This is a genomic window from Methylobacterium sp. Leaf104 (genome assembly GCF_001422885.1).
In the GTDB taxonomy this organism is placed as follows: domain Bacteria; phylum Pseudomonadota; class Alphaproteobacteria; order Rhizobiales; family Beijerinckiaceae; genus Methylobacterium.
In genome coordinates this window covers 445475-500752 of sequence record NZ_LMMZ01000012.1, presented here as the reverse complement: position 1 = coordinate 500752, position 55278 = coordinate 445475, and the positions used below count along the sequence as shown (strand labels likewise).

Sequence of the window (55278 nt, the reverse complement as noted above, 5' to 3'; positions counted from 1 at the left end):
GCGATCGAGGTGATCATCGTCACCACGTCGCCGATGCGCGCCACCGCCGTGTTGAGGGTCTGCACGAAGGTCGCGGTCTGGGCGGCCTCGGCCACGGCGGTCTGGGCCATGGCGGCCGAGTTGCTGACCTGGCGGCCGATCTCCTGCACCGAGGAGCCGAGCTCCTCGGCCGCGGCCGCCACCGTGTTGACGTTCGAGGCCGCCTCGTCGGCGGCCGCGGCCACGCTGGTGGACTGGTTGGCCGTCTGGGTCGCGGTGCCGGCCATGCTCTGGGCCGTGGCCTGCAGCTCGGTGGCCGAGCTCGTCACCATGCTGATGATGCCGCCCACCGCCCCCTCGAAGCTCTCGGCCATCGCCCGCATCGCCGCCTTGCGCTGCGCCTCCGCTCCGGCCCGCGCCTGGACCGTCTCCGCCTCCGCCGCCGCGTCAGGCGTTCCGGTAGGCCGGGTTCCAGGCCAGGAACCGCCCTGGTGCCCCTGAGCGACGCGTTCGGCGCCTCGCTGGCGGACGTGCAGCGCTCCATCGCCGAGGAGGCGCATCTGCGCCGGATCAGGTCCTGCTCGAAAAGGGCGAGGTGGTCGAGGAAGGACGAACCGTTGATCGGTGATGCCGCCCACCGCCCCCTCGAAGCTCTCGGCCATCGCCCGCATCGCCGCCTTGCGCTGCGCCTCCGCTCCGGCCCGCGCCTGGACCGTCTCCGCCTCCAGAGCCCGCATCCGGATCAGGCCGTCCTTGAACACCTGAACGGCGTCCGCGATGGTGCCGATCTCGGTCCGGGCGCCCTGATGCGGGATGGTCGCGGAGAGATCGCCGCCCGCCAGTGCCTGCATGGGTCGGACGACGGCGCCGATGCCGCGCGTGACGCCGCGGATGATGAGGAAGGCGGACGCGGCCGACAGGGCCAGCGCCAGCAGCATCGCGACGAGACCCAAGGTCTGGGTCTGCTCGAAGATGGCCTTGCTGCGGGCCTGGGCCTGGGTGGCGCCGTCGTTGTTGAGGGCCGTGAGCTTCTCGAGGGCGCTCGACGCGGCGCGGCGCACCGGCAGGCCCTTGCTCTCGTAGAGCTCGAAGGCCTGGGTCTTCTGCCCGGCGCGCGAGAGGTCCATGATGGCCTGGCGCACCGGCAGGAAGTTGGCCGCCTCGCGCAGATAGGTGTCGTAGAGGGCGCGCTCCGTCGGTGTGGCGATCATCGGCTCGTAGACCGCCCGGCGCTCGCCCAGCATTTTGTCGAAGCGCACGAGGTCCGCCTCGATCGATGCCGCGAGCTTCGGATCGGTGGCCTGGGTGTGCCGCAGGACGACGGCGCTGATGCGAGCCGTGACGGTGTCGATCTCGCCCAGGACCCGGATGCTCGGCAGCCAGTTCGTCTCGATCTCGACGCTCTGCTCGCGCATGCGCTGCGTGCCGAGGAGCCCGAGGAGGCCCAGTCCCACCGCGAAGAGCGTCAGCAACGAGAAGGCCGCGATCAGCCGGGCGCGAATGGACAAATTCTTGAAGGACACGACGGACCTCGTTCGGGAAGCCGCCCTGGCTCGACTCAGATGCGGGGCAAGACGCGAGGTTTCGCCGAGAATCCTTAAAATATTGCATGCCAATACGGCCCATTCACCTCTGGTTGCAAGTATCCGGTCCGCACAGGCGCCGCTTCCGTCGGACGGCACCGCGATGTCGTGAATTCATCCTGCGATCCTCAATCCAATATCGGCCCCTCTTCTGGGGGCGTTCCCCTCTGAAAGTGCCTTCGGCTCCCTCGGGATATGCCGATCGGCACGACATCGACCCCACCGGGCCGTCCTCGGCGTCGCGATACTGCTACAAATTGAATCGTCTGCTTCACGGGTTCGTGATCGTCTCCCGGCAGGATGGCCCCGATGACCATCGATCCCTTCGCTCCGCGCACCCTCGCCGCCGCCTTCGCCCTGGGCGGGCTCGGCGCGATGATGTTCGCGCCGGAACCGAGCTGGCACTCCGTCGGCATCGGCCTCGCCTGCCTCGCGGCCTTCGGGGTCCTGTCGCTCCTTCCCTCGCCCCGGCCCGCTGGGGATGAGACCGAGACGGCGGCCGCGCACCGGGGCGGCCGGCGGAAGGGGGCGGAGCGTGGCGCGCGCGAGGCTCCGTCGAGGCCGAACCCCGGCAGCCCGGAGCCACCGGCCCCGCGTGGCCTCAACGACCCCCACCCCGCCCTGTTCAAGGGCCTGCGCACCCGCCACAGCGGAACCTCGCGCTGAGTCTCCGGCCGGCAGCGCTCATGCGTCCGGCCGGCTCGGCGCTCCGAGAAACCGCCGGATCAGCAGGCGTGCCAGGTCGCGGGGCGATTCCGGGGTGAGCACCGCGAGCTTGCGCGAGGTCGAGAGGGAGGCCAGCCCGTGAAGGGCGGCCCAGAGGGTGGCCACCGCCTGGCGGCGCTCGTCCGGGTCGGGGATCATCGGCGCGAGCACGCGGGCGACGAGGTCGGTCGTCTGGCCCAGGGCCTCGGCGTACCAGTCCGGGAAGGCGCTGTCCGGGGCGATCTGGTGCTCGTAGACGAGGCTCCAGACCTGCGGGTCCGCGGCGACGAAGGCGAGGTAGGCATCGGCGAGCGCCAGGGCCTTGTCCTGCGGCGCGGCATCGGAGGCCACCGCCGCCTCAAGGGTCGCCTGCAGGCGCGCCAGGGTGCGAGCATTGACCCGCATCGTGACCGCGTCGAGGTCGCCGACCGCGTTGTAGATCGAATTCGGTGCGTAGCCGATGGTGCTGGCGAGTCGCCGCATTCCCAGGCCCCGCAGACCCTCGCGGCGGACCAGGCCCTCCGCCGCCTTCGTGACGAGGGCCAGGAACTCGTCGCGATTATGCTCGCCACGCGGACCCGTCCCGCGCTTCTCCACCCGCGCCATCGCCAATCCCGCTCCGCTGCCTCAGGGTCCGACCGATCGTGCCGGTGCGCCGCCGCACGGGGCCGCCGCCAGGATTGCACGCCGTGCAATCTCGCCATTGAACCCGATCTGCGGCGACGATATGTTTTGAACAACGTTCAAAGAGCGCGCGGTTCACCATTTGACGCTACCGCCGCGTGCGGGCAGTCATGCGTCGTCCGAGGAGACTTCCATGTTTCGTACCTTGATGACGACGCGCCGGTTCGCACCCCTGTTCTGGTGCCAGTTCTTCTCGGCCTTCAACGACAACTTCCTCAAGAACGCCCTGGTGTTCCTGATCCTGTTCAAGGTGAGCGGCGAGGGCGGCGGCTCGCCGATGCTGGTGACCCTGGCGGGCGCGGTCTTCATCGGCCCGTTCTTCATCCTCTCGGGCCTCGGCGGCCAGCTGGCGGACCGCTACGACAAGGCCCTGATCGCCAAGCGGCTGAAATTCGCCGAGATCTTCGCCGCCGCCGCCGCCGCGCTGGGTTTCTGGATGCAGTCCGTTCCGGTGCTGTTCGTGGCGCTGGGCCTGTTCGGGACGATCGCGGCCCTGTTCGGGCCGATCAAGTACGGCATCCTGCCGGACCACCTGCGCCGGGACGAGCTCACCGCCGGCAACGCGCTGGTCGAGGCCGCGACCTTCCTCGCCATCCTCCTCGGCACCATCGTGGCGGGCCTCGCCACCGCCATGGGCGGCGGCGCGCTGGCCTTCAGCTCGATGATCATGGTGTTCGCCGTCCTGTGCTGGCTCTCGGCCCGGGCGATCCCGTCCACCGGCGAGGCCGCCCCGACCCTGCGGGTCGATCCCAACGTCGCCCGCTCCACCGGCGCCCTCCTGCGCGACCTGTGGGGCGACACCCGGCTGTGGCGCGGCTCGCTCATCGTGAGCTGGTTCTGGCTGGTCGGCGCCGTCATCCTGTCGCTGCTGCCCGTGCTGGTGCGCCAGAGCCTCAACGGCTCCGAGACCGTGGTGACGACCCTGCTCGCGGTGTTCTCCATCGGCATCGCGGTGGGCTCGGGCCTGGCCTCCTGGCTCGCCAGCGGCCGGATCGTGCTGCTGCCCACCCCCGTCGGCGCCCTGCTGATGGGGGCCTTCGGCCTCGATCTCGCCTGGACGGTGGCGCATCTGCCCCCCGTCTCGGGCGATCCCGCGGGGGCCCTGGACTTCCTCACCACCGGCACGGGCCTGCGCGTCACGATCGACCTGTTCGGCCTCGCGGTGGCGGGCGGCCTCTACATCGTGCCCTCCTTCGCGGCCGTGCAGGCCTGGACCGACAAGGACAAGCGCGCCCGCGTCATCGGCGCCGTCAACGTGCTCACCGCCGCCTTCATGGTGACGGGGGCGCTGGGCCTCGCCGCCCTGCAGGGTGCCGGCTGGTCGATGGCCGGGCTCCTGGCCCTGCTCGGCGTGCTCAACCTCGTGGCGGGCGTAATCATCCTCGCCGCCCTGCCGACGAGCCCGTTCCGCGACTTCCTCTCGATCCTGTTCCGGGCGTTCTACCGCCTGGAGGTGCGTGGGCTGGAGAACGTCGAGAAGGCCGGCCCGAACGCCATCATCGCGCTCAATCACGTCTCCTTCCTCGACGCGCCGCTGGCCCTCTCGCTCCTCGACCAGGAGCCCGTCTTCGCCGTGGACCACGGCATCGCGCAGCGCTGGTGGGTGAAGCCGTTCCTGGCGGTGACGAAGGCGATGCCGCTGGACCCGACCCGGCCGCTGGCCACCCGCACCCTGATCAACGCGGTCAAGAACGGCGAGACGCTGATCATCTTCCCCGAGGGGCGGCTCACCGTCACCGGCAGCCTGATGAAGGTGTATGACGGGGCCGGCCTCATCGCCGACAAGTCGGGCGCCATGGTGGTGCCGGTGAAGATCGAAGGCCTGGAGAAGACGGTCTTCTCGCGCCTGTCGAAGAATCAGGTGAAGCGCCGCTGGTGGCCGAAGGTCACCGTCACGATCCTTTCGCCGGTGGCCCTTACCGTGGACCCCGCCCTCCGGGGCAAGGCCCGTCGGCAGGCGGCGGGCGCCGCGCTCTACGGAATCATGTCCGATCTCGTCTTCCGCACCACGGATATCGACCGCGGTCTGATGCAGGCCCTGATCGAGGCGGGCGACCGCCACGGCTGGCGCCGCACGGCCGTCGAGGATCCCACCGGTTCCTTGAGCTTCTCCCGTCTGGTGATGGGCGCCAACATCCTGGGTCGCAAGCTGCAGGGGCTCGGCGCCCCGGGCAAGCCGCTCGGCGTGATGCTGCCGAACGCCAACGGCGCGGCCGTCACCCTGTTCGCCCTGGCCTCGGCCGGACGGGTGCCGGCGATGATCAACTTCTCGGCGGGAGCCGCCAACATCCTATCGGCCTGCAGAACGGCCGAGGTCGACACCGTCCTGACCTCCCGCGCCTTCATCGAGAAGGGCCGGCTCGGCGCCCTCGTCGAGGCCATCAAGGGCGCCGTCACCCTGGTCTATCTCGAGGACATCCGCGCCGGGATCACCACGGGCGACAAGCTCCGGGGCTTCCTCGCCAAGCGCGCCCCCCTGGTGGCCCGGCGCGGGGACGACCCGGCCGCGATCCTGTTCACCTCCGGCTCGGAGGGGGCGCCCAAGGGCGTGGTTCTGGCCAACCGCAACATGCTCGCCAACACAGCGCAAGTGGCCGCCCGGATCGATTTCGGGCCGACCGACAAGGTGTTCAACGTGCTGCCGGTGTTCCACGCCTTCGGCCTGACGGCGGGCCTGGTGCTGCCCCTGGTCTCCGGGGTTCCGGTCTACCTCTATCCCTCGCCGCTCCATTACCGGATCGTGCCGGAGCTCATCTACGGCTCCAACGCCACCGTCCTGTTCGGCACCGACACCTTCCTGTCGGGCTATGCCAAGACCGCCCATTCCTACGACCTGCGTTCCCTGCGCTACGTCGTGGCCGGCGCCGAAGCGGTGAAGGATTCCACCCGCAAGACCTGGGGCGAGAAGTTCGGCCTGCGCATCCTCGAGGGCTACGGCGTCACGGAATGCGGACCGGTGGTCGCCCTCAACACGCCGATGTTCAACCGCTTCGGCACGGTCGGCCGACTCCTGCCGGGCCAGGAATGGCGCCTGGAGCCGGTGCCGGGCATCGAGGAGGGCGGGCGCCTGGTCCTGCGCGGACCCAACATCATGCTGGGCTACCTGCGGCCCGAGCGCCCCGGCAGCATCGAGGCGCCCCCCGAGGGCTGGCACGATACGGGCGACATCGTCGCCGTCGACGCCCAGGGCTTCGTCACCATCAAGGGCCGGGCCAAGCGCTTCGCCAAGATCGCCGGCGAGATGGTGTCGCTCGCGAGCGTCGAGGCGATCGCGGCCGAGCTGTGGCCGGACACGCCCAGCGCCGTCGCCGCCGTGCCGGATGCCCGCAAGGGCGAGCGGCTGGTCCTGTTTACGGAGGCCAAGGACGCGACCCGGGCCGCCTACCACAGCTTCGCCAAGGGCAAGGGCGCGCCGGAGATCGCGATTCCCGCCGAGGTGGTGGTGCTGGAGCGCGTGCCCATGCTCGGGACCGGCAAGGTCGATCAGGTCAGCGTGGTCAAGCTCGCCCGGGAGCGCGCCGCCGGCGAAGCGCCCGCGGCGGCCTGAGCCGGGATTCCGGCACAGGTCCGGGCGCTGGGTCCGGCTGTCCGGATCTGCGTCCGGCCCGAGGTCTCTCGCGACCGGCGGCGGGCCGTCGAGCCCAGGACGTCGCCGTTCGGATCTCGGTTTGGGACGCCGAGACAACAGATATGGACTCCCAGACCAAGCAACCGTCTCAACCCGGCGGCGGGATTGATTATGGTGTTGCATACGCTGCAGGACCCGAACGCCGGGCCGCGCGGCGGGACGGGATCACGGGCGCGCGCGGCGCGCCGCGCTGGATCTCGCGCAGGTGGCAACAGGCGAGATGACCGCTGACATTCGCAAGATCCGATCCCCCCGCGTCCCGCCCGGCGACGCTGCGTCCGACCGTCCGGACGTCCAGGCGGACGGCCGCCCCGTCGTGCTCTCGCGCATCGTCCTGCCCGCCAACGGCAACACCCAGGCGTCCCGGGGGAGACTCACGGTTGTGACGGAAAAGACCCATCCCGAAGCCTTCGGTCACGACGAGTCCGCCGACGAGGCCCGCCTCGAGGGCGAGGCAGCGGAGCCCGGCGAGAGCGGGTCCACGGGGCCGGTCGTACGCCGCCGCGGCCCGCTGGTCACGCGCTGGATCGGGTTCTCGGCCCAGCGCCGGCGGGCGCGGGAGCGCTCGAACCAGCTCCGGGACAGGCATCACGGGGCCGGCGAAGCCCGCTCCAACTCCTGAGCTCGCATCCGGCTCAGGGCGCGGGCGCCCTGCGGGCCGATGCCGAGCGCGCGCAGGGCATCGGCGAGGCCGTCGACCTGAGCCGCCTCGTGCGCCGCCGAGAACGCCACCCGCAGCCGGGCCGTGCCGGGCGGCACCGTCGGCGGGCGGATGGCCACGACGAGGTAGCCGTGCGCCTCCAGGGCGGCCGAGAGCGCCAGGGCCGCCTCCGCCGCCCCGACCAGGACGGGCACGATGGGGCTCTCCGCCTCGGGCAGGCCGAGCCGCGCGGTGAAGCGGCGGGCCAGGGCCAGGGGCCGGGCCGCCCGCTCGGGCTCCGCCTCGACGATCTCGAGGGCGCGCAGGGCCGCGGCCGCCGAGGCGGGCGGGAGGCCCGTGGTGTAGACGAAGCTGCGGGCCCGGCTCGTCATCAGGTCGACGACGTCGCGCGAGGCGCAGAGATAGCCGCCGTAAGAGCCCAGCGACTTCGACAGGGTGCCCATTTCGAGGGGCGCCCGGGCTCCCGCCTCCACCACGCCGAGACCGTGGGCATCGTCCACCAGGGTCCAGGCATCGTGGGCGGCGGCGACCTCCAGGATGGCCGCGAGGGGGGCGCGGTCCCCGTCCATGCTGAAGACCCGCTCGGTCAGGATCAACGCCCGCCCGTGCCGGCCCCGGCGCGCGGCGAGGATCTCCTGCAGGTGGCCGACGTCGTTGTGGCGGAAGCGCAGCATCGTCGCCCCCGAGACCTGCGCGCCCGCGAACAGGCAGGAATGGCCGAGCGCATCGACGAGGACCAGATCCTTGGTGCCGGCCAGGGCCGGCACGATGCCGAGATTGGCCATGTACCCGCTGCCGAAGACGAGGGCCGCTTCCTTGCCCTTGTGGGCCGCGAGCCGGGCCTCCAGGGCGGTCAGGACGGGATGGTTGCCGGTGACGAGGCGGGAGGCTCCGGCTCCGGCCCCGTAGCGCGCCAGCGCCTCCTGGCCGGCGGCGATCACCCGGGGGTCGTCGGAGAGGCCGAGATAGTCGTTGCAGGAGAACGAGACCAGGCTCCGGCCGGCGCGGTGCGCGACCGGCCCGGGACCGCGGGCGGTGTCGACGAGACGGCGGCGCAGGGCGCGCGCGTCGAGGTCGGCCAGGGTCTCCCGGGCGAAGGCGTCGAGGCTGGACGACGCGGAATCGGCGGTGTCGGGCAGGCGCGGAGCGAGGGACATGCCGTCCGCATGGGTGCGAGGGCGACGGGCTTGTCAAGGCGGACGCGGTGCATCTCGGCCACGCCGGGTCACGCGCAGGCCCGGACCGCCGGGCAGTTAACCGCTTCGCAATGCGATGCTGCGTAGTTTCATCGCCAAGGGGCGCCCAAACCTTGGCGCTCCGGCCCATTCCCGGAGGGCCGTGCCCCGGCACGGGCCCTCCCCCGACGGAGCACACCGACCCATGGCCCTCGATCTCGGCATGCCGATCCTCGTCGTCGACGATTATCAGACGATGGTCCGTATCATCCGCAACCTGCTCAAGCAGCTCGGCTTCGAGGAGGTCGACGACGCCTCCGACGGCACCGCTGCCCTCGCCCGGCTCAAGAACCGCAAGTACGGCCTCGTGATCTCCGACTGGAACATGGAGCCGATGACGGGTTACGAGCTGCTGCGCCACGTCCGCGCCGACGAGGCCCTGCGCACCACCCCGTTTATCATGGTCACCGCCGAATCGAAGACCGAGAACGTCATCGCCGCCAAGAAGGCGGGCGTGAACAACTACATCGTCAAGCCGTTCAACGCCGCGACGCTCAAGAGCAAGATCGAAGCCGTCTGCGGCGCCTGATCGCTCGGGACCGCAGACCAGGAACACCGCATTCGGGGAGCCGGGAGCCCATGGCACTCGCCAAGCAGGCGCGGACAGTGAGACCCGCGCCGGATAAGCCGTCCTTGATCCGCGAGCTTGTCGAGATCGCGGACTACATCGCCCACCTGCGCAACGAGATCGCCGCGCTGCGGGCCAACGAGCTCACCCGGGACCGCCTGCCGATGGCGCACGAGGAGCTCGGCAGCGTGGTGGCCGCCACGGCGGGTGCCACGAACGCCATCATGAACACGGCCGAGGAGATCCTCGGCCTGCCCGACGACCGGAACTACCGCGCCACCGTCGAGGCGCGGATGAACGACATCTTCGAGGCCTGCACCTTCCAGGACATCACCGGGCAGCGCATCGCCAAGGTGGTGGAGGCCCTGCGCCACCTCGAGAGCCGGCTCTCGCGCTTCGCCAGCGCCGTCAAGGCCAAGGACGAGGGCGGCATCGATCCGGAAGAGGTCGAGCGCCGGGTCCGCAACGAACTCCTCATCCTCAACGGCCCGCAGCTCCACGGCCCGGCCGTCGCCCAGGACGAGATCGACGCCCTGTTCGCCTGATCACCAGATCAGGCGCTCGATCACCGCGTCCGGCCGGACCGCCTGGCGGTCGAGCCAGCCGGCGATGTCGCCGAGGGTCGCGTGCGCCGCGGAGACGCCGAGTTCCTCGGCGTGGATGCCGCGCGCCACCAGCAGGCTGGGAATTCCGAACGCGGACGCGCCCGCGATGTCGGTGCGCAGGGCATCGCCGATGGCGAGGGTCCGGGCCGGCTCCGGCGGCGCCCGGTCGTCCAGGCCGCCCGCCAGCGCCAGCGCCGCCTCGTAGACGGGGCGATGGGGCTTGCCCGCATAGGTCACCGCACCGCCCATCGCCGCGTAGGCTTCCGCGATCAGTCCCGCACAGGGGATGAGCTCGCCCCGGCGCTCCACCACGAGGTCGGGATTGGCGCAGATCATCGGCACGTCCCGGGCCCGCATCTCCTCCAGCGTCCCACGGTAATCCTCGGCGGTCTCGCAGGTATCGTCGAACAGGCCGGTGCAGACGACGCGCTCGGCCTGCGCCACCGCGACCAGGGTCACGTCGAGGCCGTCGAAGATCGTGGCGTCGCGTTCCGGCCCCAGGTGGTGGACGCGCTCCCCGGGGTGAGCCGCGATCAGGCTGCGCGTCAGGTCGCCCGAGGTCAGGATCGCGTCGTAGGCGCCGCGGGGCACGCCGAACCCGTCGAGGATCGCCTGCACGCCGGCCCAGGGACGCGGCGCGTTCGAGACGAGGACCACCCGGCGCGGCCGCCCGGCCTCCGGCAGGGCGCGGAAGCGGATCAGCGCGTCGCTGGCGCCCCGATGCGCGTGGGTGCCGTCGTGCAGCACGCCCCAGACGTCGCACAGAATCAGGTCGTGATCCGTCGCGATCGCGGCGAAGCCGGCGAGGGTCGGGACGGGCCGGGGCGCAGCGGGGCGTGCGGGCGTATCGGGCATGCGGCGGGCCTCAACCTGGACGGCGGACGTGGCGGGGAGCGCGGTCCGGTTAGGCGGGACGTCCGGGAAAATCAACGCCGCACGGATTTCAGCCGGCCCGGCGCAGGAAGTCGCGGAAGGGTCTGCGCTGGGGCGGCGGCTCCGGATCCTCGTTCGGCGGACCCGGCTCGGGCGCCGGCGGGGCCGCGTTGAGCACCTCGGCGCGCACTACCCGGGCCGGCGCGAACACGCTGCCCTGGGCCAGGGGCACGTCGAGCTCGATGAGGTCGGGCACGTCGGTCTCGCGTTCCACCCGTTCGGCGACGAGGCGGATGCCGGCGCGCCCCAGGGCGGCCACGAGGTCCTCGAGGGCGATGTCGGGCATCGCCTGGCGCGAGTCCGGGCGCAGGAGCAGGTCCGCCGGGACCTTCACCTGCGCGACCCCGCGGTCGGCCAGGGCCAGGGGATCGAGGCGCAGGTCGAGGGGCCGGTCCAGGATGAAGCCGATGCGGCCGCGCAGGTCGGCCAGCGCGCCGGCCTGCTCGGCGTCGAGGCTGCGCCAGCTCACCTGGGGCAGGGCCAGCATGACCCGGCCCGACAGGTCCGGCACGCCCTCGACGAGGCGTCCCAGGGAGCGCAGGAAGCCCGGCTCGAACAGGGAACGCGGCGACAGGCCGTAGGCCACCGCCGCCTGGCTGCCCCGTCCGGCGAGGTGCTGCGCGATGGTGGCGACGCGCTGGATCATGCGGCGGTCGAGGTCGGTGGTCCGCCCGTGGCGCTCCAGTACCGGCACGAACGCCTCCGGCATCAGGGTCTCGCCGGCCAGCCGCAGGCGCGCCATCGCCTCGTAGGACACCACCTTGCGCTGGGGCAGCGACACGATGGGCTGGAGGTGGACCTCGAGGCCGGCCGCGTCGAAGGCGGCGATCAGGGCGGCATCGCGCTCGGGGTCGCGGGCCGGGGCGTCGGCCCGGGACAGGGCCCGCGGCGTCCAGGGGGCGGCCGGGGCTGAGTCCGCGCGACGGGGCGGCGGCGCCTCGAAGCGCGGTTCCGCGCGCAGGTCGGGATCGGGGGCGACGACCCGCGGCGCCGGGCGGGGCGGGGGGGCTGAGGGCGGGGCAACCGGAGCCGGGGCGGGTGCGGCCTTGAGGCCGGCGATCTCGCCGTCCTGTGCCGCGACCACGGCCGCGAGCTCGCGCACGATGCCGCTGAGGAGGCCGATCTCGGCCGTGACCTCCTCGATGCCGGCGCTGAGGTCGCGGCTGTCCGGACCGGGCGCGGGTGCGGGTGCGCCAGCGGGGGTTCCGGCATCGACGGCGCGGACCTGCTGCTCGGCCAGGGCGCGGGTGACCGTCTCCAACCGGACCAGGCGCTGCGAGAGCACGTCGACCTCGCCCGACAGCTTCTCGCAGCGGGCATTGAGCCTGCCGGCCCGGCGATGGGCGACGAGGGCCGCCGCCAGCCCGATCCCGGCCAGCCCGAGGCTCGCCCCGAGCGGGGAGAAGACCGCCAGCGGTCCAAGAAGGCAGAGCCCGAGCAGAACGAGGGCCCACAGGCTCGTACGCCGGCCGACGATCCGGGCCATCGGAGTCTTCGATCCTCGAAACCAGGGGAGAATACGGGTGCCGTTCCGGCCTGGGCCGGTCCGCAGCCCCTTTTGTTGCCGAGACGCCGCTGTCCGACAAGCCATGGGCCGGCCCTGGAAACGGATTTTCCCGAACTGTGATTTTCCCGAACCGTGACTTGCGGTTCCGGTCATCGGCGTTGCGGCGCAGCTTGCATCGACGGGTCCGTGCGCCACAATGCGCGTCGCGGAACGAGAAGCCCGGAGCGAACCTCATGGACGCGACGCCATCGGACCTCCTGATGCAGGTGGAGGGCATGACCTGCGACGGCTGCGCGGCGGCGGTGCGCCGGGCCATCCAGCGCCTCGATCCCGAGGCCCGGGTCGCGGTCGACCTCGACCACGGCCGCGTCGCGGTGACGACGACCGCCCAGGCCCTGAGCATCGCCGAGGCTCTGACCGAGGCCGGATACACGGCCAGTGCCATGACGGGCTGACGGAGATCTGATCCCAAACAAATTTTTGCCTGCAAATTCAAAATTTCCGACGCGCTTTTGCTTGTCCGTTCACGCAAACTGATGCGATCGATGATGCGTGGCCGTTCGGCCGATCCGCACGGCCCAACGTCGGCGGATCCGGTCCTGGCGGCAGACGACGAACGCCAGCGGACGGGATGCGGCCACGTGCCGGTCCCGGGCGCACGAGAACAATCCGGGAGAAACGCAACCATGCCCTCAGATATCGAGATCGCGCGCGCGGCCACGCTTCAGCCGATCACCGACGTGGCCGCCAGGATCGGCATCCCGGACGACGCGCTGCACCACTACGGCCGGCACATCGCCAAGATCGACCACGCCTTCATCAAGTCCCTGGAGGCCAAGCCCGAGGGCAAGCTCGTCCTCGTGACGGCGATCAGCCCGACGCCGGCCGGCGAGGGCAAGACCACCACCACGGTCGGCCTCGCGGACGCGCTCAACCGCGTCGGCCAGAAGACGGTGGCGTGCCTGCGCGAGCCCTCGCTCGGCCCCTGCTTCGGCATGAAGGGCGGCGCGGCCGGCGGCGGCAAGGCCCAGGTCGTGCCGATGGAGCAGATCAACCTGCACTTCACCGGCGACTTCCACGCCATCACCTCCGCACACAGCCTGGCGGCCGCCCTCATCGACAACCACGTCTACTGGGCCAACGAGCTCAACATCGACGTGCGCCGCATCCACTGGCGCCGGGTGGTCGACATGAACGACCGGGCCCTGCGCGCCATCACCCAGTCGCTGGGCGGCGTCGCCAACGGCTTTCCCCGCGAGGACGGCTTCGACATCACCGTGGCCTCGGAGGTCATGGCGGTGTTCTGCCTCGCGCGCGACCTCGACGACCTCGAGGCCCGCCTCGGCCGCATCGTCATCGCCGAGACCCGCGACCGCAAGCCCGTGACGCTCAAGGACGTCAAGGCCACGGGCGCCATGACGGTGCTCCTGAAGGACGCCCTCCAGCCCAACCTCGTGCAGACCCTGGAGGGCAATCCCGCCCTGATCCACGGCGGCCCCTTCGCCAACATCGCCCATGGCTGCAACTCGGTGATCGCCACCCGCGCGGGCCTCAAGCTCGGCGACTACGTGGTCACGGAGGCCGGCTTCGGCGCCGATCTCGGCGCGGAGAAGTTCATCGACATCAAGTGCCGCCAGGCGGGCCTGAAGCCCTCCGCGGTGGTGATCGTCGCCACCGTGCGCGCCCTCAAGATGCATGGCGGCGTCTCGAAGAAGGAACTCGGCTCCGAGAACCTCGACGCCCTGGAGAAGGGGTTCGCGAACCTGGCGCGCCACGTCACCAACGTGCGCAGCTTCGGACTGCCCGTCGTCGTCGGCGTCAACCACTTCTACGCCGACACCGATGCCGAGCACGCCAAGCTGAAGGAGCTGTGCCGCGACAGGCTCCAGGTCGAGGCCATCACCTGCAGGCACTGGGCGGAGGGCGGCGCCGGCGCCGAGGAACTCGCCCATGCGGTGGTCAAGCTGGCGGAGGGCGAGCAGAAGCCCCTGAACTTCGTCTACGAGACCGAGACCAAGCTCACCGACAAGATCCTCGCCATCGCCACCAAGCTCTACGGCGCCGGCGACATCCAGGTGGAATCGAAGGCCGCCACCAAGCTCGCCCAGTTCGAGAAGGACGGCTACGGGCACCTGCCCGTCTGCATGGCCAAGACGCAGTACTCGTTCTCCACCGATCCGAGCCTGATGGGCGCCCCCTCGGGCCACCTCATCGCGGTGCGCGACGTGCGTCTCTCGGCGGGAGCCGGCTTCGTCGTGGTGATCTGCGGTGAGATCATGACCATGCCGGGCCTGCCCAAGGTCCCGGCCTCGGAGGGAATCCACCTCGACGCCGACGGGCAGATCGAAGGGCTGTTCTAACCCGCACGGCCCCTTCCCCCCGCGACGCGCGGGGGGAAGGCGTCGGCGTCGCGGTGTCGCGTGATCCGGTCGTCGCGTGCTAGCGGGATGGCATGATCCGTCCCCCCGGCCAGCCCGCATCATGATCCCCTGGGTCGTCCTCGACACCGCGCCCGTCCCGGGCGGATCGGCCGCCCTGCGCCTGCTGCAGCGGGGCACCGAATTCTCGATCCAGCTCGGCCACAACGAGCTGATGAACAGCCGGCTCAGCGGCTCCGAGGAGGCGTTGGCGACCCTGGCCGCCGAGCGACTCGGGGCACGGGCGAAGGCCTGCTGGCTGATCGGCGGCTACGGCATGGGCTTCACCCTCCGGGCCGCCCTCGACGCGCTGCCCGGGGAGGCCCGGATCGTGCTGGCCGAGCTCGTGCCGGCGGTGCTGGACTGGGGTCGGGGACCCCTGGCGCACCTGTCCTCCGGGGCGCTGTCGGATCCCCGCGCCGAGGCACGGGTGGGGGATGTCGCCGAGGTGATCCGCTCCGGGCGCGGCGCTTACGACGCGATCCTGCTCGACGTCGACAACGGTCCCGACGGCCTGACGCGCCGCGCCAACGACCGGCTCTACGACGCCGCGGGCCTCGCCGCCGCGCGAGCGGCGCTGCGCCCGGGCGGCGTCCTGGCGGTGTGGTCGGCCCATCCCGATCCCGCCTTCACCCAGCGCCTGGCGCGGGGCGGCTTCCGAGTCGAGGCGGTCGGCGTCCGGGCCGGGCGGTCGCGCGGCGCGCGCCACACCATCTGGCTCGCCGAGCGGCCGGCCCGGTGAGAGGACCTCAGGCGGAGGCGCTCCGGCGCTCGCGCTGCCGGCTGAGGCGGGTCGCGCCGTAGATCTCGGCGAGGTGGCGCCGGGCGGCCTTCACCGGGGCTTCGTTCCGCTCGTCGCAGGCGGCCCTGATGATGCGCAGGGCATCGGCCACGGAGCGCTCGAGGCGCGCCTCGGCCGGCCGGCTCGCGGGGCGGGTGGTGTGGGAGGTCTCGCTCAGGTCCATGACTACGCCCCGCGTCGGCGAGCCCGTCCTCTGGCGGAACGGGTCTCGGCCGAGAGCATCGGCAGAGGGCGGGGCGGCAACATGGCAGCTTGGCCGTGAGACCCCGTGCGGGGCGGCGACGGGGCCGGGCGCGCCGGTCTCAGTCGCGGCCCTGACCCTCGTTGAACTTGTCGCGGCAGGTGTAGCCGACGAAGCACTTCGGGTCGTCCCGGGTGATCTCCCAGGACGGTTGTGTGGTTTCCGGCAGCGGGCAGAACCCGCCGTCGCGCACGAAGCGCGCGTAGGTCACCGGCCCCGTACTCAGCACGATGGCGCCGGCCCGGGCCACCAGGGCGGAGGCCTCGGCGCAGGTCATCGCCCGGGTATCGGGGCGGGTCTGGGCCCGCGCGACGCCCGGCAGGAGGGCGATGCAGGCGAGGAGGGCGGACAGGCTCCGCCGCGATACGTCGATCATGATGTGCCCTTGGCCGATGCGGACGCGCGGAGCGCGTCCGGGCGGCGTGTCGTGGGCGACGATAGCCCCGGGACGGGGGCCGGCAAAGCCGGGCTCACGCCGCCGTGAGGGCGAGGGTAAAATCCACCGCCTCGGTGACGCCCTCCTGCCACAGGGAGACCGGGGTCGGGCGCGCGAGGTGCAGGGCGCCGTCCGCCTCGCCGCCGGTGATGCGCAGGTCCGCGCCCACCTTGGTGGCCAGGCCCCGCATCGGCCGGTTCCAGGGCAGGCAGCGCACGTGCAGGTCGCGCACGCCGCGGTTGCGCGCGGCGGCGGCGATGCGGCCGAACAGGGCCTGACCGAGGCCGTTGCGGCGAAACGCCCGCTCCACGGCGAAGGCGGCCTCCGCCTCGGTGCCGAGGGCGAAGCCGGGCGGCGGCGCGGAGGCCGGCCGCAATTCGCCCAGACCCCGCAGGGTGCCATCGACGAAGCTGCCATACATCAGGCCCTCGGCGCCCATGGCTTTACGGGCATAGGCGACGGCGGCCGCGTCGCTCAGGGCGCCCATGAAGCGGCTGGCGCGGGTCTCCGGATCGAGCCGCAGGAAATAGGCTTCCACCGCCGGGCCATCGTTGGGCCAGAGGCGGCGGATGAGCGGGTGTAGGGTCGGATGCGTATCGGGCATCGGGTGCCGGTCTCCGGTTTCAGGGCGCGCGCGGCGCGCCGGTTCCGGGCGTAGCCTCCCTCAAGGCGCACCAGATTTGGCATCGCTGCCATGTTTGTGCAATGCAGCAAAGCGACCGGCAGCAGCGCGTCCGACGCCGGAACGGTCTTCGGGACTTGATCCGGGCTGGTGACCGCGTCAGACCGGCGTGCCCGCCGGCCCCTCGGTCCCGAACCCGATCCCTTCGCGAACAGGTCGCCCACGCCGTGAACGCCCCCTCCCCTCCGGGTTTCGAGCCGTCGAGCCAGGCCAAGGCCGGCGCCGCGTCCCCCGGTCCGGTCGCCGACCGCTACGAGGCCCTGGTCCGCGCGGCGGCCATCGAGCGCGACCCGGCGCAGATCCATCTCGTGCGTGCCCTCGACCGCCTGGTGCAGGAGCTCGGCCGGCGCAAGCGCGCCCGCAAGGGCAGCGCCCTCGGCTGGCTGTTCGGCCGCCGGGACGACGCCGCGACACCGCCGAAGGGACTCTACATCTGGGGCTCGGTCGGGCGCGGCAAGACCATGCTGATGGACCTCTTCCACGAGGCCGCCCCCGAGCCGAAGCGCCGGGTGCACTTCCACGGTTTCCTCGCCGACGCGCACGAGCGCATCCACGCCCACCGCCAGGCGCTGAAGGCCGGCACCGCCAAGGGCGACGACCCGATCCCCGTGGTCGCCGACGCCCTGGCCGACGAGGCGACGCTGCTCTGCTTCGACGAGTTCACCGTCACCGACATCGCCGACGCGATGATCCTCGGCCGCCTGTTCGGCGCCCTGTTCAAGCGCGGCGTCACCGTGGTGGCGACCTCCAACGTCGAGCCCGACCGGCTCTACGAGGGCGGCCTGAACCGCGCCCTGTTCCTGCCCTTCATCGCCGAGTTACAGGAGCGGGTCGACGTGCTGCGCCTCGATTCCCGCACGGATTTCCGGCTGGAGAAGCTCGGGGGCGCCTCCGTTTACCACGTCCCCGCGGATGCCGCGGCCGAGGCCGCCCTGGCGGCCGCCTTCAAGGGGCTCACCGGCAAGGCGAAGGGCCGGCCCGCGACCCTGCGGGTGAAGGGGCACGACGTCCCGGTGCCCGAGGAGACCGGCGGCGTCGCCCGCTTCGGCTTCGCCGACCTCTGCGCCCGGCCCCTCGGCGCCTCCGACTACATGGCGGTAGCCCGCGCCTTCCACACGGTGATCGTCTCCGACATCCCCGTGATGGGACCGGAGAACCGGAACGAGGCCAAGCGCTTCATCACCCTGGTCGACACCCTCTACGACGCGCACGTGAAGCTCGTCGCCTCGGCCGCCGCCGAGCCGCAGGACCTCTACACGGGCACCGAGGGCCGCGAGGCCTTCGAATTCGACCGCACGGTCTCAAGGCTGATCGAGATGCACTCGTCGGAATACCTCGCCCTGCCGCATGGCGCGGGTGATTCCGAGGCGTCGGGCGCCAGCACCGGCCTCGTCGAAACCTGAGGGAATACGGACCGGAACGGACGGTTCTTCTCGGATTCGGCCGAGAGGTGGGCGAATGAACGCGCGAACCCGCGCCTGGGATCGGATCTTCTTCCTCGGCCCGTGCGCAACAGCACATGAAAGCCGGATCGACGAATCCGTGACGGATGAGGGCGGGGCTGTCCGGTTGCGCCGCAACGGACCGAGCGTTTAATTGTATTCATTCCGAGGTACGGGGCGTGGGGGCTTCGTGCGCTGCGACGGCTCTCCCGAGAGAGCCGGATCCGCCGCCGTGCCTTCAGGACCCTTCCGGGGGGCGGCCAACGCCCCCGACGCCCGACATGTGACCCCGACGGCTTCCCGCCGGTTGACGGATTGGCGTGACGCCGATCCCGACCGGCCCGTGGCCTGATCCATGACAGGATACACCGATGATCAAACTGACCGTGAACGGAGCTGAGCGCAGCTTCGACGGCGACCCCGACATGCCGCTGCTCTGGTACCTGCGCGACGAGGTCGGGCTTACCGGAACCAAGTTCGGCTGCGGGCAGGCCCTCTGCGGCGCCTGCACCATCCATGTCGGCGGCACGGCCGTGCGCGGCTGCGTCACCCCCGTCTCGGCCGCCGAGGGGCAGACCGTCGTCACCATCGAGGGCCTGTCCCCCGACGGCAACCATCCGGTCCAGGTCGCCTGGCGCGACCTCAACGTGGCGCAGTGCGGCTACTGCCAGTGCGGGCAGATGATGCAGGCGGCCTCCCTCCTCACCGACACCCCGAAGCCCACCGACGCGCAGATCGACGAGGCGATGAGCGGGAACCTGTGCCGCTGCGGCACCTACCCGCGCATCCGCGCCGCGATCCACCAGGCCGCCGGTCAAGCACCGGCCGCGAACAAGGGAGAGCGCCTGTGATCCACGAAGCTCAGACCATGGCGGACCGCGCCGCCGCGCCGGCCGGACCCGAAATCGACCAGACCGCGCCGAGCGCGCTCGCCAATGTCAGCCGCCGCGCCCTGCTCGGCGGCATGGGCGCCCTCGTGCTCGCCCTGTCCTGGCGCGATTCCGCCCGGGCCGAGGACAAGACGGACGAGCCCAAGAAGTACGGCGCCGACGCCATGCCGCATGGCTGGCAGGACGACCCGAAGGTGTTCGTGGCGATCGCCGCCGACGGCACCGTGACGGTGACCTGCCACCGCTCCGAGATGGGCCAGGGCGTACGCACCTCGGTCGCGCTGGTGGTGGCCGACGAGCTCGACGCCGACTGGTCGAAGGTGAAGGTCGCCCAGGCCTGGGGTGACGAGGCCCGCTTCGGCAACCAGGACACCGACGGCTCGCGGTCGCTCCGCCACTTCTTCCCGCACCTGCGCCACGCCGGCGCCGCGGCCCGCGCCATGCTGGTCCAGGCCGCCGCCAAGCAGTGGGGCGTGCCCGCCGCCGAGGTGAAGGCCGAGAACCACGTCGTCACCCATGCCAAGTCGAAGCGCAGCCTCGGCTACGGCGAGGTGGCGGCCGCCGCCGCCGAGTTGCCGGTGCCGGCCCGCGAGAGCGTGACGCTGAAGAAGCAGGACGCCTTCCGCTACATCGGCAAGGGCAAGATCGGCCTCATCGACAACCACGACTTCACCACCGGCAAGGCGCAGTACGGCATCGACACCCGCCTCGACGGGATGCTCTACGCCCTCGTCGCCCGCCCGCCCGTCTACGGCGGCAAGGTGGTGAGCTTCGACGACAGCGAGGCCCGGAAGGTCGCCGGCGTGGTCAAGATCTTCAAGATCGACGCGCCCGAGATCCCGTCCGAATTCCAGCCCGTCGGCGGCGTCGCCGTGGTGGCCGAGAACACCTGGGCGGCGATGAAGGCCCGCGAGGCCCTCAAGATCACCTGGGACGACGGTCCGAACGCCGGCTACGATTCCGTGGCCTTCCGGGGCGAGTTGGAGAAGGCGGCGCGCGCGCCCGGCAAGGTCGTGCGCGACCAGGGCGACGTCGCGGGCGCGATGGCCAAGGCCAAGACGAAGCTCGAGGCCGAGTACTTCGTGCCCCACCTCGTCCAGGCCCCGATGGAGCCGCCGGCCGCCACCGTGCGGATCAAGGACGGGTTCTGCGAGGCCTGGGCCTGCACCCAGGCGCCCCAGGCGACCCATGACCGCCTCGCCAAGAAGCTGAACCTGCCCGCCGACAAGGTGCGGGTGAACGTGACGCTGCTGGGCGGCGGCTTCGGCCGCAAGTCCAAGCCCGACTACGTGCTGGAGGCCGCGCTCTGCAGCCAGGCCGTGGACGGCGCACCCGTCAAGCTGATCTGGACCCGCGACGACGACCTCCATCACGGCTACTACCACACCATCTCGGTGGAGCGCCTGGAAGCCGGGCTCGACGACAAGGGCATGCCGGTCGCCTGGCTGCACCGCTCGGCGGCGCCCACCATCGGGTCGATCTTCGCGCCCGATCCGAAGCACGAGCTGCCCTTCGAGCTCGGCATGGGGCTGACCAACACGCCGTTCGCCGTGCCCAACATCCGCCTCGAGAATCCGGCGGCGGATGCCCACGTGCGCATCGGCTGGTTCCGCTCGGTCTCGAACATCCCGCACGCCTTCGCGATCCAGTCCTTCGTGTCCGAGCTCGCCCACGCGGCGGGCAAGGACCCGAAGGCGTACCTGCTCGCGCTGATCGGCCCGGACCGGGTCATCGACCCGACGAGCATCAGCGACGTCTGGAACTACGGCGAGGATCCGGCCCGCTACCCGATCGACACGGGGCGCCTGCGCCGCGTGATCGAGGCGGCCGCCAAGGGCATCGGCTGGGGCCGGAAGATGGAGAAGGGCACCGGCCTCGGGATCGCCGGCCACTACAGCTTCGTCACCCACACGGCGGTGGCGGCGGAGGTGGCGGTCGGCCCCAAGGGCGAGGTGCAGGTCAAGCGCGTCGACATCGCCGTCGATTGCGGGCCGCAGGTCAATCCGGAGCGGATCCGTTCGCAGATGGAGGGCGCGGTCGTCATGGGCATGGGCCTCGCGCTCTCGGCCGAGATCACCTTCAAGGACGGACGCGCGCAGCAGAACAACTTCGACGGCTACGAGATCACCCGCATCGACGCGGCCCCGAAGGAGATCCACGTCCACCTGCTGCCGAATCCGGACTTCGGCGCTCCGTTGGGCGGCGTCGGCGAGCCCGGCGTGCCCCCCGTGGCCCCGGCGATCGCCAACGCGATCTTCGCCGCCACCGGCCGGCGCATCCGGCAGCTGCCGATTCGCGATCAGCTGAGCGCCTGATCGGGGATCGCCGGCCCCTGCCGGGCGCGCCGTCCGGCGAAGTGGTGGCCGGTTCGTCGGAGGAAAGCGCGTCGAAACGAAAGTCTCGAGACGTGCCCCGACCCCAGGCGGTCGGGCACGATTCTCGGGGAAGGTCCCGGGGCGCAGGGCGGCCGCACGCCGTCCTGCGCCCCGCGTCGTCTCCGGCCGACATCCGCTCCGGGGACCGCCTCGCAGGGGGCGTCGGGCGCCCGGTGAGACGACCTCCATCGCCGTGTCGTGCCGATGGGGCCGCGTCGGCGGGTGTCCTCCCGGCTTCGCTTCTCTGGCCTTGGCTTCCTCTGCCCTCGCATTTCCCGCCCCGCGAAGGGAGCCCGGCCTCCCTCCCGTGGGTTGACCCCGCGACGAAGGCGGCCCGGTCGGGCCGGCCCCACCGTCCGAATCAAGGACAGCAATCGATGACGCGTTTCGTGTGGCCCGCTGCCGGGTGTCTCGCCGCCGGTCTCCTCGCCGCGGGTGCGGCGCCCGCCCTCGCCTCGCCCTGCGGCGACCGGATCGCGAAGCTGGAGGGGCCGGTGAAGGATCTGGCCAAGGAGGCGATTTCCGCCAACACCAGCGGCAAGGCCGCGGCCAGCGCCCGGGGCGGCCAGGGTGTCACGGGAAGCGGCGGCAGCGCCTCGGCCGAGGCCGCGCCCCCGGAGAAGTCGGCGGAGGCCGGGAAGGGCGGCGACAAGGCGATGCAGGCGAAGGTGGCCCTCGACGAGGCGCGGACCGCCGACACGAAGGGCGATGCCAAGGCCTGTGGCGAGGCGGTGGATCGGGCGCAGAAGCAGGTGGACAGCGCGCCCTGAGGCGCCGGTGAAGCGCTGGCCCCGTCATCAGGGGCCGGCGCGGGTGTCGGGCGGCGTTCGCCCCGCGCCCAGGCGACGACGTCAGGCGCTGGTGACGGCCGCGAGGGCGTGATCGTTGCCGTGCAAGCCGGCGCAAAGATCATCAATCTCCGCGAGATCGAGGGCATTGCCTGAATCGCTCGCAATTGCGTCGATCAGGTGATCCTGATGCGGACTGAACGGATGTCCCTGGAGCCGATAGAATTGATAATAGCGAAGCGCGGCTAATACAGCATCACGTTCTCGATCTGTAATGGTAATATTCTGCATGCCGGTTATAATTCCCGTTGTTGGTTGCGGGAGTTCGAAAACAACCACTCTGCGGCGCCGTGAGCTTGGATGTTGTAAGCGAATCTGACCGGATTCGTCCACAACCGGAAACCGTCCGTTAGCCATCCCGACCCTCGGGCGTCCCGGTCCCGAACGGCCAAGTCTTTGTCCGGTCGCTGTTTCCCCATGCGGTCGGCGGCGGAGGTTTTTTTTGCGCTGCCGTTCGATCCGATGCGCTTGACAACCTTTGATAGGGTGTCGCCCCCGCTGGGGCGGCGACCGATGCGGGTCCGCGTAGCGTCAGCCAATCCTTAACCGATCGGTGCGATTGTCACGCTTCGACCGCATCTGCCTCGGGCAGGCCGCGGGTGGCCGAGGCCGGGGTCCGATTGATGCCCAAGACCCGAAGCGAATACGAGCCAGATCCGGATGCGGCGCGTCCCGTCATGCCGACGCTGAGCCCCGGCATCCGTCGTCACCTCGGGCACGCCCTGCGCAGCGTCTACGCCGACATCCTGGCCGATCCGCCGGGCGCCCGGCTCGAGGCGCTGCTCGCGCGCCTCGGCAAGAGCAAGCGCTGAGCGCAGGAGGTGTGGCGCGTTTACCGCGTTTCCGGATGTTTCCCCCTCCTGTGCGGGAATTCACTGACGGTTCACGCCGGGACGGCTAGTTGAGCGTTGATCCGATGCGCGCCTGCACTCCGCGGCGCGCTCACATGAAGCCGCTCCATGATCACGCTCGCCCTCGTCGTCGTCGGCAACATCCTGCTGGCGTCCCTGTTCTCGCTGATCGCCGTCGCGGCGGACTGAGCGGCCGGACGCCTCGCGCCGAAGCGCGAGGCCGGCGCGCACGAACCTTCTAACGCACCGATCCCTTCTTCCGCCCGCGCCGTTCGGTCGCTGGGCCGCGTCATGCGTCGGCCCGGTTTCGGGACGACCGCGGCGCCGGCATCGGCACGCCGCGACGCGTCGCGCTCCGAGAGTCCGGCCCTCGACCGATCGGCGCGCGGCAAAGCCCGGCCGACAGCCGCCCTGGCACGCCCGCGCCGCACCGGCCAGCGTCCCGTGACACGATAAAATCCGACGCAACGTTCTTTCTATAGAACCTTCGGTCGACGAACGGATTTTTCTCTTTGGCCATTCAGGGAGAGGATGCCGTTCTCCATTGCGAAAAATTATCCTCTGCCTGCGCGAGTGCGGGGAACGGAACTGCTCCGACCGCCTTGTTCCGCTGAGCCGCGGCGCTTGACAACGTTCGTTAAAACGAACGAAACCAGCCTCGCCGGAGCCGCGAGGCGATTGCTTCCGCTCCGGCCGCTTAAGCCAGATTCGGAGCCCACCCGTGAGCGAGACTTCTTCCCGGACCACCGGACGCCCCCGCCGCCATGCGCTCTTGCTCGGCGCCGGCCTCGCCGCGGCCTTGCTCGCGCCCACCCTGGCCTGCGCCCAGACCGAGCTCCTGAACGTCTCCTACGATCCGACCCGCGAACTCTACCGCGAGATCAACGCGGCCTTCTCCGAGGAGTGGAAGGCCAAGACCGGCGAGACGCTCACGGTGCGTGCCGCCCATGGCGGCTCGGGCTCGCAGGCCCGGACCGTGATCGACGGCATCCCGGCCGACGTGGTGACCCTCGGCATCCCGTCCGACATCGACGCGATCAGCCGGATCTCGAAGAAGATCGTCCCCGACTGGCGCACCAAGCTGCCCAACCAGGGCCTGCCCTACACCTCCACGGTGGTGTTCCTCGTGCGCAAGGGCAATCCGAAGGGCGTGAAGGACTGGGGCGACCTCGTGAAGCCCGACATCAAGGTCATCACGCCGAACCCCAAGACCTCGGCGGGCGGGCGCTGGAACTTCCTCGCGGCCTGGGGCTACGCCTACGAGAAGGAGGGCAGGAACGCCGACAAGGCCAATGCCTTCGTGGGCGACGTCTACAAGAACGTTCCCGTCCTCGACACCGGCGCCCGCGGCTCGACCGTGACCTTCGCGCAGCGGGGCCTGGGCGACGTGCTGCCCACCTGGGAGAACGAGGCCTATCTCGTCTTCGAGGAATTCGGCCGCGACAAGTTCGATGTCGTGGTGCCGCCGACCTCGATCTACGCCGAGCCGCCGGTCGCCCTGGTCGACGCCAATGTCGACAAGAAGGGAACCCGCAAGCAGGCGGAGGCTTATCTCCAGTTCCTCTATTCGGACCGGGCGCAGGCCATCTTCGCCAAGCACCATTACCGTCCGCTCAACCGGGCGGCGGCCAAGCCCGAGGATCTGGCGCAGCTGCCCGAGCTGAAGCTGTTCAAGATCGAGGATCTGCAGGGCGACTGGGACGAGATCCAGAAGAAGAATTTCGACAACGGGGGTCTGTTCGACCAGCTGAGCAAGGCGGGACGCTGACGCCGCGCCCCGTCGCCCCCTCCCTGTGCCGGGCCCGATGCCCGCGCCCGGAGGGGGGTCGACATCGCAACAGGATACCCCCATGGCTCCGCCCAAGCGCGCCAAGCGGCGCTTTCTCCGCCCGAGCGTGATCCCCGGTTTCGGGCTCGCCTTCGGCTACACCCTCACCTGCCTCGGCCTGATCGTGCTGCTGCCCCTGGCGGCCCTGGTCACCCGGGCCTCCGGCCTCGGCCTGTCGGGGATCTGGGAGGTCGCCACCGATCCGCGGGTCGCCAGCGCCCTGCGGGTCAGCTTCGGCGTCTCGCTGCTGGCGGCGCTGACCGCCTCGGTGTTCGGCTTCCTGATCGCCTGGGTGCTGACCCGCTACCGCTTTCCCGGCCGCAAGATCGTCGATGCGGTGGTCGACCTGCCCTTCGCGCTGCCCACCGCTGTCGCCGGCATCGCGCTGGCCGCCCTCTACGCCCCCAACGGCCTCGTCGGCGCGCAGCTGGCGCGGCTCGGGATCGAGGCGGCCTACACCCCGGTGGGCATCTACATCGCCATGGTGTTCATCGGCCTGCCCTTCGCCGTGCGCACCGTGCAGCCGCTGATCGCCGAGATCGACAAGGAGATCGAGGAGGCCTCGGCCACCCTCGGGGCGGGCCGCGTCCACACCCTGGTGCGGGTGGTGCTGCCGCCGCTGATCCCGGCGGCGCTCACGGGCTTCGCCCTCGCCTTCGCGCGCGGGGTCGGCGAGTACGGCTCGATCATCTTCATCGCCGGAAACCTGCCCTACGTCTCCGAGATCGCGCCGCTCCTCATCGTCATCAAGCTGTCCGAGTACGATTACGGCGGCGCCTGCGCCATCGCGACGATCATGCTCGGCATCTCGTTCCTCACCCTCCTCGCCATCAACCTGATCCAGGCCTGGAGCCGACGGAGATTCGGCTATGTCTGAGACCTTCGCCCCCGCCACCCTGGCCGAGGCCCGGCCGGCCAGCGTGGTCACCGAGGGGCTCTGGGTCCGGGGCCTGCTGATCGCGGTCGCGATCCTGTTCCTGGCCCTGTTCCTGGTGCTGCCCCTGGTCACCGTGTTCGCCCAGGCGCTGGCCAAGGGCTTCGGCGCCTACCTGGCCGCCTTCACGGAGGCCGACGCCCACGCGGCGATCCGCCTGACCCTGCTGACGGCGGCCATCGCCGTCCCCTTCAACCTCGTCTTCGGCATCATGGCCTCCTGGGCCATCGCCAAGTTCGAGTTCTGGGGCAAGAACCTGCTGGTCACGCTGATCGACCTGCCGTTCTCGGTCTCGCCGGTGGTCTCGGGCTTGATCTACGTGCTGGTCTTCGGGGCGCAGGGGCTCCTCGGCCCCTGGCTGCTGGCCCACGACCTCCAGGTCATCTTCGCGGTGCCGGGCATCGTGCTGGCGACCATCTTCGTCACCTTCCCGTTCGTCGCCCGCCAGCTCATCCCGCTGATGCAGGAGCAGGGCACGGCGGAGGAGGAGGCGGCCCTGACGCTCGGCGCCTCCGGCTGGCACGCCTTCCGGACGGTGACGCTCCCCAACATCCGCTGGGGCCTCCTCTACAGCGTGCTCCTCTGCAATGCCCGCGCGATGGGCGAATTCGGCGCGGTCTCGGTGGTCTCCGGCCACATCCGGGGCCTCACCAACACCCTGCCGCTCCACGTGGAGATCCTCTACAATGAGTACAACTTCGTTGCCGCTTTCGCCGTCGCCTCCCTCCTGGCCGGCCTCGCCCTCGTCACCCTCCTCGTCAAATCCCTCCTCGAATGGCGCTACGCCGACGAGATCAAGGCCGGTGCCCGGGGCCACTGAGGGAAGGGCCTCCGAGCGGACGGGCGGCTCCACCGCCATCCGCGTCGAGAACCTCTCGAAGACCTTCGACACGGCCGCCGTGCTGCACGACTTCTCGCTGGACGTGCGGGCCGGCGAACTCCTGGCCCTGCTCGGCCCCTCGGGCTCGGGCAAGACCACGCTGCTGCGCATCATCGCGGGCCTCGATTTCCCCGACGACGGCCGCATCGTGTTCGGAGCCGAGGACGCGACCCGGCTCCCCGTGCAGCAGCGCGCGGTGGGCTTCGTGTTCCAGCACTACGCCCTGTTCAAGCACATGAGCGTGGCCGAGAACATCGCCTATGGGCTCAACGCACGGAAGCGGTCCGAGCGTCCGGCCAAGGCCGAGATCAAGCGCCGGGTCGGCGACCTCCTCGACCTCATCAAGCTCTCCGGCTTCGCCGACCGCTATCCGAGCCAGCTCTCCGGCGGCCAGCGCCAGCGCATCGCGCTCGCCCGGGCGCTGGCGGTGGAACCCCGCGTCCTGCTGCTCGACGAGCCCTTCGGCGCCCTCGACGCCCAGGTGCGCAAGGATCTGCGCCGCTGGCTGCGCGAGATCCACGACCGCACCGGCCAGACCACCATCTTCGTCACCCACGACCAGGACGAGGCCCTGGAGCTCTCCGACCGGGTCGCCGTGCTCGACAAGGGTCGCCTGGAACAGGTCGGCACGCCGGACGAGGTCCAGGAGGCGCCGGTCTCGGCCACCGTGCTGAAGTTCCTCGGCGACACCATCGAGGTCGAGGCGATCGCCCAGGGGGGCGAGGTCCGCGTCGATGGCCGCCTGACTCCGGTGCGGGCCCCCGGCGGCCTCGTCGGCCCGGTCAAGCTCTATGCCCGCCCCTGGCAGCTCCAGTTCGCCGAGGGCGACGGGGCGCATCTCCAGGGCCTCGTGCGCTCGTCCTACCGCACCCAGGGGCGCCAGCGCATCGAGGTCGACCGGCCCGAGGGCAAGACCGTGGTGGTGGAGGCCGCCGACACCCACCGCTTCGCCGCCGGCAGCCCGGTGGGCCTGCGGATCACCGGCGGCCACGTGTTTCCGAACTAGCGCCGGTCTTCCGGACTGACGGGAAAGCGTCTTGCGCTCGCCGGCGCGATCGGGTGTGACTGCCGCCGTCCAAATCAGGAGGAGGCAGCATGTCGGGTGGTCACGGAGCGGGCGGCAGTTCGAACAAGCGCGTGGCGCTGCTGATCTCGGTGCTGGCACTGTTCCTGGCGCTGGCCGAGACCCTGGCGAAGGGTGCGCAGACCGATGCCCTCGGGGCCAATGTCGAGGCCTCCAACCAATGGGCCTATTTCCAGGCCCGCACCATCCGGGGCACCGTCCTCAAGACCGCCGACGAGACCCTGGCGCTGCTGCCGCCGGAGGTGGCGAATTCCGAGGCGGTGAAGGCCAAGCGCGCCGAGTGGGCCAAGACCATGGCCCGCTGGGACAGCGAGCCCGCCACCGGCGAGGGGCGCAAGGAACTGGCCGAGAAGGCGCGGCACTCGCAGGAGGTGCGCGACCTCGCCCTGCACCGCTACCACCATTACGAGTTCGCCTCGGCCGCCTTCCAGATCGGCATCGTGCTGGCCTCGGCGGAGGTCATCACCGGCATCTTCGCCCTGGTGGTCGGCGGCGGGCTCCTGGGCATCGCCGGGCTGGCCCTCCTCGGCTTCGGCCTCTACGCGCCGCACGCGCTGCCGTTCTTCCACTGAGCCTCGACCCGCCCTGAGGCCGTTCCGACCCCGAACCCGTCTCCGGCGGCGACCGCCGGGCGGACGGGCGGCGCTCAGCGCTTCGGCATTCCCTTGGCGAGGGCCGCACGCCGCAGGGCCTCGGCCAGGGCGCCGCCGGCCTCGGGAGCCGGTGCCGCCCGCGGGGCGGGTCGCGCCGGTGGAGCGGCCGGCGCCTCGCGGCGGGGGGCGGGACGCGGCGCGCCGGCCTCGTCCGAGCGCATCGTGAGGGCGATGCGCTTGCGGTTGGGGTCCACTTCGACCACCCGCACCCGCACCACGTCGCCGGGCTTCACCACCTCGCGCGGGTCCTTCACGAAGCGGTCGGCCAGCATCGAGATGTGCACCAGCCCGTCCTGGTGGACCCCGACATCCACGAAGGCGCCGAAGGCCGCCACGTTGGTGACGACGCCCTCGAGGCGCATGCCCGGCTTCAGGTCGGAGATCTTCTCGACGCCCTCCTGGAAGGTCGCGGTCCGGAAAGCCGGGCGCGGGTCGCGGCCCGGCTTCTCCAGCTCCGACAGGATGTCGGTGACGGTGGGCAGGCCGAAGCTCGCGTCGGTGAATTTTTTCGGGTCCAGGCTCCGCAGCGCGCCGGTATTGCCGATCAGCGCCTGGATCGGCTGGCCGGTGGCGGCCAGGATCCGGCGCACCACCGGGTAGGCCTCCGGGTGCACGCCCGAGGCGTCGAGGGGATCGGTCCCGTCGCGAATGCGCAGGAAGCCGGCGGCGAGCTCGTAGGCCTTGGGGCCGAGCCCCGCCACCTTCTTCAGGCTGGCGCGGCTGCGGAACGGGCCGTGGGCGTCCCGATGCACGATGATGTTGGAGGCGACCCGCGCGGTCAGGCCCGAGACCCGCGCCAGCAGCGGCGCCGACGCGGTGTTCACGTCGACCCCGACGCCGTTCACGCAATCCTCCACCACGGCGTCGAGGGAGCGCGCGAGCTTCCCCTCGGCCAGATCGTGCTGGTACTGGCCGACGCCGATGGCCTTCGGCTCGATCTTGACGAGCTCGGCCAGGGGATCCTGCAGGCGCCGGGCGATGGAGACCGCGCCGCGGATCGAGACGTCGAGCTCGGGCAGCTCCGCGCTGGCATAGGCGGAGGCCGAGTAGACCGAGGCGCCGGCCTCCGAGACCATCACCTTGGTGAGTTTCAGCTCGGGCTGCTTGGCGATGAGCTCGGCGGCGAGCCTGTCGGTCTCCCGCGAGGCGGTGCCGTTGCCGATGGCGACGAGCTCCACCGCGTGCGCCCGGCAGAGCTTGGCCAGGGCGATCAGGGCGCCGTTCCAGTCGCGGCGCGGCTCGTGCGGGTAGATCGTGTCGGTGGCCACCACCTTGCCGGTGGCATCGACCACCGCGACCTTCACCCCGGTGCGGAAGCCCGGGTCGAGCCCGAGGGTCGGCCGCGCGCCCGCCGGGGCCGCGAGCAGGAGGTCGCGCAGGTTTCCGGCGAAGACCGTGACCGCACCGGCCTCGGCCACCGCCCAGAGGCGGGCGCGCAGGTCCGTGTCGAGGGCGGGCTTCAGGCGGGTCCGCCAGGCGCGCCGGACCGTCTCCATCAGGAAGGCGTCGCCCGGCCGGCCCTGGTCGCGGATGCCGAAGGTCTTGGCGATGCGCAGTTCCTGCGATCCGGGCTGGCCCTTGGCCGGCGCGTCGCCCAGCGCATCGGCGATGGCGAGGTCGAGCACCTCCTCCTTCTCGCCGCGGAACAGGGCGAGGATGCGGTGCGAGGGCAGCTTCGCGAGGGCTTCCGAGAAGTCGAAGTAATCCGCGAACTTCTCGCCGGCGGCGGCCTTGCCGGCCTTCACGGTGGCGACCATCCGGCCGCGCTGCCAGCCGGTCTCGCGCAACGCGCCGACCAGCTCCGGGTCCTCGCTGAAGCGCTCGATCAGGATGGCGCGCGCGCCCTCCAGGGCGGCCTCGACGTCGGCGACGCCCTTGCCCGCATCCACGTAGGCCCGGGCGGCCCCCTCGGGGGATTGCTCGGGCCGGGCGAGGAGGGCTTCGGCGAGGGGTTCGAGCCCGGCCTCGCGGGCGACCTGCGCCTTCGTCCGGCGTTTCACCTTGAAGGGCAGGTACAGGTCCTCCAGCCGGGCCTTGGTGTCGGCGGCGAGGATGCGGGCCTTCAGGCCGGCCTCGAGCTTGCCCTGGGCCTCGATCGCCTCCAGCACGGCGGCCCGGCGGGCTTCCAGGTCGCGCAGGTAGGCGAGGCGCTCCTCCAGGGTGCGCAGCTGCGCGTCGTCGAGGGTGCCGGTGACCTCCTTGCGGTAGCGCGCGATGAACGGCACCGTCGCGCCGCCGTCGAGCAGGTCGACCGCGGCCTTCACCTGCCATTCCGCGACGCCGAGTTCGGCGGCGAGACTCGTGTTGATGGCGGCCATGGGGCGTCTCCGGGTGGGGCCGGGTGTCTACAGGGCCGCCCACCGGGCGGTCAAACCCGGGAGCGGCCCGGCCGGATCGTCAGGCGACGGCGTCCCAGGTCTCCGTCACGGCGCGGCCGTCCCGGACGAGGCGGGCGCGCAGGATCACGTCGCCGGGCGGGAGCGGCGTCGGCGGCCGCCACTCCACGTAGAGCCGCCAGCCGCCGGTCTGGGGGACGAATTCCACCACCGGGTCGACCATCGTGCCGGCACCGGCGGAAACGTCGGCGGACAGGGTCGCCCCGCGGTCGGACGGCAGGCCCGGCCCTTCGAAATCCACGACGTAGAGGCGTCGGTCCGGGCTCGGCGGCGTGGTCGGGCGCAGGCGCTCGGCCGAACCCACCCGTGTCGAGACCACGCGGCCGAGGGTGCCGGGCACGACGCTCGCCGGCTCCGTGCCGACCGTCGTGAGCGTGTAGGCCAGGCTCCGCTCGCTCCCGGCCGGGACGGGGGCGCCGGGCACGAAGGCCGCCACGATGTTGTCCATGTACTCCTCGCGCGACGGGATCTCGAAGAGCCGGACCGCACCGGCGCCGAACCCCGATTCCGGCGTGACCCAGAGCCCGGGCCGGGCCTCGTGCCGGGCCTGCACGTCGAGATAGGCGGGAAAGTCGCGCGCGCGCTGGAGCAGGCCGAAGCCCTCCAGCGGGTCGACGCCGAAGGCCGAGATCTGCGGCTGCGCCCGGCCGTTGACCAGGGGCCGCCAGAGCCGCTCGCCCCGGGTCGCCACCGCCAGCCCGTCGGAATCATGCACCTGCGGGCGGAAATCGTCGAACGGCTCCGCTCCGCGTCCGCCGGGTCCGTTCGCCCCGTGCAGGAACATGCTGGTGAGGGGGGCGAGCCCGAGATGGTCGAGGGCGGCGCGGGGATGCAGCGACGCCTCGACCCGCATCACCGAGGGGTCGCCCGGCGCCACGCGGAAGCGGTAGGCCCCGGCGAGGCTCGGGGAATCGAGCAGCGCCCAGATCTCGATGCTCCGGGAATCGGCGTCCGGCTCACGGATCCAGAAGGCGGTGAAGTCCGGGAATTCCTCCGCGCCCGGTCCCCCGGTGCGGATCGCGGCGCCGCGGGCCGAGAGCCCGTATTCCTGGCCGAACCCGCGCAGCCGGAAGTAGGAGGCGCCGAGGAAGACCAGGAATTCCTCCTGGTCGCCCGGCCGGTCGGCCGCGAAGGCGTAGTGCAGCCGGAAGCCGGCAAAGCCGAGATCCGGCGCGAAGCTCTGCCCCTCCAGGTCCGGCCCGAGGTCGAACAGGTCCGGCGCGTAGGGGATGGCCCGGGCCGGGCCGTCGCGGGGCTGAAGATACAGGGCGACGCGCTTGCGCTGCAGGAAGCCGCGATGGAACAGCTGGGCCGAGAAGCGGCGCCCGAGGGACAGGCTCGCCTCCGGCCGGAAGGTGATGGCGCGGTAGCCGTCATAGGACAGGCTCGCCAGGGCCGGCGGCAGATCGTCCTGCGGCGCCCGGTAGGGGCCTGCCGCCAGGGTGCGCGCCTTCGCCTTCACGGCGTCGAATGTTATGGGGGCGGGGGCCTCCGCGCGCGTTCGGCCCGCATTCAGATCGTGCGCGGTAGGCAGGATCATCCCAACGGCCGCGCTGAGCGTGGTCCGCAGGGCCTGCCGCCGCGAGAAGGGTACGGTCCACCCGGATCCTTCGAGACCCTCGCCATCGTGCATCGCTTCCCCTTCGCCGGCATCGCGCCCGGTGGTGGAGCGCGGTGTCCCTCCTTCGAGTTTCCCGCGCCCCATGTCCCACAGGTTGTCGCACGACGCTCCGGCGGCCGAAATCCCGGGTCCGCTGGAAATCGCTCCCGGGGTGCCCGCCGGCTCGCCCGTCCCCTCGCCCACCCCCTCGCCCGCCGGCTTTCTGGGCCGCCGCCTGCTGCTGGCCCTGCCGCCGCTCGCCCTGGGGGCGGCCGTCACCGCCCTGGCGCTGGCCGCCTACGGAACGCCGTCCGGCCTCCTCGGGGCAGCTGTGCTGGGGCTGTTCGCCCTCGTCATGACCTGGCAGGCCTTCGTGGCCTGGCAATACGTCTACGGCCTCGTCGCCACAGCCTTCGGCGACCGGGCGAAATCCGCCCTGGAGCGCCGCTCCCTCACCATCCCGGCGGAGGCCTCGGGCCTGAGCCGCACGGCCGCGGTCGTGGCGATCCACGCCGAGGACGCGGTCGCGGTGTTCGCGGCCCTGCGCGTCATGGCCCGCTCGCTGCAGCGGGCCGGGGGCGATGGCGGCGACATCGACATCTTCGTCCTCTCCGACACGCGGGACGGCGCCATCGCGGCGGTGGAGGAGCACGAATTCGCGCGCATCGAGGCCTGGACCCGCCAGCACGGACCCGGCCTGCCGCGGATCCGCTACCGCCGGCGCCGGGACAATGCCGGCCGCAAGGCCGGCAACATCGCCGAGTTCTGCAAGACCTACGGGTCCGAATACGACTTCATGATCGTGCTCGACGCCGACAGCCTGATGACCGGCAGCGCCATGCGCCGCCTGGCCCGGCTGATGGAGGAGAGCCCGCGCGTCGGCCTGATCCAGACCGTGTCCTACGCCACCGGGCGCGACACCCTGTTCGCCCGCATCCAGCAATTCGCCGTGCGGCTCTACGCGCCCCTGGCGATCCGCTGCCTGGAGACCTGGCAGGGGCCGGACGGCAGCTACTGGGGCCACAACGCGATCGTGCGGGTCGCGGCCTTCGCCGACAACGCCGAGCTCCCCGTCCTGCCCGGCAAGGCGCCGCTCGGCGGCGAGATCCTGTGCCACGACATCGTTGAGGGCGCGCTGCTGCGCCGGGCCGGCTGGGAGGTCCGCCTGCTGCCGGAGATGGGCGGCACCTGGGAGGAGATGCCCACGAACCTCGTCGACCTCCTCGGGCGCGAGCGCCGCTGGTGCCAGGGCAACATGCAGCACCTGCGCGTCACCGCCATGCCGGGCCTGCGCCCGGCCAGCCGCTGGCACCTCGCCGTCGGCATCCTGTCCTACATGGCCTGCCCGCTCTGGGTCCTGTTCCTCGCCCTCGGAACGCTCCAGGCGGCGCGGAGCGGCGACCTCGGCCTCCTCGGCTACGGCCTCACCGGCACGGGCGCCGCCGCCCATGCCCTCGCCGCCCTCGTCCTCGCGATCCTGGCCCTGCCCAAGCTCCTCAGCCTCGGCCACGTCCTGGCCTCGCGCGAGCGGCGCGCGGCCTTCGGCGGCACCGCATCGCTCCTGAAGAGCGCCGCCCTCGAACAGGCGATCTGGGTCCTGCTCTGGCCGGTGATGACCCTGTTCGCGGCGGGCGCCGTCGCCACCACCTTCGTCGGCCGCGTGGTGCGCTGGGACGCGCAGGTCCGCGACGACCGCCGCGTGCCCTGGGCCGAGGCCTGCCGGCTCCAGGTCGACACCCTCGTGGCGGGCGCCCTGCTGGCGGCCGGCCTGGCCTGGGCCGGCGATGCCTGGCTCGCCCTCTGGATGGCGCCGGTGGTGCTCGGCCTGCTGTCGAGCCCGGCCCAGAGCGTGCTGACCAGCAGCGCCCGCCTCGGCCGGATCTCCCAGGGGCGCCGCCTGTTCCTGACGGTGGACGACACCGCCCGCGCCCCGGAGCTCACCGCCCTGGCCTACAGCCGGGGCGGGGCGGCCGAGCCCGGCCGCGGCCGGCCGCAGCCGGCCTGGATCGCCGACGAGGTCCCGGTCTCGTCGAGCTGAGGCGGGACTCGTCGGCCTACTTCTGCTCGAGCACCTTGATCGGGTCGGTGCGCTGGGCCGGGCTCGGCTCCTTCGTGGCGCTGCTGGTGCCCCGGCCGGCGCGCGGATCGTCGGGCTGCTTCGGCAGGCCGGTACCGCTCGCGAGTTCGAGGCAGGTCACCATCTCGACGTAGGACGGGAAGCCGCCCGCCTCGAACTGCTTCTCGCACTGGCGCTTGGCGGCGGGGGTGAATTCGCCCCAGCGGCGCCTGACCTCGTCGCGGGAGGCGCGCTCGGAGCGCAGGCACCCCTCCTGGCTGGCATTGTCGCTGACGCTCGCGGAGGCCGCCGACCGGCAGGTCCGCTCGATGTTCAGCTCCGGCGGCCCGCTCTCGGCCCGGGCGGGGGCGCCGAGGAGCAGCAGGGCGAGGGGTCCGGAGAGGAGGACGGGCTTCATCATGGTCGGGCGGTCCCTCGGGGCATGATCCTGCGCCGGCCTCCGGCCGCGGGATCGGGATTTGCCGCACCAACGCGCGAGGCCCCTGCGCGGCACCACCGAAAAGTTCAGGCGCCCCGCAGGGCCTCGTCGAGGTCGGCGAACAGGTCGTCCACCGCCTCGATCCCGGTGGAGAGGCGCAGCAGATCGGGCGGGCAGGGCGAGTCCGGTCCCTCCACCGAGGCGCGGTGCTCGATCAGGCTCTCGACGCCGCCGAGCGAGGTGGCCCGCTTCCACAGCCGCACCCGCGCCGCCGCGCGGATCGCCGCCGCCGCGCCGTCGCGCACCCGGATCGACAGCATGAAGCCGAAGCCGCCCTCCATCTGCCGGGCCGCCACCGCGTGGCCGGGATCGTCCGGCAGGCCGGGATAGAGCACGTGGGAGAGGCAGGGATGCCCCTGGAAGCGGCGCGCGAGCTCGGCGGCACCGGCCGATTGTGCCGCCGCCCGCAACGGCAGGGTGCGCAGCGAGCGCATCAGCAGGTAGGCCTCGAACGGACCCAGGATGGCGCCGCCGCCGGAGCGGATCGCGACGAGGCGCTCCCAGAACCCGTCCGCCCGGGCCCCGGCGAGCACGCCCGCCACCACGTCGGAATGGCCGTTCAGGATCTTGGTGGCCGAGTGCATCACGAGGTCGGCGCCCAGCGTCAGGGGCCGGGTGTGGATCGGCGAGGCCGCGGTGGAATCGACGGCGAGCCGCGCGCCCGCCGCATGGGCGAGGTGGGCGGCTTGCGCGATGTCGGTGACCGTCCAGAGCGGGTTGCCCGGGGTCTCGATCCAGACGAGCTTCGTGGCGCCCGGCCGGATCGCCCGGGCCAGGGCGGCGAGGTCGTCCATGGCGACGAAGTCGACCGCGATCCGCCGGCGCGGCATCTCGCTGGCGAGCCAGCGCTTCAGACCCCAATACATCACGCGGGGCGCCACCACGTGGTCGCCGGGCTCCAGGGCGGTGAAGACCGCCGTGGCCGCCGCCATGCCGGAGCCGAACAGCAGGGCGCCGGCGCCGGCGTCCTCCAGCATCGCCAGCACGCCTTCCGCCTCGCGCACGGTGGCGTTGTCGGGCCGGGCATAGGAGAAACCCGAACTGTAGCCGTTGTCGGGATCGCGCAGGAAGGTGGTGGCGACGTGCAGGGGTGCCACCACGCCCCGCGTCACCGGATCGACCCGGCCGAGGGCCTGCGCGGCGAGGCTGCGCTTGGCGAAGGGAGGCTGCGCATCCGAAGGCCCCGTCGGCGCGTTCGGTTCTGACAGGGGGTCCGGCATGGGCGGGTCCGCAGGGTGACGGTTCGGTTGACCCGCCCTCGCAGACCCTGGCACGGACCGCAAGCCGGGGCGTCAGCGCTCCGTCCCGAAGCCGGATCAGAGGCAAGGAAGACCGTTCTGCATGTCGCGCGCACCCGCATCGTCACCGATCCACGTTCCCGCCGGACCCGCCCTGGCCCTGCCCGGGCGGCTGGCGGCGGCGATCCTGCCCGTGGTGGCGACGGCCGTGCTGGGCTCGGCCGCCACGGGGCCGAACATCGAGGGCTGGTATGCGGGCCTGACGAAGCCGTCCTTCAACCCGCCGAACTGGGCGTTCCCGGTGGCCTGGACGATCCTCTACGCGATGATCGCGCTCTCGGCCTTCCGGCTCCTCGGGGCGAAGCCGCGCACCGGCCCGACGGTGGGGGCGTGGCGCCTGGCGCTGGTCGCCTTCGCGGTGCAGCTCGCGCTCAACGCCGCCTGGACCCCGACCTTCTTTTCCGCCCACGCCCTCGGGGCCGCCCTGGTGGTCTCGGCCGCGATGTGGGTGATGATCCTCTGGACGATCCGCCTGTCCTGGCGCTTCGACCGGGCGGCGGCGTGGCTGCTGGTGCCCTACGCCGCCTGGGTCGGCTTCGCCACCGTGCTCACCGGGGCGATCTGGCGCCTGAACTGAGCCGGCGCGCCCGGCCTATTCGGCGGCCTCGACGAAGACGGTGCCGGCGCGGGGGAGGTCCAGGGTGTCCCAGGTCTCGGTGAGGGCCGCCGTGAGCTTGGCGATGCGGGCGTCGTCGTGGAACGGCGACGGCGTGATGCGCAGGCGCTCGGTGCCGCGCGGCACGGTCGGGTAGTTGATCGGCTGGATGTAGATGCCGTGATGCTCCAGCAGGTGGTCGGCCGCCGCCTTGCACAGCTCGGCATCGCCCACCATCACGGGCACGATGTGGGTCTCGGTGTGCAGCACCGGCAGGCCGGCCGCCTCGAGGGCCGCCTTGGTGCGGGCGGCCTGGCGCTGGTGCGCCTCGCGCTCGCCGTTCGAGCGCTTGAGGTAGCGCACCGAGGCGATGGCGGCCGCCGCGATGGCCGGCGGCAGGGCGGTGGTGAAGATGAAGCCCGGGGCATGGCTGCGGACCGCGTCGCAAAGGACCGCCGAGCCGGTGATGTAGCCGCCGACGCAGCCGAAGCCCTTGGCGAGCGTCCCCTCGATCACGTCGACCCGGTGCATCACCCCGTCGCGCTCGCTGATCCCGCCGCCGCGGGGTCCGTAGAGGCCGACCGCGTGGACCTCGTCGAGGTAGGTCAGGGCGCCGTACCGGTCGGCGAGGTCGCAGATCGCGCCGATGTCCGAGACGTCCCCGTCCATGGAATAGACGCTCTCGAAGGCGATCAGCTTCGGGCGGTCGCCCGCCGCGATCAGCAGCTCCTCGAGATGGGCCAGATCGTTGTGGCGGAAGACGCGCTTCTCGCAGCCCGAATGGCGCACGCCCTCGATCATCGAATTGTGGTTGAAGGCGTCCGACAGGATCAGGCAGTTCGGGATCAGCTTGGCGATGGTGGAGATGCCGGCCTGGTTCGAGACGTAGCCCGAGGTGAAGACCAGGCCCGCCTCCTTGCCGTGCAGGTCGGCGAGCTCGCGCTCCAGGTCGACGAGCGGCGAGTTGTTGCCGGCGATGTTGCGGGTGCCGCCCGCGCCCACGCCGCAGCGGGCGGCGGTGCGGGTCATGGCGCCGACCACGTCCGGGTGCTGGCCCATGCCGAGGTAGTCGTTGGAACACCACACCGTGATCTCGGAGGTGCCGCCGTCGGGCTTGCGCCAATGCGCGGTGGGAAAGCGCCCCGCGATGCGCTCGATGTCGGCGAAGACCCGGTAGCGGCGCTCGCCGTGCAGGCGGTCCAGCGCGGTGCGGAAATGCGACTCGTAGTCGGTCCGGCCCACCGCCCCGGTGTTGCACCCCTGCCCGGATTCCTGGCCCGCTCCCTGCTTGGTGTCGCTGATCTTGATCGTCGCGGGCATGCGGTTCACGGGCATCCGTCCTTCACGCTTGGGCTGAGGGGCCGGCGGTGGGGTCGCGGCCTCCGGCGGGATCGTTTCCACGCGGACCCTCGTGCGGGGGCCCCCGATGCAACCGATCTCGATGGCGAGCCTGGCGCACACTCCGCGGAGGAGTTGCTGGCGACGCTCGCCCTGGCTCGGGTTTCCCCGACGCGGTGGCGACGATACAGGTGAACTTGGAATTGGTTCAAGTCGACATCCGCATTCCTGCTTTGCATCCATCGAACCACGGATGCAAAGCCGACACGACGACGTGGCGACGATGCGTCGCGTCGGCCTTCCCGAGCCTTCGCGCCGCGCGCTATGCTTCACCCGCAGCCGGATCCCGCGACGCATGATGGACGACGAGACCGAGGCCGGGCCTTCCCGCACGGGCACACGCAACGACCCGTCCGGGCAAGCACCGGTGAACGCCGCCGGTCAGAGGGCCGAGCGCCTGAAGGCGGCCCTGCGCGACAACCTGCGCCGGCGCAAGGCCCAGTCGCGCGGCCGGTCGGGTCGGCCGGAATCCGGGCAGGCTCCCGAGCGCGACGGGGACGCATGATCGCGCGCCGCGAACCTCCTTTTCGACAAAACTTGGCTATAACGGTGCCGTTTCCACGTGGACGGCGCAGGTCCCGCCAGGTTTCGATCTGCCGGGTTTCGATGTCGAATGTCTCCGGCCGGCGGCGCGTGATGCGCCCTGGCCGGGCCAGGTTTCAGGCAAGGTTTTAGAACGATGGACCGCATCAACATCATCGGCGGGCGGCCGCTGCACGGGGTGATCCCGATCTCGGGCGCCAAGAACGCCGCGCTGCCCCTGATGATCGCCAGCCTGATGACCGGCGAGACCCTGGAGCTCGGCAACGTGCCGCGGCTGGCCGACATCAACGCGCTCCTGCGCATCCTCGGCAACCACGGCGTCGACCACATGGTGGTGGGCAAGCGCCCGGGCCAGACCACCGAGACCGGCCAGACCATCCGCCTCACCGCCTCCAACGTCATCGACACCACGGCGCCCTACGAGCTCGTCTCGACCATGCGGGCGAGCTTCTGGGTGATCGCGCCGCTGCTCGCCCGCTTCGGCGAGGCCCGGGTCTCGATGCCGGGCGGCTGCGCCATCGGCACGCGTCCCGTCGACCTGCTGCTGATGGCGCTGGAGCGCCTCGGCGCCACCGTCGAGGTCGATGGCGGCTACGTCGTCGCCCGGGCCAAGAACGGCCTGCGCGGCGGCGAGATCCACTTCCCCAAGGTGACCGTGGGCGGCACCCACGTGGCGCTGATGGCGGCGGCGCTCGCCAACGGCTCGACCCTGATCGAGAATGCCGCGCGCGAGCCCGAGGTCGTCGATCTGGCCGCCTGCCTCACCAAGATGGGTGCGCGCATCGAGGGCGCCGGCACGCCCCGCATCACCGTCGAGGGCGTCTCGCGCCTGCACGGCGCCCGCCACGACGTGCTGCCCGACCGGATCGAGACCGGCACCTACGCCATGGCGGTGGCGATGACGGGGGGCGACGTCACCCTGGAGAACACCCGCGCCGACCTGCTGCATTCGGCCCTCGACATCCTCGCCACCACGGGCGCCGAGATCACGAGCGGCACCGACACGATCCGCATCCGGCGCAACGGCGGCGGCATCGCCGCGGTCGACGTCACCACCGATCCGTTCCCGGGCTTCCCCACCGACCTGCAGGCGCAGTTCATGGCGCTGATGACGCTGGCCAAGGGCCAGTCCAACATCCGCGAGACGATCTTCGAGAACCGCTTCATGCACGTGCAGGAACTGGCCCGCCTCGGCGCCCGGATCCGGCTCGAGGGCGACCTCGCCATCGTCGAGGGCGTCGACCGCCTCAAGGGCGCGCCCGTGATGGCGACGGATCTCCGCGCCTCCGTCTCCCTCGTCATCGCCGGCCTCGCGGCCGAGGGCGAGACCAGCATCAACCGGGTCTACCATCTCGACCGCGGCTTCGAGGCGCTCGAGGCCAAGCTCGCCCGCTGCGGCGCCGAGATCACCCGCGTCCGCAGCTGACGGCAGCGGCTCTCCGCCCGGCCGGGGCGGAGAGCCCTCGGAAGCTCAGCCGCCGATCTCGCCGTGCTTGCGGCCGAAGCCCGGGATGTCGCAGCCGCAGCGCGAGCCGTAGGGCTGCGGGCGGGTGATGCAGTTGCCGCGCTGGGTCAGGCAGAGGCGGCCGAACCCGCCGCCGTAGCCGCGGGGACGCCGGTCGTAGCGGTCCTCCTCGTAGCGCCGGCGCTCGTAGCGATCTTCGTCGTAGCGGCGCTCGAAGCGGCGGGGCCGGTCGTCGTCGCCGTAATACTGCGCCCGCGCCTCAAAGGCGCCGAGGCCGGTGCCCAGCGTCGCCGCGGTGGCGAGCGCGAGGATCGTGGTCCTGATGGTCGTCGTGGTCCTGCGCGTCATGGCGGGCGTCCCTCGCATGTGTCGTCTCATCGCCCTCGGATCTAGCGGCCCCGGGCTGAACGCCGCCTGAGGGCCTTGGCCGACCGAAACAGGGCCTGGACGGTCCCGTCTCGGCCGAGGAGCCGCGTCACGAGGCGCACCAGCGGCAGCACGGCCCGGGCGACCCGGATCTGGCCCGGCAGCTGCCGCGGGCCGAGGGGACGATGGACGAGCCGCGGGCTGGCGCGCTCGGCCTCGGCCACGGCGTGGCCGGCGAGCGGATGGGCCGCGACGCGGGCGGCGTCCGCTTCCGCGATCCGCAGGGTCCGGGCCCAGCCCCGCTCGGTGCCGAGGCGGCCCGCGGCGTGCAGCCGGCGCAGGCGGCGGCGCCAGGCGTAGCGGAACAGCGCCCGCGGCACCGATTCGAGGCGGGCGTCGCACAGGCTGTCGGGCTTCTCGCAGCGCGCCCGGATGGTGTCGGCGACGCCGCCCGGCGCCCGGCCCACGATCCGCCCCGAGACCGTGACGAGGATGGAGGGGTCGTGCCGGACGTGCAGCCCTTGCGCGAGCAGCAGCGCCACGAAGGCGCCGTCCTCGCCCAGCGCGATCGCGGGCATGCCGCCCACCGCCCGGTAGGCCGCGACGCTGACGCTCAGGGTGGCGCCGATGGTGGTGCGGTGGCAGGGCCAGGGATCGTGCGGATCGGGATCGATGCGCGCCTCGGCCTCGGTGAGGAGGTCGCTGTAGATGTCCTCCCGGTCGCCGCGCCAGTGCAGGGAGGGCGGCAGCAGGGCGCGCTCGTCCGGATCGAGCCGGATGCGCCCGGCCACCGCGTCGGCGCCCCGGTCGAGGGCGGCCCGGTTGCGCGCGACCCAGTCGGGCGGAACCCGGCTGTCCGCATCGGTCGAGAGGATCATGCCGTCGGCGCCGAGCCAGTCGGCCGCCCGGTTCATCGCCTCGCGCCGGGCCCAGCCCGCATGGGCGCCGGCATAGGTGACGTGTTCGACCCGGACCGGCACCGACATCCGCGGCACGAGCCCGGCCACGATGGCCTCCGTGCCGTCGGTGCAGTTGTTGAGGAACAGGACCACGCCGAGGCTGCCCGGCGCGAGGCCGGTCTGGGCCTCGATCGCGCCGAGGCAGGCGGCGATGCGCTCGGCCTCGTTGCGCACCGGGATCGCGACCACGGCGCGGACCGTGGCGGCGGCTTCGGAAGGCGGGCGGGCCTCGCCGGGCAGGGACAGGGATGCGGCCGACACGTCTCGACTCCGTTCGCCGGCGAAGGGCCGGCGCAGCGAGGCGTCCCTAGCAGGTTCGGCCGGCGGGACAATGGCGGAGTTCGGCCGGACCGGTTGCCGTGGGCGGGCCGCCTCGCTACCTACGGCTCCCACACCCTGAACGGCCGCGCCCCGCACCGGTGCGGGGCCGCCACACGAGCGCGACACCCGATCATGGAGCTTCTCAGGCTCGCCGCCCTCGACGCCGAAGACCTGGGCGTCGTCTCCGCCCACCTGCAGGACGCCATCCTGAAGGCGAGCGACCTCGCCTATCTCGCGGGCCAGCACCGCTTCGTCCTGGTGGCGCGCCGCTTCGACTGGTCGGCGGAGGACGGCGCGCCGCCGCGCCGGCGCCTCACCGGCATGCATTTCGACCGGGTGCTGCGGGTGCGCAGCCGCGGCATCACCCCGGGGGCCGAATCCGACGCGCCCCTCGAGCTCCTCGCCATCACCTTCGCGCCCACCGAGGCGCCCTCCGGCACCGCCACCCTGGTCTTCGCCGGCGGCGCGGCGATCCAGCTCGACCTCGAATGCATCGAGGTACAGCTCAAGGATCTCGGGCCGGTCTGGGAGGTGGAGGGGCGGCCCGACCACGAGGCCGTGGCCGCCGGCCGCGCCGCGATCGCGGGCAACGCCTCCGCGGACAACGTGCTCAAGGGAAACGCCTGATGGTCCGCCTCGATTCCCGCGACGCGGACTTCGCCGCCGCCTTCGCGCGCCTGCTCAGCGTCAAGCGCGAGATCTCGGAGGATGTCGACGAGACCGTGCGCGGCATCATCGCGGGCGTGGTCGCGGGCGGCGACGCGGCGCTGGTCGACTACACCCGCCGCTTCGACCGGTTCGGCGCGGAGTTCACCGTCGACTCCCTGCGGGTGACGCCGGCCGAGATCGAGGCGGCCGTCGCGGCCTGCCCGGCCGAGGCCCTGGAGGCCCTGCGCTTCGCGGCCGCCCGCATCGAGGCGTTCCACGCCGCGCAGGTGCCGGGCGACCACATGGCCACCGACAGCCTCGGCGTCACCGCCGGCTGGCGCTGGACGGCGCTGGAATCCGTCGGCCTCTACGTGCCCGGCGGCACCGCGAGCTATCCCTCCTCGGTGCTGATGAACGCCATCCCCGCCCGGGTCGCCGGGGTGCCCCGGGTGGTCATGGTGGTGCCGATGCCGGAGGGCACGATGAACCCGCTGGTGCTCGCCGCCGCGCATCTGGCCGGCGTCGACGAGGTCTACCGGGTCGGCGGCGCCCAGGCGGTGGCGGCTTTGGCCTACGGCACGGACACGATCGCGCCGGTGGCCAAGATCGTCGGCCCCGGCAATGCCTGGGTGGCGGCGGCCAAGCGCCGGGTCTTCGGCCAGGTCGGGATCGACATGATCGCCGGCCCCTCCGAGGTGCTGATCCTGGCCGACGCGCACGCCAATCCCGACTGGGTGGCGGCCGACCTCCTGGCCCAGGCCGAGCACGATGCCGCGGCCCAGTCGATCCTGATCACCGAGTCCGAGGCCCTGGCCGACAACGTCGCCGAGGCGGTGGAGCGCGCCCTGACCACCCTCCCCCGGGCCGAGATCGCCCGGGCGAGCTGGCGCGACTACGGCGCCATCGTGGTGGTGCGCACCTTCGACGAGGCGGTGCCCCTGGTCGACCGCCTCGCCCCGGAGCACCTGGAGATCGAGACGGCCGACGCCGAGGCGCTCGCCGCCAAGGTGCGCAACGCCGGGGCGATCTTCCTCGGCGCGCACACGCCGGAGGCCATCGGCGACTATGTCGGCGGCCCCAACCACGTCCTTCCCACCGCCCGCTCGGCGCGCTTCTCCTCCGGGCTCGGCGTCCTCGACTTCATGAAGCGCACCACGATCCTGCGCTGCGACCCGGCGGCCCTCCGGGCGCTGGGACCCTCGGCCATCGCGCTGGGACGGTCGGAGGGCCTGGAGGGCCACGCCCGCTCCGTGGCGATCCGCCTGAACCTGTGAGGGCCTGATGTCCGGTGCGGCCAAGTCGAGCGAAGCGAATTCCCAGGACGCCAAGGCGCCGGAGGCGAAGGCGAAATCGCCGCACCGCCTCGCGGTGGTGACCCTCGACGAGGAATCGATCGGACGGGGCAACCCGGACCAGGAGCACGAGCGTGCCATCGCGATCTTCGACATCCTGGAGGACAACAGCTTCACGATCCCCGGCCGCGAGGGCCCCTACGCCCTCACGCTCGGACTCGTGGAGAGCAAGCTCGCCTTCGTCATCAAGCGCGAGGACGGCGAGCCGGTGATGACCCACCTCCTGTCGCTGACCCCGTTCCGCCGGGTGATCCGCGACTACGAGATGATCTGCGAGAGCTACTACAACGCCATCCGCACCGCCTCGCCGACCCAGATCGAGGCGATCGACATGGGCCGGCGCGGCCTGCACAACGAGGCTTCCGACCTGCTGCGCCAGCGGCTCGAGGGCAAGGTCGACCTCGACCACGACACCGCGCGGCGCCTCTTCACCCTGGTCTTCGCCTTGCACTGGAAGGCTTAGAGCCGCGATCGCTCTCGAAGTGCGAGGCTGAGACGACCGGATGGCGGACGCGACCGGCCCGAAGAAGACGCGCGTGCAGTCGGCCCTGTTCATGTGCAACTTCAACGCCGTGCGCTCGCTCGCGGCGGAGGCCATCGCGCGCCACTATTTCGGCAGGTCGATCTACGTCCAGTCGGCCGGGGTGCGCTCCGGCGAGCCGGCCGATCCGTTCATGGTGGCGGCGCTGGACGAGATCGGCATCGACGCGGCGCGCCACAAGCCGCGCACGCTGGCCCAGCTCGAGGAGTGGGAGGGGCTGAACTTCGACCTCATCGTCACCCTGGCGCCGGAAGCCCACCACGCCGCCCTGGAGCTGACCCGCACCAACGCGGTCGAGGTCGAGTACTGGCCCACCCCCGACCCGACCCACATCCAGGACGGCACCCGCGAGCAGCGCCTCGACGCCTATCGCGACGTCCGCGACGGCCTGGTCTACCGGATCAAGATGCGGCTGAAGGGCTGAGCCGCCGGAGCGACGTCACCGGGCCGTAGCTCTTCTCCCGGATGCGGGCGACGGCCTCGCGCAAGGGTTCCACCGCCACCGCCATGTGGTGACCGTTGGCGTGGATCAGGCGGGTGGCGTCGAGCATCAGCCCGACATGGCCGCGCCAGAACACGACATCGCCGCGCTCCAGCCCGTCGAGGTCCAGGGGCAGGGCCTCGCCGAGACCGCGCTCCTGCTGGTCGGCGTCGCGCGGCGCCGCGATCCCGGCCTGCGCGAGGCAGAGCTGGACGAGGCCCGAGCAGTCGAGGCCGAGGCTGGTGCGGCCGCCCCACAGATAGGGCGTCCCGACGAGGCGCTCGGCGGTGGCGGCGTAGTCGGGCTCGACCGCCGCGAGGGGGGCGCAGTGGCCGGCGAAGACGTAGCCGCCCGCGATCCGCAGATAGTCGCCCTGGCTCTCGGTCGGACGGAGGCGGGCGCCCAGGGTGAGCCAGCCGCTGGCGGGCTGCTTCAGGTCGGGCCCGGGGTAGAGGAAGGTCCGCAGGGCGGTGACCCGATGGGTCGGCGCCACGGCGAGCCCGAGGGCCGCCTCGGGCAGGTAGCCGACATAGCCGTCATGGGCGAACTGGACGAAGGCGAAGCCCTCCTCGGCGCCGTAGGCGGTCACCGCGTCGCCCATCACCGCCTCGGTCTCGAGGCCGGCATCGAAGCGGGGCGTGCGGCGCAGGGGGGCCGAGGGCACCACGACGGAGCGGGCCTCGCCCACCACGTAGCGCTCGGCCTCGACATGGCCCCGCAGGCGCAGGTCGGCGATCTCGGGCCGGGCCGGCACGAGGCGGGGGTCGGAGAGATCGAACGGACAGGCCTGCATGCCCGGACTATCCGCCCTTGCCGGCCGCACCGCAACCGGCGGGCGGCCCCGGCGGGCGGCGCGTCATTTCGACGCCCGGACCTGCCCAATCCACCGGCAGGGCGCTTCCGGCCCATGCAGGGTCCCTCGCGGGGGCGCCGGGAGCCTGATCGAAAATCCATCACGGCGCCGCGATGCACCGGGCGCGCGGGTCTCCCGCGAATGTGTGCGGTGCACAAACCCGCGGAACCCGCTTATGATCCGGCGATGCCCCAAGCGAGTCGCGCCGTGAAGAAGACCTCGAAATCCTTCCAGGATCTCCCGCCGATCCGCGTGCGGCGCGAGCCGCCGACCATCCCCGAGGCCGTCGCCGCGGCCCAGGACCTCGCGGACGACATCGAGCAGCAGGTGGAGATCGCCGCCGGGCTCATCGGCCTGCCGGCGGAAGCGGTCCGCGAGCACGTGGTCGCCGCCGCCAAAGCGAAATCCGAGGCCAGGCCCGAACGCCACTCCGAGCGGATGCCGGAGCGCATCCTCACCGCCGCCAGCCCGAGCCGGGCGCCGCGCACGGTCATCGTCGAGCGCCGGACCCGGCCGCCGGTGGTGGTCGAGCGGCGCGGGCGCCCGCCGATCGGGCGCCCCTGACCGCGGGTCCGGCTCGCTACCAGTCCAGCGTCTTGCCGGTGTGGTCGAGATAGGCCGTGCCGGTCCGTCCGAGCTGGGCCGTGATCACGTCGACCATGCCGGTGACGCTGGTGGCGACGTCGAGATCGGCATCGGCTCCGCCCATCTCGGTGCGGACCCAGCCCGGATGCAGCAGCAGCACGCCGAAGCCGGCCTCGCGATGGCGGATCTCGAAGCTGCGCACCAGAGTGTTGAGGGCGGCCTTGCTCGCCCGGTAATTCTCCCAGCCGCCGGATTCGTTGAGGCCGACGCTGCCGAGGATCGAGCTCATGAAGGCGACGAGGCCCTGGGGCGCGAGCCGGTCGAGGAAGGCCTCGGCGAAGCGCACCGGGCTCACCGCGTTGGTGAGGTAGACCTGGGCGGCGACCTCGCGCGGCACCAAGTGCAGCGGCTCGTGCGCCTGGGTCGCGACGCCCGCCACCACGAAGATCAGGTCGAAGCTCCGGCCCGCCAGGCGCTCGTGCAGGGCGGTCACGGCCCGGTCGTCGTCGATGTCGGCCGTCTCGACCGTGAGGGCGTCGGAGGCGAGGGCGGCAAGGCCCGGGGAGGCCGAGCGCTGGGTCGCGGTCACCCGCCAGCCCCGTTGGAGGAAGGTCTCGACGAGGCCGAGCCCGAGGCCGCGCGAGGCCCCGACGATGAGCGCGTTCTTCTGGGTTGCCATGGTGTCCCTCGAATCGGGTGGAGCCCGTAGCGGGCCGTTCCGAACCGGGAGTTTGGACGGACCCGGCCGCCCGGCAATGCGGGACCGTGGCGCCGGGGTGCGCCGACGCACCTGGCGTCGGGATGAACGCGGCACCGGGATCGAACGGCGTGGGCCGGCAGGGCCGCTCAATCCGCCGTCTGGATCGACCAGGTGGCGTGGTCGATGCTCGGCATCGCCTCCAGGGCCGCCACCACGGCGTCGAGTTCGTCCGCCGTCACCGCCGTGGCCACCAGGGTCGCCACCACCTCGACGGTGTCCTCGCCCCGCTCCACCACCTCGATGCCGCCGACGGGGTAGCTCGCCGCCTCCAGGCGCTCCACGAGGAGGTCGCGGGCACGGCCGGCGGCCTCCGCCTGCACCGTGACCTGGACCTCGTAGGTCGCCTCGGTCTGGCTCTCGTCGATCGGCGCGCGGTTGATGGCGTTGACGAGGGGCCGCAGCAGGGTGTTGCCGGCGAGCACGGCCGCCGTGACGAAGGCGGCCTCCAGGGGGAAGTCGGCCCCCGCGAAGGCGCCCACGGCGGCCGAGCACCACAGGGTCGCGGCGGTGTTGAGGCCGCGCACGTTCATGCCCTCCTTCATGATCACGCCGGCGCCGAGGAAGCCGACGCCCGAGATCACGTAGGCCACCGTGCGGGTGCCGCCGGCCGCCCCTTCGAGGCGCATGCCGAGGTCGACGAAGGCGGCCGCGCCCACCGCCACCAGGACGTTGGTGCGCAGGCCCGCCGTGCGCTGCCGGTACTGGCGCTCGGCCCCGATCAGGGTGCCGAGCCCGAAGGCGACGAGGAGACTGATCGCCGAGTTGACGGCTTCGGGCAGCGGCCCGGACAGGAAGGGGATCATCGTCCTGCCCTGACGCGGTCCCGTGACGGGACCATGACGGTGCGGCCGGGATCAGGCCTGCGGCGGGATCAGGCCTGCGGGTAGTCGGAGATGCCGCCATGCGCCGCCGACCACTTGGCGGGCTCGTGCAGGAAGCTCTCGACCTCGGCGAGGATCTTCGGGTCGAAATGGCCGCTCTCCTTGGCCACCGCCAGCACGTCCCACCAGGTGGTGAGGTAGTGCAGCTGGACGCCGAGGTCGGCCATGAGCTCGCGGCTGTTGGGGAAGATGTCGTAGAAGAACATCACGAAGCAATGGTCGACCTGGGCGCCCGCATCGCGCAGGGCCTTGCAGAACAGCGCCTTGCTGCGCCCGTCGGTGGCGAGGTCCTCCACCAGCAGGGTCTTGGCGCCCTCCACCACCTCGCCCTCGATCTGGGCGTTGCGGCCGAAGCCCTTGGCCTTCTTGCGCACGTACTGCATCGGCAGCATCAGCCGGTCCGAGATCCAGGCCGCGAAGGGGATGCCCGCGGTCTCGCCGCCGGCCACGTGGGTGATCGACTCGTAGCCGATGTCGCGCACGATGGTGGCGGCGGCGAAGTCGTTCAGGGTGGAGCGCAGGCGCGGGTACGAGATGATCTTGCGGCAGTCGATGTAGACCGGGCTCGCCCAGCCCGAGGTGAAGGTGAAGGGCTTCTCCTGGTAGAAGTGCACCGCCTTGATCTCGAGGAGCATCTTGGCCGCCTCGCGGGCGATCACGGCGCGGTCGATCGGCAGGAAGGAGGTCGTCATGCGCGGGGTTCGCTCTCGTGCGGGCGGCGGCCGCGGCCCGTCCCGCCTCCGGGAGGGGCCGCGCATCCGTCTGAAGGGTGGGTTCTCCTTCCCGCCAACCGCCAGGGGCGTCAACCCTGGAGATCGCCGGGGGACCGGCACCGCCCCCGAGGTCCGCTCAGGCCGCCTTCACGTCGGCGAGGAATCCGCCGACCTCGCGGGTCAGGCTCTCCGAGTGCCGGGCGAGTTCCTGGGCGGCGCTGAGCACCTGGGAGGCGGCCGCCCCCGTCTGGCCGGCGCCGTCGCGCACGCCGGCGATGTTGGTGGTCACCTCCTCGGTGCCGCGCGCCGCCTCCTGCACGTTGCGGGTGATCTCCTGGGTCGCGGCGCCCTGCTCCTCCATGGCGGCGGCGATCGAGGCGGCGTAGCGCGACATCTCGGCGATGATCCGGCTGATGGCCTCGATGTCGGTGACGGCCTCCTGGGTCGCGTTGCGGATCTCGGTGATGCGCTCGCCGATCTCCCCCGTGGCCTTGGCGGTCTGCCCGGCCAGTTCCTTCACCTCGGAGGCGACGACGGCGAAGCCGCGGCCGGCCTCGCCGGCGCGGGCCGCCTCGATGGTGGCGTTGAGCGCCAGCAGGTTGGTCTGCGCGGCGATGCCGGAGATCACCTCGACGAAGGCGCCGATGCGCTCGGTGGTGCCGGCCAGGCGGCGCACGGTGGCGTCGGTCCGCTGGGCGTTCTCCACCGCCTGGTCGGCGATGCGGGCCGACAGGCTGACCTGGTTCACGATCTCCTGCACCGAGGCCGACATCTCCTCGCTGGCCGCGGCCACCGTCTGGACGTTGGCGGAGGTCTCCTCGGCGGCGCCCGCGACGATCACGGTCTGCTGGTTGGTCTGGCCGGCGACGCTGCTCATCGACTGGGCCGTGGCCTCCATCTCGGTGGCGGCCCCCGCCAGGCCCTGGGTCAGGGTCGAGACGTTGGTCTCGAAGGCCTTGGTCAGGACGTCGAGGCGCTGGGCCCGGCGCATCTTGGCGGCGTCCTCGGCCGCTTGCGCCTCGGCGAGGCGCCGGGCCTCCAGGGCGTTGTCCTTGAAGACCTGGAGCGAGCGGGCGAGGAGGCCGACCTCGTCGCGCCGCGCCGTGCCCGACACCGCCACGGCGAGGTCGCCGGCCGCGAGGCGGCCCATCGCCGCCGTCATGGCGGCGAGCGGGCGGGTGACGCCGTAGATCGTGATGAGCGCGAGCAGGCCGACCGCGAAGCCGAGGCCGAGGATGGCGGTGACGACCAGGGAGCGCGTGGCGTCCTGCGCGGTCTCGGTCGCGGCCCGTTTGGCGGCCTCGAGGTCGCGCAGGTTCGAGGCGACGCGGGCCGCCACGCTCTGGGCGATCCTGAGCCGGGCCGGGCGGACCTCCCGCTTCGAGATCTGGGCGGCCGCTTCGTTCTCGTTGCGCAGGCCGAGGGCGATGGAGCGGTCGGCGGTGGCGAAGAACGCTTCCAGCTCGCCGCGGACGCCCTGCAGGATGCCCCGGCGTTCCGCGGTGTCGGCGAGGGCGATCAGGCGGTCGTTCGCCGCCAGGGCGGCTTCGCGGCTGGCCTGGTAACGGGCGACGTCCTGGCGCATCTGCGCGTCGTCGGTCTCGATGATGGTGTTCTTCTCGGCGATCACCGCCTCGTCCACGGCCAGGGCCAGCTGCTGGGCCACGGAGAGCCGGGTGGCGCGGACATCGACGATCTGGGTCGTGTTCTGCGCGAGGGTGGCGAGGCTCGCGCGGGCCAGGACCACCAGCCCCACCGCCACGAGGATGAGGACCAGGCTCGGAAGCGCGAGCTTCCCCAGGAGCTTGAGATCGTTGAACGCGCGCATGGAGGTCCCCGTTGGACGATGCCGGCGCGGGACCCTGATCGGTCTCTCGTGAACGCGGCGTCCCGCTCACATTCCTGTGATATGGCGCTGAAACAATGATTAACACAGGCAAAATTTGCTGCCGCTGATGGAAGTTTCGCGGGTCCCCGGTTGTATTCCGTAGATCTCCTGCCGGGGCGCGAGGAAAGCGGAACGATCTCGCCTCCGGGCCTGACGGCACGATGCAGGGCGGCGCCCCCCGAAATCATGAGCCTCGCTTTCCGATAGCGGAGGGATACGCTTCGAACCGGCGCGAGGATCGTGCGTGTGGGAACGAGCTCGGGCGAACACCATCACCCGGTGGATATTGCCGCGGCCCAGAAAGGTCAGCCCAGGAAGGTTCGCAGGGCCGCCAGGGTCGCTTCGGGGTTCTCCTCGGCCAGGAAATGGCCGGAGGGGACCTCGGCGGCGACGGCGCCCGGCGCGAAGGTGCGCTGCCAGGCGGCGAGGGGCGTCTCCACGCTGCGGTCGAGGTAGCCGTCGCCGGTGAGGATCAGGGTCGGGCAGGCGAGCCGGCGCCCGGCGGCGAGGTCCGCGAGGTCGGCCTCGCGGTCGCGGGTGGCCCCCGCCCGGTAATCCTCGCAGAAGGCGTGGATGCGCTCGGGCACGCCCCAGGCCTGCCGGTAGAGATGGAGCGCGGCGGGGGCGAAGGCGTCGAGGGACGTGTCTCCGCTCCAGTCGCGCAGGAGCCCCTCGAAATAGGAATCCGCATTCCGGCCGATGGCCTGCTCGGGCCCCGGCGCGGCCTCGGCCAGGAAGTGCCAGTGCGAGGGCTTGCGCGGGTCGGCCTCGATCCGCTCCCACTGGACCAGGGTCGGCAGGATGTCGAGGAGGGCCAGCCGGGCGATCCGCCCCGGCTCGTCGAGGGCGAGGCGGTAGCCGAGGCGGGCGCCCCGGTCGTGCCCGACGAGGGCGAAGTGCACGTGGCCGAGGGATTCCATCACCGCCACCACCTCGGCCGCGAGCGTGCGCTTGGCATAGGCCTCGTGGCGCGGGTCGCCCGCCGGCGCGGCCGACCAGCCGTAGCCCTTGAGGTCGAGGCAGATCACGCGGTGGCGCTCGGCCAGGGCCGGCGCGATCCGGTGCCAGCAGGCATGGCTCTGCGGGAAGCCGTGGAGGAGGAGCACCGGCGTCGCGTCCTCCGGCCCGCCGATGCGGGCGAAGAAGCGCCCGGCCGGAATGTCGATCCAGGGAGCGGCGAAGTCGGGGAAGAGGTCGGTGGTCACGGGCGGCGCCTCCGGCAGGGGCCGGGGGAACGCGCGGGGCCGGGCGCCGGTTCGCGATCACGAACGATGGCGTTTCGGCTGGAAGCGGGCGGTTTTCCAACTAGATCTGCCACATCTTCCCGCCTCAGCAGGACTCATCCCGATGCCGACGTGTTTGACCGCCCTCGCCCTGGCCGCCGGCCTCGCCCTGGCCAGCCTCGTTTCCGCCCAGGCCGCCGGGTGCTGCGGAGGCGGCGGCGCCACGATGTGCGGCAAGGCCAAGATGGACATGCGGGCGGGGGGCATGAAACCGTCCCGGACCCGGAAGGCCGCCTGCTGCTGCGACGGCATGGCCGGCCATGGTGCGGCGCCCATGTCGAAGAAGCTCTGAGCCGGACCGGACCGGCGCTTCCGCGCGGGCCGCGCCCGCAAAGTTGTGTCCGCACAGGGCACCCGGGCGCGCGCCCTGCGGCCTCGCGGATGCCGGGGCGGGATTGACGCCCGGCCTACGCAGCGGGCACACCCGAAGGCGGCGGATCGCGCAAGAATCCGACCCAAAAAAGATCACCGAGGAGACGCGCATGGACCGGCCCACCGTTCCTGCCCCACACATGATCCGGGCGCTGCGTGCGGCCGGCGCGAGCCCGTCCGCATGAGCGGCGCGGCCCTCGCCGAACGGCCGGCCACCGGCGCGCCCCCCGTGGACGCCGCCCTGCGGGCACGCATCCTCGCGCTTCGCGACGGCCTTCTGCACGGGCTCATCGGCGCCGACGCCATGGTCGAGCGCCTCCTCATCGGCCTCCTCACCGGGGGCCACCTCCTCATCGAGGGCGCTCCCGGCCTCGCCAAGACCCGCGCGGTCAAGCGCCTGTCGGACGGGCTCGACGGCAGCTTCGCCCGCATCCAGTGCACCCCCGACCTGATGCCGGCCGACCTCACCGGCACCACGGTCTGGCGCCAGGATGCCGGCGACTTCGAGTTCCTGCCCGGCCCCCTGTTCCACTCCCTCGTCCTCGTCGACGAGGTGAACCGCGCGCCGCCGAAGGTGCAGTCGGCGCTGCTCGAGGCCATGGCCGAGGGCCAGATCACGGTCTCGGGCCACACCCATGCCCTGCCCGACCCGTTCATGGTGGTGGCGACCCAGAACCCGATCGAGCACGCGGGCACCTTCCCGCTGCCCGAGGCGCAGCTCGACCGCTTCCTCCTCCACGTCCTGGTGGAGATGCCCGACGAGGCCGCCGAGCGGCGCATCCTCGATCTCGTGGAGGGCGAGCTCAACCACCACGCCGAGGCGATGCCGGTGCGGCTCTCCGTCGAGGAGATCCGCGCCGCCCGCGAGGCCGCCCTCAACGTCTACGTCTCGCCCGCCCTCAAGGACTACCTCGTGCGGCTGGTGGCCGGGACCCGCACGGACGCGGCGGCCCCCGATCTCCGCGCCGCCATCGAGCACCCGGCCTCCCCGCGCGGCACCCTGGCGCTGATGGTGGCCGGCAAGGCGCGGGCCTACCTGCGCGGCCGCGACCACGTCGTCCCCGAGGACGTGGCGGAGCTCGCCGCGGACGCGCTGGCCCACCGCATCGGCCTGACCTGGCGCGCCGCCGCCGAGGGCCAGACGGCGCGGGGCATCATCCGCGGCCTCGTCCAGCGGGTGCGGGCGCTCTGAGCGGGACCATGACCGTGCCGAGCCCGGCCCCAGCCGCAGCCGCAGCTCCCTTGCCGGCCACCGACCCGCTGATGGCGCCGGGCATCCACCTCTCCGGCGAGGCGCTGATGGGCCTGCGCCACCTCGCCCGGCGCGGCTCCGGCCCGGCCACCCGGACGCTGGCGGGCCTGCCCGGCGGGATCGTGACCCGGCGGCGCGGGCGCGGCTCCGAGCCGGACGACGTGCGCCTCTGGTCCGAGGGCGACGACCGCCGGCACATCGACCGCAACGCCACCGCCCGCACCGGCATCCTGCACGTGCGCACCCACCACGACGAGCGCGACCGCGCCGTGGTGCTGCTGGCCGACATGCGGCCCTCGATGCTGTTCGGCACCCGCCGCGCCCTGCGCTCGGTGGCGGCGGCGGAAGCCCTGGTCCTGCTCGGCTGGCGCATCGTCGGCGACGGCGGCCGCATCGGCCTCGTCGCGATCGGCGCCGGCGAGCCCGTGGTGGTGCGGCCCGCCGGCGGCGAGCGGGCGATGACCGCGCTCACCGGCGCCCTGGCGCTGGCCCATGCCCGCGCCCTGGCCGACGGCGCCGCCGAGGACCCGCCCCTCGCGCCGGCCCTGACCCTCGCCCAGAGCCTGCTGCCCTCCGGCGGCCACCTCGTCGTCGGCAGCGCCCTCGACGCGCCGGGGACGGATTTCGACCCCCTCCTGACGATCATGGCCGAGCGCCTGTCGATCCGCCTCGTCCTCGTCAGCGACGCCTTCGAGCGCGCCCGGCCGCCGGGCTTCTACCCCTTCGCCACGCCGGACGGCCGGCGCGGCACCGTGCAGGCGAGCCGGGCCGAGCGGGCCTCCCCGGGCACCGATGCCCGCCTCGTCGCCTATGCCCAGCGCGGCATCGCGGGCCTGCGCCTCGACGTCGAGGCCGGTCCGGAGGCCTACGCGCCGCTGATGGAGCGCCTCGATGCGATGCTGTAGGGCGCCAGGCTCTCGGATATCAGGGTCCCGGGGACCAAGCCGACAGGGAGGGGCACGGTGACGCCCGAGGCCCCGGCGGGGCTCGAGCAGCTGCGCGGCCTGCACCTGCCCGCCGAGACGGGCGGGGCGCAGGGCGCGGTGATGCTCGCCATCGCGCTGGGCTTCACGGCGGCCCTCGTCCTCGGCCTGCTGCGCCTGTTGCGGGCGCGCCGGCGCGGCTCGGTCCGGCGGGCGGCCCTGGCCGACCTCGCCGCCGCCAACGCCCTGCCGCCGGAGCACCGCCGGGTGGCGCAGGCGCAGCTGCTGCGCCGCCTCGCCCGCACACTCCAGGGCGACGCGGCGGCGGACGCGGAGGGATCGGCCTGGGCCGGCGCCCTCGACCGCCTCTTCGCCACGACCTTCTTCAGCGCCGGCGCGGGCCGGATCTTCGCCGAGGGGCTCTACCAGCGCGGCGCGCCCGAGCCGGCCGCGGTGGATGCCGAGCTGGCGCGGCTGTTCGCCCGGATCGGGGCCTGAGCCATGCTGACGGCCCTCCCGAGCGGATTTCTGCCACACTGGCTCACCGCCCTCGCCTCGGCCTTCGACCTCGCGAGTCCCTATGCCCTGCTGCTCCTGCCCCTGCCGCTCCTGGCGGCGAGGCTGATGCCGCCCGAGCGGGTCGGGGCGAGCGGCGCCCTGCGGGTGCCCCCCTCCCTGGTGGCCGAGGCCGCCCGGGGCGACAGCGTGGCGGCGCGCGGGCGCGGGCGCACCCTCCTGGTCTGGACCCTGTGGGCGGCCCTGGTGGTCGCCCTGGCGGGGCCGCGCCTCGTCCTGCCGG

General features: G+C 72.2%; 54 protein-coding genes (1 of these 54 running past the window's edge). 32 read left to right on the top strand and 22 right to left on the bottom strand.

Features of this window, described 5'->3' with window-relative positions; translation table 11 throughout:
* Positions 1-1502, bottom strand: a 1502-nt coding sequence (locus ASF49_RS11785) for an MCP four helix bundle domain-containing protein (protein ID WP_056472593.1), incomplete at its 3' end; no start/stop codon positions are given.
* A gap of 369 nt (positions 1503-1871) precedes the next feature.
* Here ASF49_RS11785 and ASF49_RS11780 point away from each other — a divergent pair.
* Complete coding sequence (locus ASF49_RS11780) at positions 1872-2228, top strand: hypothetical protein (RefSeq protein ID WP_056472590.1); 357 nt, start codon at positions 1872-1874, stop codon at positions 2226-2228.
* 18 nt (positions 2229-2246) lie between these two features.
* Here ASF49_RS11780 and ASF49_RS11775 read toward each other — a convergent pair whose 3' ends face one another.
* Positions 2247-2873: a TetR/AcrR family transcriptional regulator gene (locus ASF49_RS11775; protein ID WP_056472587.1), complete on the bottom strand. Its 627-nt coding sequence runs from the start codon at positions 2871-2873 to the stop codon at positions 2247-2249.
* Positions 2874-3084: 211 nt separating this feature from the next.
* Here ASF49_RS11775 and ASF49_RS11770 point away from each other — a divergent pair, with 211 nt between their 5' ends.
* Positions 3085-6498 (top strand): acyl-[ACP]--phospholipid O-acyltransferase, encoded by a 3414-nt coding sequence (locus ASF49_RS11770; protein WP_056472584.1) that lies wholly within the window; start codon positions 3085-3087, stop codon positions 6496-6498.
* A 301-nt stretch (positions 6499-6799) separates the two neighbouring features.
* On the top strand, positions 6800-7201 hold the full coding sequence (locus ASF49_RS11765) for a hypothetical protein (protein WP_056472582.1): 402 nt from the start codon (positions 6800-6802) through the stop codon (positions 7199-7201).
* Here the strand turns inward: ASF49_RS11765 and ASF49_RS11760 are convergent.
* The gene (locus tag ASF49_RS11760) at positions 7168-8397 is read right to left on the bottom strand and encodes an aminotransferase class I/II-fold pyridoxal phosphate-dependent enzyme (RefSeq protein ID WP_056472578.1); all 1230 of its coding nucleotides are present in this window, start codon (positions 8395-8397) and stop codon (positions 7168-7170) included. The genes ASF49_RS11765 and ASF49_RS11760 overlap by 34 nt on opposite strands.
* A 223-nt stretch (positions 8398-8620) precedes the next feature.
* Between ASF49_RS11760 and ASF49_RS11755 the strand changes: the two genes are divergently transcribed.
* Together ASF49_RS11755 and ASF49_RS11750 are read left to right on the top strand one after the other, a co-directional pair.
* Positions 8621-9004 carry a response regulator gene (locus ASF49_RS11755; RefSeq protein ID WP_018046001.1) on the top strand — a complete coding sequence of 128 codons (384 nt, stop codon included), beginning with the start codon at positions 8621-8623 and terminating at the stop codon, positions 9002-9004.
* 50 nt (positions 9005-9054) lie between these two features.
* The gene (locus ASF49_RS11750; RefSeq protein ID WP_056472575.1) at positions 9055-9588 is read left to right on the top strand and encodes a protein phosphatase CheZ; all 534 of its coding nucleotides are present in this window, start codon (positions 9055-9057) and stop codon (positions 9586-9588) included.
* Here the strand turns inward: ASF49_RS11750 and ASF49_RS11745 are convergent, their stop codons facing one another.
* Positions 9589-10503 carry a TIGR01459 family HAD-type hydrolase gene (locus ASF49_RS11745; RefSeq protein ID WP_056472572.1) on the bottom strand — a complete coding sequence of 305 codons (915 nt, stop codon included), beginning with the start codon at positions 10501-10503 and terminating at the stop codon, positions 9589-9591.
* An 88-nt stretch (positions 10504-10591) separates the two neighbouring features.
* Positions 10592-12067 carry an EAL domain-containing protein gene (locus ASF49_RS11740; protein WP_056472569.1) on the bottom strand — a complete coding sequence of 492 codons (1476 nt, stop codon included), beginning with the start codon at positions 12065-12067 and terminating at the stop codon, positions 10592-10594.
* Between the two features lie 254 nt (positions 12068-12321).
* On the opposite strand from ASF49_RS11740, the gene ASF49_RS11735 reads away from it, so the two are divergent.
* The 3 genes from ASF49_RS11735 to ASF49_RS11725 all read left to right on the top strand — a co-directional run bounded on the left by ASF49_RS11735 (position 12322) and on the right by ASF49_RS11725 (position 15247).
* Complete coding sequence (locus tag ASF49_RS11735; protein WP_056472567.1) at positions 12322-12543, top strand: heavy-metal-associated domain-containing protein; 222 nt, start codon at positions 12322-12324, stop codon at positions 12541-12543.
* A 231-nt stretch (positions 12544-12774) separates the two neighbouring features.
* Complete coding sequence (locus ASF49_RS11730; RefSeq protein WP_056472564.1) at positions 12775-14448, top strand: formate--tetrahydrofolate ligase; 1674 nt, start codon at positions 12775-12777, stop codon at positions 14446-14448.
* Positions 14449-14569: 121 nt separating this feature from the next.
* Positions 14570-15247: a spermidine synthase gene (locus ASF49_RS11725; protein WP_056472561.1), complete on the top strand. Its 678-nt coding sequence runs from the start codon at positions 14570-14572 to the stop codon at positions 15245-15247.
* Between the two features lie 7 nt (positions 15248-15254).
* Here ASF49_RS11725 and ASF49_RS11720 read toward each other — a convergent pair whose 3' ends face one another.
* The 3 genes from ASF49_RS11720 to ASF49_RS11710 form a co-directional block, all read right to left on the bottom strand.
* Positions 15255-15470 carry a hypothetical protein gene (locus tag ASF49_RS11720; RefSeq protein ID WP_056472559.1) on the bottom strand — a complete coding sequence of 72 codons (216 nt, stop codon included), beginning with the start codon at positions 15468-15470 and terminating at the stop codon, positions 15255-15257.
* A 139-nt stretch (positions 15471-15609) separates the two neighbouring features.
* Positions 15610-15924, bottom strand: coding sequence for a hypothetical protein (locus tag ASF49_RS11715; protein WP_056472556.1), 315 nt, complete (start codon positions 15922-15924; stop codon positions 15610-15612).
* A gap of 94 nt (positions 15925-16018) precedes the next feature.
* Positions 16019-16588, bottom strand: a complete 570-nt coding sequence (locus tag ASF49_RS11710) for a GNAT family N-acetyltransferase (protein ID WP_056472553.1) — start codon at positions 16586-16588, stop codon at positions 16019-16021.
* Between the two features lie 245 nt (positions 16589-16833).
* Between ASF49_RS11710 and zapE the strand changes: the two genes are divergently transcribed.
* The 4 genes from zapE to ASF49_RS11690 all read left to right on the top strand — a co-directional run bounded on the left by zapE (position 16834) and on the right by ASF49_RS11690 (position 22143).
* On the top strand, positions 16834-18069 hold the full coding sequence (zapE, locus tag ASF49_RS11705; protein WP_056472547.1) for a cell division protein ZapE: 1236 nt from the start codon (positions 16834-16836) through the stop codon (positions 18067-18069).
* 410 nt (positions 18070-18479) lie between these two features.
* Complete coding sequence (locus tag ASF49_RS11700) at positions 18480-18959, top strand: (2Fe-2S)-binding protein (RefSeq protein WP_056472544.1); 480 nt, start codon at positions 18480-18482, stop codon at positions 18957-18959.
* Positions 18956-21313, top strand: a complete 2358-nt coding sequence (locus ASF49_RS11695; RefSeq protein WP_056472541.1) for a xanthine dehydrogenase family protein molybdopterin-binding subunit — start codon at positions 18956-18958, stop codon at positions 21311-21313. Before ASF49_RS11700 ends, ASF49_RS11695 begins: the two co-directional genes overlap by 4 nt.
* A gap of 437 nt (positions 21314-21750) precedes the next feature.
* Positions 21751-22143, top strand: a complete 393-nt coding sequence (locus ASF49_RS11690) for a hypothetical protein (RefSeq protein ID WP_056472538.1) — start codon at positions 21751-21753, stop codon at positions 22141-22143.
* Positions 22144-22224: 81 nt separating this feature from the next.
* Here ASF49_RS11690 and ASF49_RS23055 read toward each other — a convergent pair whose 3' ends face one another.
* Entirely contained in the window at positions 22225-22452 is a 228-nt protein-coding gene (locus tag ASF49_RS23055; protein ID WP_082511158.1) for a hypothetical protein, read from the bottom strand.
* A 392-nt stretch (positions 22453-22844) separates the two neighbouring features.
* Here ASF49_RS23055 and ASF49_RS11685 point away from each other — a divergent pair, with 392 nt between their 5' ends.
* The 6 genes from ASF49_RS11685 to ASF49_RS11660 all read left to right on the top strand — a co-directional run bounded on the left by ASF49_RS11685 (position 22845) and on the right by ASF49_RS11660 (position 28370).
* Positions 22845-23033, top strand: a complete 189-nt coding sequence (locus ASF49_RS11685; RefSeq protein WP_056472535.1) for a hypothetical protein — start codon at positions 22845-22847, stop codon at positions 23031-23033.
* Between the two features lie 760 nt (positions 23034-23793).
* The gene (locus tag ASF49_RS11680) at positions 23794-24840 is read left to right on the top strand and encodes a sulfate ABC transporter substrate-binding protein (protein WP_082511156.1); all 1047 of its coding nucleotides are present in this window, start codon (positions 23794-23796) and stop codon (positions 24838-24840) included.
* A gap of 82 nt (positions 24841-24922) precedes the next feature.
* The gene (gene cysT / locus ASF49_RS11675) at positions 24923-25777 is read left to right on the top strand and encodes a sulfate ABC transporter permease subunit CysT (protein WP_056472530.1); all 855 of its coding nucleotides are present in this window, start codon (positions 24923-24925) and stop codon (positions 25775-25777) included.
* A complete protein-coding gene (gene cysW, locus ASF49_RS11670) occupies positions 25770-26654 on the top strand; it encodes a sulfate ABC transporter permease subunit CysW (RefSeq protein WP_056472527.1) in 885 nt (294 codons plus the stop codon). The genes cysT and cysW overlap by 8 nt, the downstream gene beginning before the upstream one ends.
* Entirely contained in the window at positions 26638-27720 is a 1083-nt protein-coding gene (locus tag ASF49_RS11665; RefSeq protein ID WP_272481503.1) for a sulfate/molybdate ABC transporter ATP-binding protein, read from the top strand. The genes cysW and ASF49_RS11665 overlap by 17 nt, the downstream gene beginning before the upstream one ends.
* A gap of 89 nt (positions 27721-27809) precedes the next feature.
* Positions 27810-28370, top strand: coding sequence for a DUF4337 domain-containing protein (locus ASF49_RS11660; RefSeq protein WP_056472524.1), 561 nt, complete (start codon positions 27810-27812; stop codon positions 28368-28370).
* Between the two features lie 74 nt (positions 28371-28444).
* Here ASF49_RS11660 and ASF49_RS11655 read toward each other — a convergent pair whose 3' ends face one another.
* Positions 28445-30769, bottom strand: a complete 2325-nt coding sequence (locus ASF49_RS11655; RefSeq protein ID WP_056472519.1) for a Tex family protein — start codon at positions 30767-30769, stop codon at positions 28445-28447.
* 79 nt (positions 30770-30848) lie between these two features.
* Positions 30849-32324 carry a glucan biosynthesis protein gene (locus ASF49_RS11650; protein ID WP_244472829.1) on the bottom strand — a complete coding sequence of 492 codons (1476 nt, stop codon included), beginning with the start codon at positions 32322-32324 and terminating at the stop codon, positions 30849-30851.
* Between the two features lie 226 nt (positions 32325-32550).
* On the opposite strand from ASF49_RS11650, the gene mdoH reads away from it, so the two are divergent.
* Positions 32551-34485, top strand: coding sequence for a glucans biosynthesis glucosyltransferase MdoH (gene mdoH, locus ASF49_RS11645; protein ID WP_082511154.1), 1935 nt, complete (start codon positions 32551-32553; stop codon positions 34483-34485).
* Between the two features lie 16 nt (positions 34486-34501).
* On the opposite strand, the gene ASF49_RS11640 is transcribed toward mdoH, so the two are convergent.
* Together ASF49_RS11640 and ASF49_RS11635 are read right to left on the bottom strand one after the other, a co-directional pair.
* Positions 34502-34924, bottom strand: coding sequence for a hypothetical protein (locus ASF49_RS11640; RefSeq protein ID WP_056472514.1), 423 nt, complete (start codon positions 34922-34924; stop codon positions 34502-34504).
* Between the two features lie 104 nt (positions 34925-35028).
* Entirely contained in the window at positions 35029-36210 is a 1182-nt protein-coding gene (locus ASF49_RS11635; protein ID WP_200930044.1) for a trans-sulfuration enzyme family protein, read from the bottom strand.
* A gap of 133 nt (positions 36211-36343) precedes the next feature.
* Between ASF49_RS11635 and ASF49_RS11630 the strand changes: the two genes are divergently transcribed.
* Positions 36344-36877 carry a TspO/MBR family protein gene (locus ASF49_RS11630; RefSeq protein ID WP_056472507.1) on the top strand — a complete coding sequence of 178 codons (534 nt, stop codon included), beginning with the start codon at positions 36344-36346 and terminating at the stop codon, positions 36875-36877.
* 15 nt (positions 36878-36892) lie between these two features.
* Here the strand turns inward: ASF49_RS11630 and hemA are convergent, their stop codons facing one another.
* Entirely contained in the window at positions 36893-38230 is a 1338-nt protein-coding gene (hemA, locus tag ASF49_RS11625) for a 5-aminolevulinate synthase (RefSeq protein ID WP_243214510.1), read from the bottom strand.
* Positions 38231-38591: 361 nt separating this feature from the next.
* Here hemA and ASF49_RS11620 point away from each other — a divergent pair, with 361 nt between their 5' ends.
* Positions 38592-38798 carry a hypothetical protein gene (locus tag ASF49_RS11620; protein ID WP_431739894.1) on the top strand — a complete coding sequence of 69 codons (207 nt, stop codon included), beginning with the start codon at positions 38592-38594 and terminating at the stop codon, positions 38796-38798.
* Between the two features lie 174 nt (positions 38799-38972).
* Complete coding sequence (gene murA / locus ASF49_RS11615) at positions 38973-40262, top strand: UDP-N-acetylglucosamine 1-carboxyvinyltransferase (protein ID WP_056472502.1); 1290 nt, start codon at positions 38973-38975, stop codon at positions 40260-40262.
* 45 nt (positions 40263-40307) lie between these two features.
* On the opposite strand, the gene ASF49_RS11610 is transcribed toward murA, so the two are convergent.
* On the bottom strand, positions 40308-40649 hold the full coding sequence (locus ASF49_RS11610) for a hypothetical protein (RefSeq protein WP_056472498.1): 342 nt from the start codon (positions 40647-40649) through the stop codon (positions 40308-40310).
* A gap of 41 nt (positions 40650-40690) precedes the next feature.
* Entirely contained in the window at positions 40691-41887 is a 1197-nt protein-coding gene (locus ASF49_RS11605) for a glycosyltransferase (protein ID WP_431739891.1), read from the bottom strand.
* Between the two features lie 192 nt (positions 41888-42079).
* On the opposite strand from ASF49_RS11605, the gene ASF49_RS11600 reads away from it, so the two are divergent.
* Genes ASF49_RS11600 through ASF49_RS11585 form a run of 4 tightly spaced genes read left to right on the top strand, consistent with a single transcriptional unit; the run spans position 42080 to position 44912 of the window.
* Complete coding sequence (locus ASF49_RS11600) at positions 42080-42574, top strand: DUF2948 family protein (protein ID WP_056472495.1); 495 nt, start codon at positions 42080-42082, stop codon at positions 42572-42574.
* Positions 42574-43869, top strand: a complete 1296-nt coding sequence (gene hisD, locus ASF49_RS11595) for a histidinol dehydrogenase (RefSeq protein ID WP_056472494.1) — start codon at positions 42574-42576, stop codon at positions 43867-43869. Before ASF49_RS11600 ends, hisD begins: the two co-directional genes overlap by 1 nt.
* A 7-nt stretch (positions 43870-43876) precedes the next feature.
* Positions 43877-44410 (top strand): UPF0262 family protein, encoded by a 534-nt coding sequence (locus tag ASF49_RS11590; RefSeq protein WP_056472490.1) that lies wholly within the window; start codon positions 43877-43879, stop codon positions 44408-44410.
* Positions 44411-44450: 40 nt separating this feature from the next.
* Positions 44451-44912: an arsenate-mycothiol transferase ArsC gene (locus tag ASF49_RS11585; protein ID WP_056472487.1), complete on the top strand. Its 462-nt coding sequence runs from the start codon at positions 44451-44453 to the stop codon at positions 44910-44912.
* Here the strand turns inward: ASF49_RS11585 and ASF49_RS11580 are convergent.
* Positions 44890-45762 (bottom strand): C40 family peptidase, encoded by an 873-nt coding sequence (locus ASF49_RS11580; RefSeq protein ID WP_056472484.1) that lies wholly within the window; start codon positions 45760-45762, stop codon positions 44890-44892. The genes ASF49_RS11585 and ASF49_RS11580 overlap by 23 nt on opposite strands.
* A 246-nt stretch (positions 45763-46008) precedes the next feature.
* On the opposite strand from ASF49_RS11580, the gene ASF49_RS11575 reads away from it, so the two are divergent.
* Positions 46009-46386, top strand: a complete 378-nt coding sequence (locus ASF49_RS11575; protein WP_056472480.1) for a hypothetical protein — start codon at positions 46009-46011, stop codon at positions 46384-46386.
* A gap of 16 nt (positions 46387-46402) precedes the next feature.
* On the opposite strand, the gene ASF49_RS11570 is transcribed toward ASF49_RS11575, so the two are convergent.
* The 5 genes from ASF49_RS11570 to ASF49_RS11550 all read right to left on the bottom strand — a co-directional run bounded on the left by ASF49_RS11570 (position 46403) and on the right by ASF49_RS11550 (position 51854).
* Positions 46403-47086 (bottom strand): SDR family oxidoreductase, encoded by a 684-nt coding sequence (locus tag ASF49_RS11570; protein ID WP_056472476.1) that lies wholly within the window; start codon positions 47084-47086, stop codon positions 46403-46405.
* 167 nt (positions 47087-47253) lie between these two features.
* Positions 47254-47970: an MgtC/SapB family protein gene (locus ASF49_RS11565; RefSeq protein WP_056472473.1), complete on the bottom strand. Its 717-nt coding sequence runs from the start codon at positions 47968-47970 to the stop codon at positions 47254-47256.
* 68 nt (positions 47971-48038) lie between these two features.
* Positions 48039-48740, bottom strand: coding sequence for an orotate phosphoribosyltransferase (locus ASF49_RS11560; protein WP_056472470.1), 702 nt, complete (start codon positions 48738-48740; stop codon positions 48039-48041).
* Positions 48741-48897: 157 nt separating this feature from the next.
* Positions 48898-50589 carry a methyl-accepting chemotaxis protein gene (locus ASF49_RS11555; protein ID WP_056472466.1) on the bottom strand — a complete coding sequence of 564 codons (1692 nt, stop codon included), beginning with the start codon at positions 50587-50589 and terminating at the stop codon, positions 48898-48900.
* A 365-nt stretch (positions 50590-50954) separates the two neighbouring features.
* Positions 50955-51854: an alpha/beta fold hydrolase gene (locus tag ASF49_RS11550; RefSeq protein WP_056472463.1), complete on the bottom strand. Its 900-nt coding sequence runs from the start codon at positions 51852-51854 to the stop codon at positions 50955-50957.
* Positions 51855-51996: 142 nt separating this feature from the next.
* Between ASF49_RS11550 and ASF49_RS11545 the strand changes: the two genes are divergently transcribed.
* The 5 genes from ASF49_RS11545 to ASF49_RS11525 all read left to right on the top strand — a co-directional run.
* Positions 51997-52224 carry a hypothetical protein gene (locus ASF49_RS11545; protein ID WP_156652962.1) on the top strand — a complete coding sequence of 76 codons (228 nt, stop codon included), beginning with the start codon at positions 51997-51999 and terminating at the stop codon, positions 52222-52224.
* Positions 52225-52485: 261 nt separating this feature from the next.
* Positions 52486-53496 (top strand): AAA family ATPase, encoded by a 1011-nt coding sequence (locus ASF49_RS11540; protein ID WP_056472453.1) that lies wholly within the window; start codon positions 52486-52488, stop codon positions 53494-53496.
* Positions 53497-53567: 71 nt separating this feature from the next.
* Positions 53568-54461: a DUF58 domain-containing protein gene (locus ASF49_RS11535; RefSeq protein ID WP_431739895.1), complete on the top strand. Its 894-nt coding sequence runs from the start codon at positions 53568-53570 to the stop codon at positions 54459-54461.
* Positions 54462-54518: 57 nt separating this feature from the next.
* The gene (locus ASF49_RS11530; protein WP_056472446.1) at positions 54519-54977 is read left to right on the top strand and encodes a DUF4381 family protein; all 459 of its coding nucleotides are present in this window, start codon (positions 54519-54521) and stop codon (positions 54975-54977) included.
* Between the two features lie 30 nt (positions 54978-55007).
* Positions 55008-55278, top strand: the 5' end (the start) of a protein-coding gene (locus ASF49_RS11525) for a VWA domain-containing protein (protein WP_056472794.1). The gene runs 740 nt beyond the window's last position; 271 of the gene's 1011 nt are visible here — the first part of the coding sequence; it begins with the start codon at positions 55008-55010; its stop codon lies off the right edge, out of view.

Coding starts and splice junctions, on each gene's coding strand:
- ASF49_RS11780 (WP_056472590.1), top strand. CDS start 1,872: ATGACCATCGATCCCTTCGCTCCGCGCACCCTCGCCGCCGCCTTCGCC.
- ASF49_RS11775 (WP_056472587.1), bottom strand. CDS start 2,873: ATGGCGCGGGTGGAGAAGCGCGGGACGGGTCCGCGTGGCGAGCATAAT.
- ASF49_RS11770 (WP_056472584.1), top strand. CDS start 3,085: ATGTTTCGTACCTTGATGACGACGCGCCGGTTCGCACCCCTGTTCTGG.
- ASF49_RS11765 (WP_056472582.1), top strand. CDS start 6,800: ATGACCGCTGACATTCGCAAGATCCGATCCCCCCGCGTCCCGCCCGGC.
- ASF49_RS11760 (WP_056472578.1), bottom strand. CDS start 8,397: ATGTCCCTCGCTCCGCGCCTGCCCGACACCGCCGATTCCGCGTCGTCC.
- ASF49_RS11755 (WP_018046001.1), top strand. CDS start 8,621: ATGGCCCTCGATCTCGGCATGCCGATCCTCGTCGTCGACGATTATCAG.
- ASF49_RS11750 (WP_056472575.1), top strand. CDS start 9,055: ATGGCACTCGCCAAGCAGGCGCGGACAGTGAGACCCGCGCCGGATAAG.
- ASF49_RS11745 (WP_056472572.1), bottom strand. CDS start 10,503: ATGCCCGATACGCCCGCACGCCCCGCTGCGCCCCGGCCCGTCCCGACC.
- ASF49_RS11740 (WP_056472569.1), bottom strand. CDS start 12,067: ATGGCCCGGATCGTCGGCCGGCGTACGAGCCTGTGGGCCCTCGTTCTG.
- ASF49_RS11735 (WP_056472567.1), top strand. CDS start 12,322: ATGGACGCGACGCCATCGGACCTCCTGATGCAGGTGGAGGGCATGACC.
- ASF49_RS11730 (WP_056472564.1), top strand. CDS start 12,775: ATGCCCTCAGATATCGAGATCGCGCGCGCGGCCACGCTTCAGCCGATC.
- ASF49_RS11725 (WP_056472561.1), top strand. CDS start 14,570: ATGATCCCCTGGGTCGTCCTCGACACCGCGCCCGTCCCGGGCGGATCG.
- ASF49_RS11720 (WP_056472559.1), bottom strand. CDS start 15,470: ATGGACCTGAGCGAGACCTCCCACACCACCCGCCCCGCGAGCCGGCCG.
- ASF49_RS11715 (WP_056472556.1), bottom strand. CDS start 15,924: ATGATCGACGTATCGCGGCGGAGCCTGTCCGCCCTCCTCGCCTGCATC.
- ASF49_RS11710 (WP_056472553.1), bottom strand. CDS start 16,588: ATGCCCGATACGCATCCGACCCTACACCCGCTCATCCGCCGCCTCTGG.
- ASF49_RS11700 (WP_056472544.1), top strand. CDS start 18,480: ATGATCAAACTGACCGTGAACGGAGCTGAGCGCAGCTTCGACGGCGAC.
- ASF49_RS11690 (WP_056472538.1), top strand. CDS start 21,751: ATGACGCGTTTCGTGTGGCCCGCTGCCGGGTGTCTCGCCGCCGGTCTC.
- ASF49_RS23055 (WP_082511158.1), bottom strand. CDS start 22,452: ATGCAGAATATTACCATTACAGATCGAGAACGTGATGCTGTATTAGCC.
- ASF49_RS11685 (WP_056472535.1), top strand. CDS start 22,845: ATGCCCAAGACCCGAAGCGAATACGAGCCAGATCCGGATGCGGCGCGT.
- cysT (WP_056472530.1), top strand. CDS start 24,923: ATGGCTCCGCCCAAGCGCGCCAAGCGGCGCTTTCTCCGCCCGAGCGTG.
- cysW (WP_056472527.1), top strand. CDS start 25,770: ATGTCTGAGACCTTCGCCCCCGCCACCCTGGCCGAGGCCCGGCCGGCC.
- ASF49_RS11660 (WP_056472524.1), top strand. CDS start 27,810: ATGTCGGGTGGTCACGGAGCGGGCGGCAGTTCGAACAAGCGCGTGGCG.
- ASF49_RS11655 (WP_056472519.1), bottom strand. CDS start 30,769: ATGGCCGCCATCAACACGAGTCTCGCCGCCGAACTCGGCGTCGCGGAA.
- mdoH (WP_082511154.1), top strand. CDS start 32,551: ATGTCCCACAGGTTGTCGCACGACGCTCCGGCGGCCGAAATCCCGGGT.
- ASF49_RS11640 (WP_056472514.1), bottom strand. CDS start 34,924: ATGATGAAGCCCGTCCTCCTCTCCGGACCCCTCGCCCTGCTGCTCCTC.
- ASF49_RS11630 (WP_056472507.1), top strand. CDS start 36,344: ATGTCGCGCGCACCCGCATCGTCACCGATCCACGTTCCCGCCGGACCC.
- hemA (WP_243214510.1), bottom strand. CDS start 38,230: ATGCCCGTGAACCGCATGCCCGCGACGATCAAGATCAGCGACACCAAG.
- ASF49_RS11620 (WP_431739894.1), top strand. CDS start 38,592: ATGGACGACGAGACCGAGGCCGGGCCTTCCCGCACGGGCACACGCAAC.
- murA (WP_056472502.1), top strand. CDS start 38,973: ATGGACCGCATCAACATCATCGGCGGGCGGCCGCTGCACGGGGTGATC.
- ASF49_RS11610 (WP_056472498.1), bottom strand. CDS start 40,649: ATGACGCGCAGGACCACGACGACCATCAGGACCACGATCCTCGCGCTC.
- ASF49_RS11600 (WP_056472495.1), top strand. CDS start 42,080: ATGGAGCTTCTCAGGCTCGCCGCCCTCGACGCCGAAGACCTGGGCGTC.
- hisD (WP_056472494.1), top strand. CDS start 42,574: ATGGTCCGCCTCGATTCCCGCGACGCGGACTTCGCCGCCGCCTTCGCG.
- ASF49_RS11590 (WP_056472490.1), top strand. CDS start 43,877: ATGTCCGGTGCGGCCAAGTCGAGCGAAGCGAATTCCCAGGACGCCAAG.
- ASF49_RS11585 (WP_056472487.1), top strand. CDS start 44,451: ATGGCGGACGCGACCGGCCCGAAGAAGACGCGCGTGCAGTCGGCCCTG.
- ASF49_RS11580 (WP_056472484.1), bottom strand. CDS start 45,762: ATGCAGGCCTGTCCGTTCGATCTCTCCGACCCCCGCCTCGTGCCGGCC.
- ASF49_RS11575 (WP_056472480.1), top strand. CDS start 46,009: ATGCCCCAAGCGAGTCGCGCCGTGAAGAAGACCTCGAAATCCTTCCAG.
- ASF49_RS11570 (WP_056472476.1), bottom strand. CDS start 47,086: ATGGCAACCCAGAAGAACGCGCTCATCGTCGGGGCCTCGCGCGGCCTC.
- ASF49_RS11565 (WP_056472473.1), bottom strand. CDS start 47,970: ATGATCCCCTTCCTGTCCGGGCCGCTGCCCGAAGCCGTCAACTCGGCG.
- ASF49_RS11560 (WP_056472470.1), bottom strand. CDS start 48,740: ATGACGACCTCCTTCCTGCCGATCGACCGCGCCGTGATCGCCCGCGAG.
- ASF49_RS11555 (WP_056472466.1), bottom strand. CDS start 50,589: ATGCGCGCGTTCAACGATCTCAAGCTCCTGGGGAAGCTCGCGCTTCCG.
- ASF49_RS11545 (WP_156652962.1), top strand. CDS start 51,997: ATGCCGACGTGTTTGACCGCCCTCGCCCTGGCCGCCGGCCTCGCCCTG.
- ASF49_RS11540 (WP_056472453.1), top strand. CDS start 52,486: ATGAGCGGCGCGGCCCTCGCCGAACGGCCGGCCACCGGCGCGCCCCCC.
- ASF49_RS11535 (WP_431739895.1), top strand. CDS start 53,568: ATGGCGCCGGGCATCCACCTCTCCGGCGAGGCGCTGATGGGCCTGCGC.